At 67.9% G+C, this 57,671-nt stretch carries 39 protein-coding genes and 1 pseudogene (1 of these 40 running past the window's edge); 20 read left to right on the top strand and 20 right to left on the bottom strand.

The window, feature by feature from the left end:
• Positions 1-58: 58 nt before the first annotated feature.
• From EF294_RS22730 to EF294_RS13705, 6 genes are all read right to left on the bottom strand, one after another.
• Positions 59-298 (bottom strand): hypothetical protein, encoded by a 240-nt coding sequence (locus EF294_RS22730; protein ID WP_425459433.1) that lies wholly within the window; start codon positions 296-298, stop codon positions 59-61.
• Between the two features lie 543 nt (positions 299-841).
• Complete coding sequence (locus tag EF294_RS13685) at positions 842-1,621, bottom strand: ABC transporter permease (RefSeq protein ID WP_123930957.1); 780 nt, start codon at positions 1,619-1,621, stop codon at positions 842-844.
• On the bottom strand, positions 1,618-2,739 hold the full coding sequence (locus tag EF294_RS13690) for an ABC transporter ATP-binding protein (RefSeq protein WP_123930960.1): 1,122 nt from the start codon (positions 2,737-2,739) through the stop codon (positions 1,618-1,620). The genes EF294_RS13685 and EF294_RS13690 overlap by 4 nt, the downstream gene beginning before the upstream one ends.
• Before the next feature lie 72 nt (positions 2,740-2,811).
• Positions 2,812-3,609, bottom strand: coding sequence for a thiazole synthase (gene thiG / locus EF294_RS13695; RefSeq protein ID WP_281276007.1), 798 nt, complete (start codon positions 3,607-3,609; stop codon positions 2,812-2,814).
• A complete protein-coding gene (thiS, locus tag EF294_RS13700) occupies positions 3,602-3,799 on the bottom strand; it encodes a sulfur carrier protein ThiS (RefSeq protein ID WP_123930963.1) in 198 nt (65 codons plus the stop codon). Before thiS ends, thiG begins: the two co-directional genes overlap by 8 nt.
• Positions 3,796-4,908 carry an FAD-dependent oxidoreductase gene (locus EF294_RS13705; RefSeq protein ID WP_123930966.1) on the bottom strand — a complete coding sequence of 371 codons (1,113 nt, stop codon included), beginning with the start codon at positions 4,906-4,908 and terminating at the stop codon, positions 3,796-3,798. Before EF294_RS13705 ends, thiS begins: the two co-directional genes overlap by 4 nt.
• A gap of 177 nt (positions 4,909-5,085) precedes the next feature.
• Between EF294_RS13705 and thiE the strand changes: the two genes are divergently transcribed.
• Together thiE and EF294_RS13715 are read left to right on the top strand one after the other, a co-directional pair.
• The gene (gene thiE, locus EF294_RS13710; protein WP_123930969.1) at positions 5,086-5,787 is read left to right on the top strand and encodes a thiamine phosphate synthase; all 702 of its coding nucleotides are present in this window, start codon (positions 5,086-5,088) and stop codon (positions 5,785-5,787) included.
• A gap of 329 nt (positions 5,788-6,116) precedes the next feature.
• Positions 6,117-6,485: a hypothetical protein gene (locus EF294_RS13715; RefSeq protein ID WP_123930972.1), complete on the top strand. Its 369-nt coding sequence runs from the start codon at positions 6,117-6,119 to the stop codon at positions 6,483-6,485.
• Positions 6,486-6,500: 15 nt separating this feature from the next.
• On the opposite strand, the gene EF294_RS13720 is transcribed toward EF294_RS13715, so the two are convergent.
• Positions 6,501-6,983 (bottom strand): NUDIX hydrolase, encoded by a 483-nt coding sequence (locus EF294_RS13720; RefSeq protein ID WP_123930975.1) that lies wholly within the window; start codon positions 6,981-6,983, stop codon positions 6,501-6,503.
• Between the two features lie 264 nt (positions 6,984-7,247).
• Here EF294_RS13720 and EF294_RS13725 point away from each other — a divergent pair, with 264 nt between their 5' ends.
• The 4 genes from EF294_RS13725 (at position 7,248) to EF294_RS13740 (ending at position 13,942) form a co-directional block, all read left to right on the top strand.
• Positions 7,248-8,693 (top strand): hypothetical protein, encoded by a 1,446-nt coding sequence (locus EF294_RS13725; RefSeq protein WP_185091085.1) that lies wholly within the window; start codon positions 7,248-7,250, stop codon positions 8,691-8,693.
• Complete coding sequence (locus EF294_RS13730; protein ID WP_123930981.1) at positions 8,690-9,688, top strand: glutamate ABC transporter substrate-binding protein; 999 nt, start codon at positions 8,690-8,692, stop codon at positions 9,686-9,688. Before EF294_RS13725 ends, EF294_RS13730 begins: the two co-directional genes overlap by 4 nt.
• A gap of 6 nt (positions 9,689-9,694) precedes the next feature.
• On the top strand, positions 9,695-12,202 hold the full coding sequence (locus EF294_RS13735; protein WP_123930984.1) for a serine/threonine-protein kinase PknG: 2,508 nt from the start codon (positions 9,695-9,697) through the stop codon (positions 12,200-12,202).
• 450 nt (positions 12,203-12,652) lie between these two features.
• Positions 12,653-13,942: an HNH endonuclease gene (locus EF294_RS13740; RefSeq protein ID WP_123930987.1), complete on the top strand. Its 1,290-nt coding sequence runs from the start codon at positions 12,653-12,655 to the stop codon at positions 13,940-13,942.
• A gap of 192 nt (positions 13,943-14,134) precedes the next feature.
• On the opposite strand, the gene EF294_RS13745 is transcribed toward EF294_RS13740, so the two are convergent.
• Genes EF294_RS13745 through EF294_RS13765 form a run of 5 tightly spaced genes read right to left on the bottom strand, consistent with a single transcriptional unit; the run spans position 14,135 to position 20,254 of the window.
• Positions 14,135-15,631: a flavin-containing monooxygenase gene (locus EF294_RS13745; protein ID WP_123930989.1), complete on the bottom strand. Its 1,497-nt coding sequence runs from the start codon at positions 15,629-15,631 to the stop codon at positions 14,135-14,137.
• On the bottom strand, positions 15,628-16,212 hold the full coding sequence (locus EF294_RS13750; protein ID WP_123930992.1) for a TetR/AcrR family transcriptional regulator: 585 nt from the start codon (positions 16,210-16,212) through the stop codon (positions 15,628-15,630). Before EF294_RS13750 ends, EF294_RS13745 begins: the two co-directional genes overlap by 4 nt.
• A 54-nt stretch (positions 16,213-16,266) precedes the next feature.
• A complete protein-coding gene (locus tag EF294_RS13755) occupies positions 16,267-17,478 on the bottom strand; it encodes an acetate kinase (protein ID WP_123930995.1) in 1,212 nt (403 codons plus the stop codon).
• Positions 17,475-19,634, bottom strand: coding sequence for a phosphate acetyltransferase (gene pta / locus EF294_RS13760; RefSeq protein WP_123930998.1), 2,160 nt, complete (start codon positions 19,632-19,634; stop codon positions 17,475-17,477). Before pta ends, EF294_RS13755 begins: the two co-directional genes overlap by 4 nt.
• A gap of 29 nt (positions 19,635-19,663) precedes the next feature.
• Positions 19,664-20,254, bottom strand: a complete 591-nt coding sequence (locus EF294_RS13765; RefSeq protein ID WP_123931001.1) for a TetR/AcrR family transcriptional regulator — start codon at positions 20,252-20,254, stop codon at positions 19,664-19,666.
• 93 nt (positions 20,255-20,347) lie between these two features.
• Here EF294_RS13765 and EF294_RS13770 point away from each other — a divergent pair, with 93 nt between their 5' ends.
• The gene (locus tag EF294_RS13770; protein WP_123931004.1) at positions 20,348-20,935 is read left to right on the top strand and encodes a GNAT family N-acetyltransferase; all 588 of its coding nucleotides are present in this window, start codon (positions 20,348-20,350) and stop codon (positions 20,933-20,935) included.
• Here the strand turns inward: EF294_RS13770 and EF294_RS13775 are convergent.
• Positions 20,873-21,868, bottom strand: a complete 996-nt coding sequence (locus EF294_RS13775; protein ID WP_123931007.1) for a DMT family transporter — start codon at positions 21,866-21,868, stop codon at positions 20,873-20,875. The genes EF294_RS13770 and EF294_RS13775 overlap by 63 nt on opposite strands.
• Positions 21,869-21,943: 75 nt before the next feature.
• On the opposite strand from EF294_RS13775, the gene EF294_RS13780 reads away from it, so the two are divergent.
• Complete coding sequence (locus EF294_RS13780) at positions 21,944-22,897, top strand: LysR family transcriptional regulator (protein ID WP_246007855.1); 954 nt, start codon at positions 21,944-21,946, stop codon at positions 22,895-22,897.
• A gap of 13 nt (positions 22,898-22,910) precedes the next feature.
• Here EF294_RS13780 and fgd read toward each other — a convergent pair whose 3' ends face one another.
• Entirely contained in the window at positions 22,911-23,933 is a 1,023-nt protein-coding gene (fgd, locus tag EF294_RS13785; RefSeq protein WP_123931013.1) for a glucose-6-phosphate dehydrogenase (coenzyme-F420), read from the bottom strand.
• Between the two features lie 212 nt (positions 23,934-24,145).
• Here fgd and EF294_RS13790 point away from each other — a divergent pair, with 212 nt between their 5' ends.
• The 7 genes from EF294_RS13790 to EF294_RS13820 all read left to right on the top strand — a co-directional run bounded on the left by EF294_RS13790 (position 24,146) and on the right by EF294_RS13820 (position 43,560).
• On the top strand, positions 24,146-25,198 hold the full coding sequence (locus EF294_RS13790; RefSeq protein WP_246007856.1) for a FecCD family ABC transporter permease: 1,053 nt from the start codon (positions 24,146-24,148) through the stop codon (positions 25,196-25,198).
• Entirely contained in the window at positions 25,195-26,253 is a 1,059-nt protein-coding gene (locus tag EF294_RS13795; protein ID WP_123931020.1) for a FecCD family ABC transporter permease, read from the top strand. The genes EF294_RS13790 and EF294_RS13795 overlap by 4 nt, the downstream gene beginning before the upstream one ends.
• Positions 26,250-27,098 carry an ABC transporter ATP-binding protein gene (locus EF294_RS13800; protein ID WP_123931023.1) on the top strand — a complete coding sequence of 283 codons (849 nt, stop codon included), beginning with the start codon at positions 26,250-26,252 and terminating at the stop codon, positions 27,096-27,098. The genes EF294_RS13795 and EF294_RS13800 overlap by 4 nt, the downstream gene beginning before the upstream one ends.
• On the top strand, positions 27,095-28,927 hold the full coding sequence (locus EF294_RS13805) for an ABC transporter ATP-binding protein (protein ID WP_123931026.1): 1,833 nt from the start codon (positions 27,095-27,097) through the stop codon (positions 28,925-28,927). Before EF294_RS13800 ends, EF294_RS13805 begins: the two co-directional genes overlap by 4 nt.
• A complete protein-coding gene (locus tag EF294_RS13810) occupies positions 28,924-30,573 on the top strand; it encodes an ABC transporter transmembrane domain-containing protein (RefSeq protein WP_123931030.1) in 1,650 nt (549 codons plus the stop codon). Before EF294_RS13805 ends, EF294_RS13810 begins: the two co-directional genes overlap by 4 nt.
• Before the next feature lie 30 nt (positions 30,574-30,603).
• Positions 30,604-31,953 carry a lysine N(6)-hydroxylase/L-ornithine N(5)-oxygenase family protein gene (locus tag EF294_RS13815; RefSeq protein WP_123931033.1) on the top strand — a complete coding sequence of 450 codons (1,350 nt, stop codon included), beginning with the start codon at positions 30,604-30,606 and terminating at the stop codon, positions 31,951-31,953.
• Positions 31,954-32,082: 129 nt separating this feature from the next.
• Complete coding sequence (locus tag EF294_RS13820; protein WP_123931036.1) at positions 32,083-43,560, top strand: non-ribosomal peptide synthetase; 11,478 nt, start codon at positions 32,083-32,085, stop codon at positions 43,558-43,560.
• A gap of 31 nt (positions 43,561-43,591) precedes the next feature.
• Here the strand turns inward: EF294_RS13820 and EF294_RS13825 are convergent, their stop codons facing one another.
• A complete protein-coding gene (locus tag EF294_RS13825) occupies positions 43,592-44,830 on the bottom strand; it encodes an enterobactin/ferric enterobactin family esterase (protein WP_123931040.1) in 1,239 nt (412 codons plus the stop codon).
• A 54-nt stretch (positions 44,831-44,884) separates the two neighbouring features.
• Here EF294_RS13825 and EF294_RS13830 point away from each other — a divergent pair, with 54 nt between their 5' ends.
• The 3 genes from EF294_RS13830 (at position 44,885) to EF294_RS13840 (ending at position 48,921) form a co-directional block, all read left to right on the top strand.
• Positions 44,885-45,826 (top strand): methionyl-tRNA formyltransferase, encoded by a 942-nt coding sequence (locus tag EF294_RS13830; RefSeq protein ID WP_185091086.1) that lies wholly within the window; start codon positions 44,885-44,887, stop codon positions 45,824-45,826.
• A 28-nt stretch (positions 45,827-45,854) separates the two neighbouring features.
• Positions 45,855-46,877, top strand: a complete 1,023-nt coding sequence (locus EF294_RS13835) for an iron-siderophore ABC transporter substrate-binding protein (RefSeq protein WP_123931046.1) — start codon at positions 45,855-45,857, stop codon at positions 46,875-46,877.
• A gap of 136 nt (positions 46,878-47,013) precedes the next feature.
• Positions 47,014-48,921, top strand: coding sequence for an ABC transporter ATP-binding protein (locus EF294_RS13840; protein WP_123931049.1), 1,908 nt, complete (start codon positions 47,014-47,016; stop codon positions 48,919-48,921).
• A gap of 172 nt (positions 48,922-49,093) precedes the next feature.
• Here EF294_RS13840 and EF294_RS13845 read toward each other — a convergent pair whose 3' ends face one another.
• Positions 49,094-49,336: a hypothetical protein gene (locus EF294_RS13845; protein WP_123931052.1), complete on the bottom strand. Its 243-nt coding sequence runs from the start codon at positions 49,334-49,336 to the stop codon at positions 49,094-49,096.
• A gap of 426 nt (positions 49,337-49,762) precedes the next feature.
• The gene (locus EF294_RS13850; protein WP_123931056.1) at positions 49,763-50,737 is read right to left on the bottom strand and encodes an alpha/beta hydrolase; all 975 of its coding nucleotides are present in this window, start codon (positions 50,735-50,737) and stop codon (positions 49,763-49,765) included.
• Between the two features lie 266 nt (positions 50,738-51,003).
• Between EF294_RS13850 and EF294_RS13855 the strand changes: the two genes are divergently transcribed.
• Entirely contained in the window at positions 51,004-54,897 is a 3,894-nt protein-coding gene (locus EF294_RS13855) for a Pls/PosA family non-ribosomal peptide synthetase (RefSeq protein WP_123931059.1), read from the top strand.
• A gap of 63 nt (positions 54,898-54,960) precedes the next feature.
• On the opposite strand, the gene EF294_RS13860 is transcribed toward EF294_RS13855, so the two are convergent.
• On the bottom strand, positions 54,961-55,536 hold the full coding sequence (locus EF294_RS13860) for an HdeD family acid-resistance protein (RefSeq protein ID WP_123931061.1): 576 nt from the start codon (positions 55,534-55,536) through the stop codon (positions 54,961-54,963).
• 130 nt (positions 55,537-55,666) lie between these two features.
• Here EF294_RS13860 and EF294_RS13865 point away from each other — a divergent pair, with 130 nt between their 5' ends.
• The gene (locus tag EF294_RS13865) at positions 55,667-56,533 is read left to right on the top strand and encodes an acyl-CoA thioesterase domain-containing protein (RefSeq protein ID WP_123931064.1); all 867 of its coding nucleotides are present in this window, start codon (positions 55,667-55,669) and stop codon (positions 56,531-56,533) included.
• Positions 56,534-57,120: 587 nt separating this feature from the next.
• On the opposite strand, the gene EF294_RS21475 is transcribed toward EF294_RS13865, so the two are convergent.
• Together EF294_RS21475 and EF294_RS13875 are read right to left on the bottom strand one after the other, a co-directional pair.
• A complete protein-coding gene (locus EF294_RS21475; RefSeq protein ID WP_185091094.1) occupies positions 57,121-57,567 on the bottom strand; it encodes a DUF305 domain-containing protein in 447 nt (148 codons plus the stop codon).
• A 72-nt stretch (positions 57,568-57,639) separates the two neighbouring features.
• A pseudogene (locus tag EF294_RS13875) lies at positions 57,640-57,671 on the bottom strand (phosphatase PAP2 family protein); its annotated part runs 1,252 nt beyond the window's last position; the annotation flags it as partial.

The raw sequence follows: 57,671 nt of genomic DNA on the forward strand, positions 1-57,671 counted from the left end.
ACGCTCCACACCGACCGGCCGGTGGAATGGCACAACCGACGCAACCGGCAAGTGATCGTCACCCACCCACGATGACGAGGTTTCCCAGTGGGCTGAAACCTGCTTGTTGGACATGGACGAGGATGCGACCGTCGCCGACCGGGTGGCGGACGCCGACATCGAGTTCGCGGCCCTCCCGCTCGATGCGCACGAGCCCGTCGATCTCGGCCTGCTCGACCGACTCCTCCCCGGCACTCTCGGTCAGCACGTCAAGGTTCAGCGGTTCGCACAGGCTGAGATACGTCAGCGCGGTCAGCACCGCCTCCTATCGCGGCGCGCCCGCGCGACTTGCCCATGCCGTTGACCTGACGCCGAGTGTTTGCCCGGCGCGCACCGTCGACGAGACTCTGCAGGAGTAGCGCGTTGCGTCCCGACGCCGCCCACATCTGATCGGCCGAGTGCTCCTCGAGCCGGCCACGAAGGTCCGCCTGCACCAAATCCACACTCTGCCCTTTGGCGAACGGCGACAAGGTGATCGGTAGTAGATGGGTGATCCTTGCACCGCGACGTCAGCGCGTCCGGGACGGACTCACCGCTGCGACCGGTCGCCGCGATGTTTACCGCGCGGTCGATGGCGAGCAACGAATCGCGGGCCGCCGTAAGACTGGTGACCGGATCGCTCGCCGTCGCCGGGCCGAGTAGGTGGGCGACGACACCGAGCGGACCGATTCGATCCCGGCCATGACGTGCCGCGCGAGCGTTGTCATGCCGACACCGGTTCGCCGTGTGGGTGGTGCAGTCTTCGTATCAGCCACAACACAGCTCGTATGCGCTGTTCGGCGGCCGCGGACGCCGTGACGGTTCACGCGTCGCGTTGGTTCGCCAACCACACCCCGGCGACGAAGACCACCACTGCCCACACCGCGAAGTACACCAGCGAGACACCGGAATTCCAGTGATAGTCATCGCCTACGGTGGCTCCGGACAGGAAGCGCGAGCCGTTGGCGAACGGCAGGAACGGCCCGAACCAGTCCTTCACCTTGGGCACCGCGCCGAGGATGGTCTCGACGACGAGCATCCACACCAGCACAATCGAGATCGCGCCCGCCGTCTGCCGCACCAGCGCACCGACCCCCATCGACAGCAGCACGCACAGCGCCGCGTACACGGGTATGCCCCAGATCTGCCGGATGACGGTGGCATCACCGAATCCGAAACCCCCGATGCCCACGACCAGCATGCCCACACAGATGAGGGTGAGGATCAGCATCGTGACGAACGTCAGCGTCACGTACACCGCCGCCTTCGCGAGCAAGGCCGAGATGCGCTTGGGCACCGCAAGGAACGTCGTGCGGATCGTCGAGAAACGATATTCGCTGGTGATACCGATGACGGACATGATCATCAGAACGATGACGGCGAACTGATTGAGCCCGAGGAGGGCGACGGTCAGCGCGGAGCCATCGACACCGCCCGAGGCCGATGTGGCGGTGTCCGGTGCGGCCGTCTCGTTGACACTCCCGGCCAGAGCCGCGAACAGTCCGGTGACGCCAAGGCTGAGGATCACCACGAGGCCCAAGCACCAGTAAGGCGAGCGGATGGAGGTGAGCTTGATCTGTTCAGCGCGCAACAACTCGATCATCGGTGTCCCCCGTCCGCAGGACCCTGCTGCTGGTGACCACCAGGGGGCGGGTGTTGGCCCGGCGGGTACTGCCCGGGCGGGTACTGCCCGGGCGGGTTTTGGCCCGGCGGGTACTGCCCGGGCGGGTACTGGCCGGGCGGGTACTGCCCGGGCGGACCCCACCGGCCCGGCTGACCGGGCGCAGACGCGGGCACACCCGAATGCTCATTGCCGCCGTGGTACTCCACGGCGTGGGCGGTCATCGCCATGAACGCCTCCTCCAGCGAGGCGGTGTGCGCGACGAGTTCATGCACGGTGACGCCCGCGGCCGCGGCGACGTCACCGACTTGATCGGTGGTGACGTCGTCGAGAGCGATCACCGGCCGCCCCTGCTGGTCCCGCTCAGGGCGCGGCGACAGTCCGGCCGAGACCAATGCGGAGTGAAGCTGTTCGGGTTGCGGGGTCCGGACCCGCACCCCAGTGCGAGCCGACGCGGTGAAGTCCGACACCGAACTGTCGGCGATCAATCTCCCCTGACCGATCACCACCAACCGTTCGGCGGTCAGGGACATCTCGGTGAGCAGGTGACTCGACACGAGGACCGTACGACCCTCGGCGGCCAGGGATTTCATGAAGTTGCGAATCCAGACGATGCCCTCGGGGTCGAGCCCGTTGACCGGCTCGTCGAACAGCAGGGTGTGCGGATCACCGAGCAGCGCACCGGCCAGCCCGAGCCGCTGCGACATACCCAACGAGAAGCCGCCGGCACGTTTGCGGGCCACCTGCGTCAGGCCGACGGTCTCGAGCACCTCGTCGGCCCGCGTTGCGGGGATCCCGTTGCTCGCGGCCAGCCACCGCAGATGCGAGCGCGCACTTCGGTTGGGGTGCACCCATTTCGCGTCCAGCAGCGCGCCGACCTGACGCAGCGGATGATCAAGCTCGCGGTAGGGCTTGCCGTTGATGATGGCGCGGCCAGATGTCGGCCGGTCCAGTCCCAGCATCATCCGCATCGTGGTGGACTTCCCGGCACCGTTCGGGCCGAGGAAGCCGGTGACGACCCCCGGACGAACCTCGAACGACAGGTTGTCGACGGCACGGACGTTGCCGAAGTCCTTGGTGAGGTTCTCAACACTCAGCATGCCGACGACACTACACACCGTGCGGAACCGCAGACCTGCCATCGAATGACCCCGCACCATCGGGTGGCTCCCTCAGAGATCCGGCGACGAGGCCAACGCCCATCGCCGACGGGGAATCCGGCCCGCAGTGGCGGCCAATCGCCCGGCCGTGACCGCATGCCGCATCGCCGCCGCCATCCGCTCGGAATTGTCGGCGCGCGTCACCGCGGACGCTAGAAGGACTGCATCACAGCCAATTTCCATCGCCAACGCGGCGTCACTGGCCGTGCCGATACCGGCGTCGAGGATCACCGGCACCCCAGCGGCCGACACGATCATCTCGATGTTGTGCGGGTTACCGATTCCCAGCCCCGTGCCGATGGGCGACCCCAGCGGCATCACCGCGGCGACTCCGAGATCCTCGAGTCGCGCCGCGAGGACGGGATCGTCGTTGCTGTAGGCGAGTACCGTGAAGCCGTCATCGACCAACTGCGCTGCGCCGTGGAGCAGTTCGACGGGGTCAGGGAGCAGGGTACGGTCGTCGGCGACCACCTCGAGCTTGACCCACGACGTCTCCAGCGCCTCCCGGGCGAGTTGCGCGGTCAGGACCGCCTCGGCCGCGGTGCGGCTGCCCGCGGTGTTCGGCAGGGGCGCGATCCCCAGGCGCCGCAATACATCCAAGACGCCGGTCGTGCTGCCGGCGGCGACCCGCCGCATCGCAACGGTAGTCAGCTCGGTACCGGAGGCCACCAGCGCGCGCGAGAGCACGTCGAGGCTGCTCGCCCCGCCCGTGCCCATGATCAGTCGGGACGTGAACTCGCGGTCGGCGATCCGCAGGATGTCGGTGTCGGGTGAGTCATCGACGGGTGGTACCCGGGTGATGCTAGCCACCTTGCACCGCCGTCACAATCTCCACGGCGGCACCGTCATCGAGGACAGTGTCCCACCGACTGCGCGGGACCACCATGCCGTCGATGGCCACCGCAATTCCCTTGTCCGGCAAACCCATCGTTGTCAGTAGGTCGCGCACCGAGCCACCCCGGCCAAGCTGGCTGTCGGTACCGTTGACCGTGATCGTCATGTCACATTCCTCTCCACGCCCACACCGACGAGCACCCCGTCGTCGGTGAGCAACTGCATGAACATCTCGGAGGTGTACGGCGCCAAGATGATTCCATTGCGCCCGTGGCCACCGGCGACGACGATCCGCTCGTCGAGTCGTTCGACGAGCGGTACACCATCGGCTGAACACGGACGAAATCCCGCTGCCACCTCGACGAGCGCATAGTCGCGAGCACCGGGGAAGACCTCGATCGCATCCGCGAGCAACTCGGCGACGCCGCCGGCCTGCGGCGTCGCCAAACCCGAGCGCCATTCATCCATATCGCCCTCGTATTGGGTTGCGCCAACCACAATTCCGTCGTGACGGGGCACCAGATACACCATGCGCCCGTCGACCCGCGCCCGGATCACATGGCGTGGAGGTGGCACCGTCATGCGGTCGGCGCGCAGCCGCAGCACCTCCCCCTTGGCGAGATGGACAGGGGCGGCCGGCCACAGATCCGCCAAGCCGGCGCCCGCCGCGAGCAAGATCTGATCGGCGTCGTCGAGGTCGGCGAGATGGGCCACCTCACGCCTGGTGATCCGGCCACCGGCCGCGACCAAAGCAGACTCGAGAGCAGCGATCAGTCGCCGATTGTCCACAGCCCCTTCACCTCTCGCGAGGTAGCCACCCCGCACCCGCGCGCCGATCGCCCGTTCCCGCACCCGGACTCCGGCGGCGTCGATGCGGCTGAGTCGATCCACGGCGTGCGGATGCGTCGACCACACGAAGTCGGCGAGTTGGGTCAGGTAGGCCGCGTCGGCGGTGGTCGTCGCGACGAAGAGTGAGTCGGCGGCGGTGGCGATCCGCGGGTCACCGAGTCGCTCGATGAACGCCGGCCATAGGCGGGCCGACCGCTCGGAGATCGCGAACAACGCATCCTCACCGGGGCGCCCCTCGCCGAGGGAGCCCAGCATCCCGCCGGCCACCCACGCCGCGCACCGGTTCCGGCCGGCGTCGACGACCTTGACCTGCCAGCCTGCATCGGCGGCAGCAAGTGCGCAGGTCAACCCGATGATTCCGCCGCCGACGACGGCGAGGGTGCGGCGTGCGCCGCCCACGGTGTCCGTGCGGCCGGCGGGGTTCATGCTCGGATACCCATGCTCTGCAGTCCTTCCTTCGCCGGCATGATCCGGATCAGGTGTGACGGTCAGCGGGGGCGTCCCGCACTCTCAGCCCGGCGTACCCCGGACTCCCGTGTCGTGTCCTCCACCCTAACAGCGCTGCGATGGGTGCGGGTACGCCCGTGCCCTAGCCTGTGAGACATGCCCCGAGAGAACCGGATAGCGCGTGACGGCGCCACCACCGACGACCCGCGGCGGGCGCGTCTGCGTGCCGCGCGGCTCTACCTGTGCACCGACGCCCGACGCGAACGCGGAGATCTGTTGGAGTTCGTCGACGCCGCCCTGGCCGGTGGTGTCGACCTCATCCAGTTGCGCGACAAGGGATCTGCTGGCGAACGGGAATTCGGGGCGCTCGAGGCGGGTGAGGAGTTGGCGATCCTGGCGGCGATGCGCGAGGTCGTCGAGGCTCATGGGGCGTTGCTGTCGGTCAACGATCGCGCCGACATCGCGCTGGTCGCCGGCGCCGACGTCGTACATCTCGGCCAGGGTGATCTACTGCCCGAGCAGGCTCGGCGCATCGTCGGCGACGACGTGATCATCGGGGTCTCCACCCACGATCCCGACCAAGCCCGCGCGGCGATCGCCGACGACGCGGTCGACTATTTCTGCGTCGGTCCGTGCTGGCCGACCCCGACCAAACCCGGACGATCTGCTACCGGGCTCGGTCTGGTGCGCCAGGTCGCAGGTGTCTCCAAGCCGTGGTTCGCCATCGGCGGCATCGACTCCGCGCGGCTGCCCGAGGTCCGCGCGGCCGGGGCCCGGCGCGCGGTGGTGGTGCGCGCGATCACCGCCGCCGACGACCCGACAGCCGCTGCCGCGCAGCTGCGCGGCAGTCTGACGTAGACCGCACCGCACACCTGTGCCGCCCGCGCACACCCGGAACCCCTTGCCCGCCGGCGTGCGGCAGCGTTAGGGTGGCCCATCATGTCCACACGAATCGCGCTCGTAGCCCGCCGCAGCGGGGTCTGATCTGACCGACCCCCCGCTGCGGGGTCGTTGCGAGTTTTCGTCGGTCATCTTCTCTTTGACCGAAACGATGATTCACGATGCATAGCCGTCACCTTTTCCCCGCACCCTGTTCCTGTACCGAGTCGCGCGCTGCCGCGGGTCCGCGTTCCCGCAGCCCGCTCACGACACGACTCCCCCGAGGTATCCGTGAGGAGGCAGACGGCATGACCTGGCAGGAATTCACCGAGCTGTACGCCGACACCGGCACGATCCGGCTCGGCTCGCTCTCGATCACCCCCGCACCGGCCGACATGATCGAATGCCGCGCGACGATGGCCGTCGCCGACCGCATCATGTCGATGTCGGCCACCGCCACCGGACCAGTCGGTGCGATGACCTCGATCCTGCACGAACTCGGCGCCTCGGTGTCGATCGTCTCGCTGCACCAGCGCCCCACCGATCGCGGGTTCGCGGCGTTCCTGCTGTGCGAGCGTGACGACCGGCAGTGCTGGGCCTACGGCGACGGCGCAACCGGCGACGAGGCCAATGTCAACGCCCTGATCGCCGGCGCCAACCGGCTGCTGCCCCGGTAGGCAATCGAGGCCCGTTCAGTTCTGGGGATCGAGCGCGGCAATCCGGTCCCGCAGGCCGGGCCAGGCCTCACCGAACGCGGGATGCAGCGGCAGCCCGTCGACGTCGGCCTCGTCGACCCAGCGCAGTTCCGCCGATTCGCTATTCGGGACGGTCCGAACGGCTTCGTCGATGTCGGCGATGACGGTGGTGTACGTCCAACCGCCCTTGGCCCGGTGGGTGACCAACGCCGCGACGACCTCGACGTCGGCGGAGTCGAGACCTGCTTCTTCCTGCGCTTCGCGCAGCGCGGTGTCGATGGCACTCTCGTGCGAGTCGCGCGCACCACCGGGCAGTCCCCACGTGCCGCCCTCGTGCGACCACACCGCGCGATGTTGCAGCAATATCAGTGTGCGGCCGTCAGGTTGCAGGGTGCGCAGCAGCAATCCGGCCGCCCCGTTGACACCCCAATACCGTGACCCATCGGTGTCGATGACCCAGCCGTCCCCGTCTCCACGCACCGCGACTCCTGACGCCGACCGGCGATCCGGGCTCTCCGGGATTCGCCGCCAACCTCCACCGTATGTGAGTGGGGCCACTACGGCCAGGTTCGCCGAAACACCACCGCGTGGTGAGGCGCAGGTCACGTACGCGCGGCTAGGGTGGAAACAGACCGGCACCGAAGCAGCGATAAGGCCCCTGGGGGCCACGTTGTCGCTTCGGAAGGGGATGCCGGGGCGAGGGGCAACGACACGTGCGACCGACGAGCCAGAAGGGATCGTGTGGTGACCGGCCAGGCATCTCCCGTGCGGACGGTGCTCACCCGTGCGGGCAAGACCATCCGGCCCACTGCGTCGTCGCCACCGATCCGTCAAGTTCTCGCCGACCGCCGGGAGCTGATGTCGCTGGGCCGCACGCGAACCCGATCACCGCTGGCCACGGTGCACCATTATGCGGGTACGACACCCGGGAAGCTGGTCATGATCGGGGTGGTGCTCGTACTCGCCATCCTGAGCGTGGGCTGGTACGGGTCCACCGTGCTGCAGGATCGCACCAACGCGTTGAAGAGCACGATCGACCAGGGCGAACCGCTCGCCGAGGCCTCACAGGTTCTCTACAGTTCGCTGTCGATCGCCGACGCCTCGGCCAACTCGGCCTTCATCTCCGGCGGTCTGGAGTCCCCCGACCTGCGTAGTCGCTATTCGAATGCGCTGGCCACCGCGTCGGCGTCGTTGATGAAGGCCGCCGGCACCTCCGGGGCGCCCGGCGAAAACACCGACGACGACGATCGTGCGGTCAACGCCGACCTGCAGACCCTGGCGACGACGATCCCCGTCTACAGCGGGCTCATCGAGACCGCACGCACCAACAACCGGCTGGGCAACTCGGTGGGCAGCGCCTATCTCGGGCAAGCGTCGGCGTTGATGCACGATCAGATCCTGCCCGCGGCGCAGCGCCTCTACGACCGCCGATTCGACGCCATCGCCGATCCCCAACGCACCCTGACCATCCCCCCCTATGGGGTGTATTTCGGGTTGCTGGTCCTCGCGCTCTCGCTGATCGGTACGTCGCGGTTCCTCACCACCCGCACCCGCCGCCGGTTCAACATCGGGGTGGTTGCCGCGCTGATCGCGATTCTCGGCGGACTGGTCTGGCTGTTGGTGTCGGGGCTGGCGTCGGTGGCGGCCACCAATTCGGCGAAAACCGACGGTGCCGCCCTCCTGCGGCAACTGACCGAGGCCCGCATCCTCACGCAACAGGCGCGTTCGGCCGAGACCCTGTCGCTGGTGCAGCGCACCGATCAGTCCGATCTCGATCAGAGCTTCTCCGGCGCCACCGGCGGCATCAGCACGATCCTCGCCGACCTCGGTGGGCAGACGAGTTCGGACGACGGCGCGTTGACCACCACCCAGGTGCGGTCCATCACGACGGCCCTCGATCAGTGGCGCGAGTCCGACCGGCAGACGCGCGCGGCCATCGAGCGCGGCGACTTCACTCAGGCCCGAACACTCACCGTCGGCGCGGACCCGCAGAGCACCGCGAGCAGTTACGCCGCGGTCGACTCATCCCTCACCGACGCCATCACCACCACCCGGACGTCGTTTCGCGACGACATCAACACCGCCCAGCGGGTCATCGGATACACCGGGTCGGGGATTCTGGTGTTGACCATATTCGCTGCCGTGGCACTGGCCCTCGGCCTGGTGCCACGGGTCCGGGAGTACCGATGAGGCGCCGGGTAGTCCACGGTCGCGGTGACGTCGTCGCGGCCGTGCTGCTCGCGTGCGGCCTGCTCACCACCGGTTGCGTCACCTTCACCGCGCCTGACTCGCCACCACCCGCGGCGCAGGCCATCGCCCCGACCCCACCGGGTGCGGAGACCGAGACCACCACCGAACCGGCCCCCGACGCCGACGCCTGCAACGCGACGGCCAGCCTGCGACCGCCCGATCCGATGCCGGAACCCAAACAGATGCCGCCGGGCAGCGCCATGGCAGCAATCGCGGCGCGCGGACGACTCATCGTCGGCACCGACATCGGCTCCAATCCGTTCAGCTTCCGTGACCCGATCTCCGGCGACCTGCAGGGTTTCGACGTCGACCTCGCACGCGAGGTATCGCAGGCGATCTTCGGCGATCCCTACCGGATCGAGTTCCGGGTACTCAGTTCCAACGATCGCATCGACGCGTTGCGCGGCGGCGCGGTGGACATGGTGGTCAAGACCATGTCGATCACCTGTGACCGGTTGGCGTCGGTCAGCTTCTCGACCCCGTATTACATTGCCTCGCAGCGCATACTCGTGTTGCGCAACTCCGGGATCACCGATGTCGATGGGCTGGCCGACAAACGGGTGTGCTCGGCCCGCGGCGCCACCTCGATCGGACGGATGCAGGCCGAACAGCCACGTGCCAAGGTAATCACGGCCGTCACCTGGGCCGACTGCCTGGTGATGTTGCAGCAGGGTCAGGTCGACGCCGTCACCACCGACGACGCGATCCTCGCCGGCCTGGCCGCACAAGATCCTTGGGTGCAGATGGTGGGCCCGGGGTTTGGTTCGGAGTACTACGGCATCGGGCTCCCCCAGGGGCACGACGACATGGTGCGTTTCGTCAACGGCGTGCTCGCGCAGGCTGTGGCCGACGGTCGCTGGTATGCCATCTACAACCGGTGGCTGAGCAACATCGGCCCCGGTTACGGTCCACCACAAGCGATTTATCGGGACTGAGTGACGATGACCGAACACGACGAGCGCGCCGAGGCCGAGGTGGGCACACAACGGGTGGACCCAGCGGACCTCGATATCGGTACGCAGCGAGCCGATCAACCCGATCTCGACGTCGGCACGCAGCGAGCTGATCCGGCCGACCTCGATCCCGGCACCCAGCGGGCAGATCTCGCCGCGCTCGTCGACACGGGCATGACGTCGTCGGGTGGTCGCATGCCCCCCTCCCCGGTAACCGGCTCCACCGATCCCGTCGTACGCTCGGGGCCGGTCATCCCCACCGAGGCGCTGACCTCGGTGGGCCACGCCCGGCGCCTGGTACCCAAACGCCGGCCGCAGGTCCATGATCGGCGACTCGGTACCGGGCTGGTCGAACTGCCCAAGGTCGTCGACATCGAGCCCGCCGACGCCGTTCTGGACTTTCCGGTCATCCCGGAGGGCAAGCGCACCTGCTGGCGATGCGGGCGTCCGGTAGGTCGCAACGACGGCGAGGGCGCCGGAGATCTCGCCGGCATCTGCCCCCACTGTGGTGCCCGCTATTCGTTCGTCCCCGGTCTGGCGCCGGGGACCGTGGTCGCCGGCCAGTACGAGATCGCCGGCGCCATCGCACACGGTGGGTTGGGATGGATCTATCTCGCAATCGACCGCAACGTGTCCGACCGTCCCGTTGTCCTCAAAGGTCTTCTCAACTCCTCGGATTCGGAGGCACAACAGGTTGCGTTGGCCGAGCGGCAGTTCCTGGCATCGGTGAATCATCCCGGAATCGTCAAGATCTATAACTTCGTCGAGCACGTCACCGCCGACGACGAGCGTTTTGGCTACATCGTGATGGAGTACATCGGTGGCCAGACCCTCAAGCAGATCACCTCCACCGGAGCCGATTCCGGCGGAACGCACACGGTGATGCCGATCGAGCAGGCGATGGCCTACATCCTTGAAGTGCTACCGGCGATTGGATACCTACATTCGGTGGGCCTGGTGTACAACGACGTCAAACCCGAGAACGTCATGGTCTCCAGCGACGAGGTCAAGCTCATCGATCTGGGTGCGGTGTCGGCGATCAACGGATATGGGCACCTGTACGGCACACCGGGTTTCCAGGCTCCCGAGATCGTGCGGACCGGGCCGCAGGTGGTCACCGACATCTACAGCATCGGACGCACGCTGGCCGTACTCACCCTCGACATGCCAATGGAGAAGGGTCGGTATCTCGACGGGCTGCCCGAGCCGGAGACCACTCCGATGTTCGCCGAGAATCCGTCGTATTACCTTCTGCTACAACGTGCAACGGCCACCGACCCAGCGGAGCGATTTTCCTCGGCCGAGGAGATGACCACCCAGATGCTCAACGTGCTCCGCGAGACCGTCGCGGTGCACACCGGGGTGCCGCGGCCCTCGCTGTCGACGGTGTTCACCCCGCAGCGCTCCACTTTCGGCACCGATCTCATGCTGGCACCGGTCGACGGCTTCTTCGATCCCGATCTCGCAGCGTTCTACGATCCCGACGACATCGCCCGTGCCCTGCCCGTGCCGTTGGTCAATCCCGCCGACCCGGCTGCGGGACTTCTCAACTCGGCAGCGTTGTCCGATCCTCGACAGACCCTTGATTCCATCTATGCGGCACGGGCCGAGGGATTCTCGTCGCTACTGGGTCGACGATCGAACAATGCTCACCCGTCGCTGGAGATTGATCTGGCCGAGGCCCGCGCACACCTCGAACTCGACGACGTCGACACCGCGCTGTCAGTGCTGCAGAATGTCACCGCCCAGCATGGTGAGTCCTGGCGGGTGGACTGGTACATGGGGATCTGCGCTCTCATGAACGACGAACCCGAGCTCGCCCACGAGCGATTCACCGAAGTGCTTCAGGCAATGCCAGGTGAGGTGGCCCCGAAGCTCGCCGCCGCCGGAACCGCCGAGATCATCGGCCGTTGGCTCTCCGACGAGAAGCATCCGAGCATGGAGGAGCCCGAAGAGTCCCCCGATACGCGCATCGCCGAGATGTACGACGTGGCCGATCGGCTCTATCACGACCTGTGGTTGACCGACCACAGTATCGTCACCGCCGCTTTCGGTCTCGCACGCCTGGCTGTGGCCCGAGGCGATTTCGACGCCGCCATCGAACCGCTCGACGAAGTGCCGCCGACCAGTCGGCACTACAACACCGCTCGTGCCACCGCGATCCTCGCCCTCGTCCACGGTCGCGCCCCCGAACTCGTAGACAAACGTCAACTCGTAGAGGCGGCACGACGACTGGAGGCGATGCCGGACTCTGAACCACGGAAATCACGTCTGCAATTGATCGTCCTCGGTACCGCGATGGGGTGGATCATGGAGCACGAGGACCAGGCCGGTGAACCCGCCACTCTGCTCGGCGTTCCCTTCACCGAGCGCGGACTCCGAGCCGGTACCGAGCGCTCACTACGCAGCCTCGCCCGGCAGATGCGCAACAACCGGGACAACCGTTTTCTCCTCGTCGACCTCGCCAATTACGTTCGGCCCGATAGCCTTTTCTGATCTCGTCAGCCCGGGAGCCGACGCCGCTTCTCCCAATGGTCGAGGTGCACGGCGCCCAGGCGCCGGGCCTCGAGACCCTCTTCCCCGATGGTCGAATAGACCCACCCCACCCGGCCGTCGCGAACCCCCTCTTCCCTCGATGGTCGAGGTGCGAGCCGCGTGCGGCGAGCCTCGAGCCTCGAGCCCCGGCGAGATGGCGCTCTTCCCAACCACATCCACCGTCATACGACTTGAACGCGAGCCGAACTTGCAGGCGCCCCCAATGCAAGTCCCCCAACCACATCGAAAGCAAGACGAACAAAAGCCGCACCCTTACCACGCCGCACCGACAGAAAATCAGCGCCGAAACACGTTGTACACACGCAGAATTGATTAAGATGCCCCGTGCATCGAACACCCTGGCGAGGTACACTGGACCCATCACACCGATCAGCCACCGGGGAGGGGCCCATGATCGACACCACCACAACCCTCGGCGTCAAAGATGTTGACACCGCGGAAGTTTTCGCCGCCTTCGTCACCCAACTCAGCAACCTGCAATGGAACCCGGACATGACCGGACCCCAAGCCTTCGGCGCCATGAAACAAGTCCTGCTGTTGCGGAACCTGGTTGATCACCACGCCACCACCCTCACCGGCGAACTGGACCGGCTGGGCATCGCCGACCACAAAACCACCCGGCTGCGAGAACTGTTGATCAGCATGGGCTTCGCACCCGCCGTCGCAGGTCGGTACGTGCGGATCTCAGCCACCAGCGATATTGATCTGTTGCTCGCGCACGCCGCGGACGGGTCCATCTCCTCCGAACACACCGACGCCATCATCCGCGGGCTGGGCCACATCGACACCCGCTCCCCCGAACCCCTCGACACCGTCCAACGGTGCGAATACCTGCGGAAACTGCTGTCGCACTACTTCGCTGGTTTCACCCCCGCCGAGATCAACCTCTACGCACGGCAGTTGGGTAACGAGCTCGCCGCGGAGACTCCGGGTGGTTTACCGGCCGCCGAAGACAAGAACATCAACTCCTACGCCGACCGCATCACCGACGACGGCCGGCTGGAAATCTCGGCGAACCTCGACATCATCGCCGGCGAGAAAATCCGCACCCTGATGGAAACACTGTCCAAACCAAAGCCCCAACCCGACGGGTCCCCGGATCCGCGGACACCCGAGCAGATCTGTGCTGCCGCGTTCGAGACGATCGTCGAACTCGCGGCACAAGGATTGGCCGATACGACCTTCTCCGCGAAACCGACCAACTGCCTGTTGTGGACCTGGTCAGCCGACAACCCTGCGCTTGGCGGGGACCTGCAGAATATGGGTGCGATCACCGAGGCCACCGCGCGGATGTTGTCGTGTGACACGACGATCACCAAAATTGTCCTCGACCCGAACGGTGTACCGCTCAGTGTTGGTGAAGAGAAACGCTTCTTCACCCCCGGCCAACGCAAAGCGTTGTTGGTCCGTGACCGTGGATGTATCAAATGCGGTGCCCACGCCGGACGGTGCCAAGGACACCACCTCGTGCATTGGAGTAGGGGTGGTCCCACCAACCTCGACAACGGGTGCCTCCTCTGCACCAGCTGCCACGACGATGTGCATCACCACGGGTGGGACATCATCATGGGATTCGACCGACACCCCTGGCTGATCCCACCCGCCAGCGTCGATCCGAAACGACAATCGATACCGTCCTACCACCGACGCACCGTGCGACTCGACGACGCAGCAGCCTGACCTACGCTGCCCCACTAACTGATTCCAGCACCCGGCCGGCCGGGACCGCATCTGTTGTTTGAGAACTCCATAGTGAAATCCCACGGTGGTGACCCCCGGAGGGCGGGGTCACCACCCGATGGTCGAGGTGCGAGCCGCGTGCGGCGATCCTCGAGACCACCTGCTATGACGCTGGATTTGGACCGCAGGACGTCACGAGCGAGCCAGCGGTCCGCGGACCGGGCCGGGTACTCCGATCACGTGGTCAGCGGGGGCGAAGTGCGACATCATGCGGCGGTATGTGCCGGTGTAGGTCGGCCACATCACCGAGTTGCGGCCGGTCGAGTCGATATACCAGCTACCACAACCCCCGGAATTCCAGACGGTGCCACTCAGCTGGGCGTCGATATCGGCGACGTACGCGTCGTGTGCCGCCTCGGTGACCTCGACGGTTGGTGCGTCTACGGCTTTCAGGTGCGTCAGGGCTTGCCCGATGTAGTAGGCCTGGGCTTCGAGCATCAAGATGATCGACGAGTGACCGAGATTGGTGTTGGGTCCGTACAGCAGAAAGAGATTCGGGAAATCGGGGACCTCGACGCCACGGTAGGCGCTCGGCGAACCGTGCCACACCTCGTCGAGTCGCCGACCATCGCGTCCGACGATGACTTTCGCCAACGGCGGACTCGTCGGGGTGAAACCCGTCGCGAAAATGACGGTGTCGACGTCGAATTCGGTACCGTCGGCGCTCACCGCACCGGTCGGCGTCAGCGATGAGAGAGCACCGGTCACCCTGGTGCGCGGATGCGCCAGCGCCGGATACCACCTGTTGCTGATCAGGATTCGTTTGCAGCCGATGGTGAAGTCCGGCGTGAGTCGTCGACGCAACTCCGGATCGGTGACCTGCCGACGAAGGTGCGCCAGCGAGAGTGCACGAAACGCCCGCAGGACCCGGTGGTGGTGCGCCATCGCGAACACGTGGAACTCGTGGGTAAGCCACGTGAGCTTCCGGACGGCCCGGTGCGCTTTCGGGAATCGCCGATAGACAGCTCGCTGCATTGGTCCGATGGTGCGGTCCACACGCGGGATCACCCACGAGGGCGTGCGCTGGAACACCACGAGTTCGGCCACCTTGTCGACGATCTCGGGGGCCACCTGGATCGCCGACGCCCCGCTGCCGACCACCGCAACCCGACGGTCCGTCAGATCATGCGCGTGATTCCATGCAGCCGTGTGGAAGACGGTGCCTTCGTACTTGTCGAGCCCCGGTATCGCAGGCGTTGTCGGTGCCGACAACGCACCGGGCGCCGCGATGAGAAAGCGGGTCCGAATCGGGCCTTCCGAGGTCTCGACGATCCAGCGGTGATCATCGGAGTCCCACGTTGCGCAAAGCACTTCGCATTCGTAGCGGATCTGATCGGCGAACGCTGCGGCGACGGATTCGGCATAGTTCTTGATTTCCGCTCTGCGCCCGTAGGTGTGGGACCAGTCCGGATTGTCGGCGAACGACAACGAGTACAGCGAGGTGGGCACGTCGCAGGCGGCACCCGGATAACTGTTGTCTCGCCACACCCCACCGGGGCTCTCGGCGCGCTCGACCGCCAGCACTGCCAGATCCGGATGGTCGGTCCGCAGACGATGTAGCGCGGCGAGGCCACCGAATCCGACGCCGACGATCAGCACATCGGGTTCGGTCACAGGGTTCGTGCTCATCGGTTCAGTGCCTCCATCAACGTGGTGATCATCCGACGCGCGAACTCGCGGTCGGCGTCGGGCTCGCGCAGTAGACGTGAAATGGCCAGGCCGCGTGCCAGTTCGGCGGCCAGCTCTATCTGTTCGGTCGAATACCGGCGACCGAATACCGCGACGCCGGTGGTGACGAGTTCACTGGCGATCCGCTCCTCCACCGGGATCAGTGCTTCCCGAAGGACCGGATCGGTGCGGGCCGCCACCCACAATTCCAGTGCGGCGTAGAACAGCGGCCCGTCAAACACCTCGAGGAGCAGCGTCAGATCCTCCGCACCACCGGCGGCACGTTCGATGATCTCGTCCTTGCGTCGATCGACGAGATGGCCGATCGCAGCGACCACAAGGTCCTCGCGCGTGGGGAACTGATGCAGCAGCGCCCCGCGCGACACCCCGGCTCTGCGGTTGACCTCTTGAGTGGTCGTCGCCCCGTATCCCCGCTCGACCAGCGAGGCGACGGTCGCGTCGAGCACCTTCTCGCGCGTCGCCGCCGACCGTTGCGCCTGAGTGCGCGGCACGGTTGCAGGCGCGGCGTCGGTATCAGCCATGGCGGCGATCGTAGCCGCAAGATCAAGAACGGTCCAGCATGCCCGTAAGTTGGCTCAGAGGCGCTTCCCGACCACCTCGGCCGCCTGCCGGGCGATCGCGAGTTCCTCATTCGTCGGGACCACCAGCACCGCGACCGCACTGTCGTCGGTGGAGATCCGTCGCGCCGTCGCGCTCCGCTCCGCATTGCGGTCGGGATCGACGACAATTCCGTAGTTCTGCAATCCGGCGAGCGCATCGGCGCGGACGCCCGCAGCATTCTCCCCGACACCCGCGGTGAAGGTGATCGCGTCCACCCGACCCAGATCGATCATGTAGGCACCGATGTAGCGGCGGAGCCGGTGGATGTAGACGTCGTAGGCGAGTTTCGCGGGCACGTCGCCGCGTTCGATGCGCTCGGTGACCGACCGGAAGTCGTTGTCACCGCAGAGTCCTTTGAGACCGGAGTTCTTGTTGAGGAGGGCATCGATCTGGTCGGCGTCAAGCTGGACGACCCGATGGAGATGCAGCACCACGCCGGGATCGATGTCGCCGCTGCGGGTACCCATCACCAGCCCTTCGAGCGGCGTCATCCCCATACTGGTATCGATCGGGTGGCCACCAGCAATGGCCGACGCCGACGCACCGTTGCCCAGATGCAGAACGATCTGATGCACCTCGGACGGTTGCTTGCCCAGAAGCGGCGGCACCTGCTCGGACACGTACTGATGGCTGGTCCCATGAAACCCGTAGCGTCGGATGGCATGCTCCTCAGCCACACCGCGATCGATGGCGTAGGTCGCCGCGGCCTCGGGTAGTCCGTGAAAAAAGGCAGTATCGAAGACCGCCACCGACGGCACGTCGGGCAGCATGTCGCGTGCCGCCTCGATCCCGGTCAGATTCGCCGGATTGTGCAGGGGTGCCAGCGAGGAAATCCGGCTGATCTCGCCAATGACCTGGTCGTCGATGAGTGTCGGGTGATAAAAGGTTCGTCCGCCGTGTACCACACGGTGCCCCACCGCCGAGAGCCCCGCACTCGCGAGATCGATACCGCCCGAGGCGAACAACTGCCGCACCCGCCCAATGGCGGCGAGATGATCCGGGAGTTCGAGGGTCTCGGTGGTCTTCTCGCCGGCGTGCTCGTGAGTGATCGAACCACCGTCATCGCCGATCCGTTCAGCGATCCCCTCGGCCACCACGAACTCTGTATCAGGATGAACCAGTTGGTATTTCAGCGAGGACGAGCCCGCGTTGAGGACCAGGACCGCCCCGGCGATGTGGTCGCTCATGCGTCGTCCCGCCTCGTTGCCGCCATGTTCTGCGCCTGGATCGCGGTGATCGCCACGGTGTTGACGATGTCGTCGACCAGAGCGCCTCGGGACAGATCATTGATCGGCCGCCGAATGCCTTGCAGCACAGGTCCGATCGCAACCGCCCCGGCGCTGCGCTGAACAGCCTTGTAGGTGTTGTTCCCGGTGTTCAGATCAGGAAAGATGAGCACGGTCGCGCGTCCGGCCACCGGTGAGTCCGGCATCTTCGTCGCCGCCACCGACGGTTCGACGGCGGCGTCGTATTGAATCGGACCTTCCACCAACAATTGTGGGGCGCGCTCGCGGACCAGATCGGTGGCCACGCGCACCTTGTCGACGTCGGCACCGGTTCCCGAACTCCCCGTCGAGTACGAGAGCATGGCCACCCGCGGCTCGATGCCGAACCCGGATGCCGTTGCCGCCGAGGAGATCGCGATATCGGCGAGTTGCTCGGCGGTGGGGTCGGGCACTATCGCGCAATCACCGTAGGCGAGCACCTTGTCGGCCAGACACATGAAGAACACGCTCGAGACCGTCGAGACCCCCGGCGTCGTCTTGATCACCTCGAATGCGGGCCGGATCGTATGTGCGGTGGTGTGGGCGGCGCCGGAGACCATACCGTCGGCACGACCGGTGTAGACCAGCATCGTGCCGAAGTACGACACGTCGCGCATTCTTTCCTGCGCCTGCTCGAAGTCGACACCCTTGTTCTTGCGCAGCTCGGCGTAGATACGTGCGAACTCGTCGGTGAGCGGTGAAGTCGCGGGGTCGATGACCTCTACACCGTCGAGATCGGCCCCGAGCTCGTGCGCGCGGCGCCGTACCGACGTTTGGTCGCCGAGGATGATCAGCGACACCACCCCACGACGAAGCAATCGCCCTGCTGCGCGCAGGATTCGGTCGTCGTCACCCTCTGGCAGCACGATGCACCGACGGTCGGCGCGGGCCCGCACGATCAGCCCGTACTCGAACATCTGCGGCGTCATGATGTCCGGGGTCGGCACCTTGAGTACCGTCATCATCGCCTCGGGATCGATGTGGGTCTCCATCAATCCCAGTGCCGCCTCGATCTTGCGCGCCGACCCGGCCGCCACGCGGCCGCGAGTATTGGCCGCGGTGCGGGCGGTCTCGTAGGTTCCCTGTTCGCACATGATGATCGGCAGCGTCGACTGCAGACCGGCGACGAGCGCGTCGATCATCGGATGTGGCCGCATGCCACCGTTGAGGATGATGCCTGATAGCCGCGGAAATCCTTGTGCTGCATTCGCATTGACGAGAGCTAGCAGGACATCCGAACGGTCGGCGGGTGCGATGACCACGGTACCCTCAGACAGCCGTTCCAGGATGTGCTCGACGGTCATCCCGCCGACCATGACCTTGAGTGCTTCCCGGTCGAGGAGCTCGGGGTCGCCGCTGAACAGACTCGCCCGCAACGAATCCTTGAGTTCAGCCATCGTCGGAGCGAACAGCACCGGCTCCTCCGGCAGACACCACGTGGGCACCGAAATCCTCGACAGCTCGGTCGCCACCGCCGACATCTGTTCGGGATCGCAACGATTCGCGATCACGGCGGCCGTGGTGGCGTGGATGGCGGCAATGTCGGCGAGCAAATGCTCGGCAGCCTCCCGCACCTCCATCGGCGTGCGTCCGGAAGCGTTGAGCGCCAAGATGATCGGCGCCGCAAGATTGGCGGCGACGCGCGCGTTGTAGGCGAGTTCGGACGGGTTGCCGACGTCGGTGTAGTCCGAGCCGACGATCACCACCGCATCGCAGCGCGCCTCCACCGCGTGGAACCGGGCCACGATCTCGGCGATCGCACCGTCGGGCGCGGCGTGTACCTGGTCGTAGGTGACGCCGATGCAGTCGTCGTAGTCGATGTCGGCCGAGGCGTGCTCGATGAGCATCTCGACGAGGTAGTCGCGTTCACCCGCACCGGCCCGCGAGATGGGACGAAATACCCCAACCCGACCGCCGGTGGCACTCAACAGCGACAGCACACCGAGCGCGACGGTCGACTTCCCGGTGTCACCCTCGGCGGAGGCGATGTAGACCTTCGTGGACACCGCCGGGGTGAATACCACCGCCCGGTCGTTCGATCCGTCCTCGTCGGTGGCGGTGGTCGACTTTGCACCCATGTCCGTAACCCTAGTGGTTCTGCTCGCCCTCAGTCGGCCGGCCGATCGGTGGGAGGAGCAGCGTCGGGCGCATCGCTGACGATGGCGCGCACCACCAGGTCGGCGATCTGCTCATCGGACAACGAGCTGTCGGGCACGAGCATCACCGAATAGATCGTGCGCACCAAGAATTCGGCTGCCCCCCGCGCGTCGGGCATCAGGTGTTGACCGATCTCGGGCGCCATGTCGGGTAGGGCTTCATCGACGATCCGTGCGACCAGGGAGGCGCTCTCGGAGTCGCGGGTGCTGATCAACGCCCGCACGATCTCCTCGGGTTCGTGGCGCAGCACGTACTGCAAGGCCTCATGCTCGCGAATGTAGGGCAGCACGTGTCGGATCTGGGCGCGCACCTTGCCTGCGGCGTCGGGTTCGGTCGCCGCCCACTCGCGCAACTGCACGCGCAACTGGGCGACCTCGCGGTCGACAATCGCGGCGACCAGCGCGTCGCGGCCACCGAACATGCGGTAGGCGGTCGCCCGCGCAACCCCGGCGTGCCGGGCCACCGAGGTCAGACTCAGTGTCTTCGCGCCGAAGCGCGACACGAGCCCAACTCCCACCTCCACCATCCGATCGCGATCCACCTGAAGAACTTATCGAAGACCCCGCGTCGATGTGGAGCGCCCGCATCAGTGAGAATCGCCTCGTCATACACGTACCGACCACCGGGGGCCGCCATGCACATCCGCGACGCCAAACCCGACGACGCCGCCGGCATCACCGCCATTTACAACCACGCCGTCGAGCACACCACCGCGATCTGGAACGAAAAGCTCGTCGACACCGACAACCGCCGCGAGTGGCTCGCCGGGCGGCAAGCCGACGGTTTCCCCGTACTCGTCGCCGTGGAAGGCGTCGCCGTGGAAGGCGTCGCCGTGGAGGACATCACCGTGAAGGGTCTCCCCGAGGACACCAGAACTCCGGCGGCAGAACATGTCCTGGGCTTTGCGACCTACGGTCCGTACCGCCCGCACGACGGCTACCGCCACACCGTCGAACACTCGGTCTATGTCCGCGAGGGACAGCAGGGACGCGGTATCGGCAGTCTGTTGATGGATGCGCTGATCACCCGCGCCCGCGAGAATCGGGTACATGTGATCGTCGCCGGTATCGACGCCGCCAACACCGGGTCGATCCGGCTGCACGAACGGCTCGGTTTCTCCCGGGTGGGGTTGCTCACCGAGGTCGGGACGAAGTTCGGGTCATGGCTTGACCTCGCATTCCTCCAGCTCACGCTCGACGATCGGGCGCCCGCCGACGACTGATCGCCCGCCGCCGGGCACCTTGATGAGGCCGCGGGTGAGTGCCACCCCGAACAGGCACAGCACTCCGCCGACGATGCGCAGTGGTGTCGGGATCTCCGAGAGCAGCAGCCACGATGCGACGATGACCAGGGCCGGAACGACGAGGGTGGTCGCGGCCATCGCGCCGGCGTCGGTGCGCGAGAGGGCATACGCCCAGGTGGTGAACGCGATCGCGGTGGGTCCGACGCCGAGGAACACCATCGCGGCGAGGTCGGCGGCCGAGGCCGAGGCGACCTCACCGATCGCGGCGGGCACGAACGGCAGGGTGACCACCAGACCGGCGACCGCGCCCCAGAAGGTCGCGGTCAGGGCGTCGACGGTGGCCAGCGCCACCTTCTGCAACAGCACGCCGGTGGCGTAGAGGACCGCGGCGAGCAGACCCAGCCCGACGCCGAGCCAGTCGGCGTGCGCTCCCCCGCCGCCGAACGTGATGAGTACGACGCCGGCGAAGGCGATGGCGATCCCGACGCTCAACTGGGTGGAGAACCCTTCGCCGAGAAAGAGTCCCGCGAAGACCGCGACGAGGATCGGGGCGAAGTTCACCAGCAGCGAGGCGGTCCCGGCGTCGATGTGGCGTTCGGCCCAGTTGAGCACCACGCTGTAGACGCCGAACCAGGCCACCCCGTAGGCCAGCACGAGTACCAGGGCCCGGCCGCGCGGCGGGCGGAACGCCGAGCGTCGAGCGCCTCGTCGGGTCTTCATGCCGGCGATGGCGACGATCACCGCGAGGGCGGCCACCGCGACGGCCAACCGCCCGAGCGCGAGCACGCCGGGCGAGAATGCGTGCCCGGCCGAACGGATCGCGATGAACGACAGTGCCCACAGCGTGACCGTGGTCAGTGCGGCCAGCGCCGGGAGATTCAGGGTGCGCGATCCGAGGGTCATGTGTCTCATCGTCGACCATTGGAGACTTCAGCACAATTTCATATTTCTACACACACCCATCAGTGTGACTGTATGTTCTTGAGCATGATCGACCCCCACCGCCTCCGCATCTTCCGCGCCGTGGTCGCCGAGGGGTCGATCGGCGGCGCCGCGGCGGCGCTCGGTTACACCCCGTCGGCGGTCAGTCAGCACATCGCCGGGCTGCAGCGCGAGACCGGACTCGCGCTGATCGAGCGGGTAGGGCGGGGAATCGTCCCGACCGATGCCGGCACGACGCTGGCCGCCGAGTCCTCGGTGGTCTTCGACAGCCTCTCGCGCCTCGACGTCCTGGTCGACGATCTGCGACACGGCAACGCCGGCACCCTGCGCGTCGCCTACTTCGCCTCGGCGGGTGCGGCATGGATGCCGGAGATCATCGCCACCATCGGCCGCGAGTTCCCGGACACCAGACTCGATCTGCGGCTGATCGAGCTGGCCGATCCCGAGGCGGGCGCACCCGACATCGAGATCTATGTGGAGAGCCCGGAGAGCGCCCTGGGCCGAGCACCGATCGTCACCCCGGTTGCCGGCTTCGACTCCGTACCGCTGGTGACCGAGGACTATCTGGTGGTCGTCGGTGAAGCCTCGGCGTACGCCGATCGCGACCAGGTGACCCTGCGCGAACTCGCCGACGACGCCTGGATCGACAACGACGTGGCACGCGGACCGTGTCGTGAGGGCGTGCTGAGAGCTTGTACCGCAGCAGGTTTCACTCCGAACTTCCGTGTCGAGACGCACGACTACGGCACCGCCATGCGCTTCGTCGCCGCCGGCGTCGGACTGACCGTGGTGCCGGCACTGGCGGTGATCGACCTTCCGGCGGGCGTGCGCACTGTCACGATCGCCGAACCCACCCCGCGGCGAGCGCTGGCGTTACGCCGCCATCACCGGGCTCGGCAGAATCCGGTGGCCCAGCGCGTCATCACCCTGCTCTACGAACAGGTGCACCGCACGCACGGGATGGCGGAGCCATCGTCATTGGCGCCCACCGACGCCTGACAAGCCGCGAAAATTATTCGGCAACAGTCAGTTTGCGCAACCGCGGCGCGAGATCCTTCTCGAAGTTCGCCAGGAACCGCCGCTGATCGTGACCGGGCGCGTGGAACACCAGGTGGTTGAGGCCGGCGTCGGTGTAGAACGCGACCTTCTCGACGGCCTCATCGGGGTCGGAGGCGACGATCCAGCGCTTGGCGACCTGCTCGATCGGCAGTTCGTCGGCCAACCGCTCCATCTCCGTCGACGAGTTGACGCTGTGCTTCTGTTCGGCGGTCAGCGACAGTGGGGCCCAGAATCGGCAGTTCTCCAGCGCCAGTTGCGGATCGGGATCGTAGGAGATCTTGATCTCGATCATCCGGTCGATCGTGGTGAAGTCGCGCTCGGCCTTCTCCGCACCCTCCTTGACCGCCGGGATCAGCTTCTCGGTGTAGAGTTCGGCACCCTTGCCCGACGTGCAGATGAACCCGTCGCCTGCCCGTCCTGCGTACCGCGCGACGACCGGCCCGCCGGCCGCCACATACACCGGAATCGGTTGTTCGGGAACGTCATACATGTAGGCGCCCTGGGTGTGGTAGTAGTCGCCGTCGAAGTCGACCTGGTCACCGGACCAGAGTTGGCGCATCAGCGCGATGGCCTCGCGCAGTCGCGCGAAGCGTTCTTTGAACTCCGGCCACTCCCCCTGGAAACCGGTCGCGTACTCGTTGAGCGCCTCACCGGTGCCCACACCGAGCATGATGCGCCCCGGGTACATACAGCCCATCGAGGCGAAGGCCTGGGCGATGACCGACGGGTTATAGCGGAACGTCGGCGTCATCACCGAGGTACCGATCTGCACCCGCTTGGTGCGTTCGCCGACCGCGGCCATCCACGCCAGCGAGAACGGCGCATGCCCACCGTTGTGGCGCCACGGCTGGAAGTGGTCGCTCACCGCGACCGAGTCCATCCCGTGCTCCTCGGCGGCAACCGCGATCTCCACCAGCTCTCGGGGATCGAACTGCTCCGCCGACGCCTTCAGTCCGAGCTTGAGTTCCTGTGCCATGCCTCCACCTCACTGCCGGCCACATCGGCGGCCACGAACCGAACGAACACTCAGTGTTCCAACCTACTCATGGAATCGATCGTCTGTCAGTGCAGCCTCCGCCACCGGCGGACAGGGACCACCGGCGGCGGAGGGACTTAGGTAAGGCTTCATATAGACTCGCTGCGGATCCGGCGAAAGCGGCACCGAGTGCACCGGGAGAGGTGGTGACGATGACGGCAACGGCGGCAGTACCCCCGTCGACACCCCCATCGACGACGACCGCAACCCGGCGCCGTGTGCTCACCGTGTCGGTCGCGGTCGTCCTGATGCTGGTGGGCGCGGTGCTGTCGATGTGGATCGGCACCCGCTGGACCGAACCGGCCCAGGTGATCGACGCCCTGACCGCGGGGCGGGGCCATGGCGGCGACATCGGGATCATCGTGTGGGATCAGCGAATTCCCCGCACACTGATGGCCCTCGCGGTCGGTGCGGCGATCGCCCTGTCCGGTGCGCTCGTGCAGGGCCTGACCGGCAACCCGCTCGGCGATCCGGGAGTCCTCGGCATCTCCGGCGGCGCCGCATTCTTCTCCGTGCTCGCGGTCTTCCTCTTCGGCCTGCAGAGCGTGTCGGCCTACGTGTGGTTCGCCGTCGCCGGCGCGATCATCGCGGCCGCCCTGGTCTTCGGGGTGGCTTCCCTCGGCGGCGGAGGCGCCAACCCGCTGTCACTGATCCTCGCCGGTGCGGCGTGCTCGGCATTCTTCATCGCCGGGACGACGGCGGTGATCCTGAACGATCAGGCCAGCCTCAACCAGTACCGCTTCTGGAGTGCCGGCTCGCTGGTGGAACGCGACCTCGGCATCCTCGCCGGTGTCGCGCCGCTGATGATCGTCGGCGTGGTCGTGGCCCTGGCATGCGGCCCGTCGCTCAACGTGCTCGCCGCAGGTCCGGAACTGGCCACCGCCCTCGGCGTCCGGGTCGGAATGATCCGCGGCGCATGCTTTCTCGCCCTGACCCTGCTGGCCGCCGCGGGCACCGCGGCAGCCGGACCGATCGCCTTCCTCGGGCTGGTGGTGCCGCATATCGTGCGGCATTTCACCGGACCCGACCATCGCTGGCTACTCGTGGCGTGTATGCCCGCCGGTGCCGCGCTGATGCTCGTCGCCGACGTCATCGGCCGGGTGGTCATGCGTCCCGCCGAGGTCCAGGTCGGGGTGATCCTCGCGTTCATCGGCGTGCCGGTCTACATCTATCTGGTCCGTCGCCGCCGGATGGTGCAGACATGACGGCCACTCTTCCCCGCCCCGACGAACTCGTCTGGCCGCTACCGCGCATGCGTATCAAGCGCCGAGGGGTGCTGCTGACGCTGCTGCTGGCGGCGATCGTGGTCATCGCCGCCCTCGTCGAATTGGCGTCGGGACCCTATTTCATCCCGCTGGCCGACGTGGCGCAGGTCGTGGTCGGCGGCGGCGATCGCATCGACCGGGTGACGGTGCTCGACTGGCGGATGCCGCGGGTGCTGGTCGGTCTCGGCGTGGGTGTGGCGCTAGGTGCGGCCGGTGCGATCACGCAGTCACTGGCCCGGAATCCGTTGGCCAGCCCCGATTTGCTGGGCGTCTCGATGGGCGCCTCGGCGGCCGCCGTCACCATGCTCGTGCTACTGCCCGCGGGCCTGCTGATCGGCGGGGTCACCATCGGAACACTCGGGGCCGCGTTCCTCGGCGGCATCCTGGTGTCCGTCGTCATCACCGCGCTGGCCTACCGGGGCGGGCTGGAATCGATGCGGTTGGTGCTCATCGGGGTGGGGGTCAATGCCCTGGCCACCGCCGTCATCTCGCTGATGCTGGTGCAGTCGCGTCTGGCCCAGGCCGCCGACGTCGTGTCGTGGCTGACCGGCTCGCTGGAGGCCCGCACCTGGGGACAGGTCGTCCCGCTGTGGATCACCATCGGCGTCGGGATGTCGTTGATCGCATTGGCGGCGTTCGACTTTCGGGTCACCCATCTCGGCGACGCCGTCTCCCGCGCGCTCGGTGTACCGATCCGCACCACCCTGTTGTTGCTGTGGATCCCGGCTGTGGTGATGACCGCGGCGACGGTCGCCGCAGCCGGCCCCATCACCTTCGTCGCGCTGGCCGCACCGCAATTGGCCCGGCTCCTCTATCGCAGCCCCACCCCGCCGGTGATCGGCAGTGCACTGGTCGCGGCGGCGCTCGTTCTCTACGCCGATCTCCTCGCGCGTTACGCCCTGGGATCGGCTCCGGTCGGCATCGTGACCTCCGCCCTCGGTGCGCCGTTCCTGCTCATCCTGCTCATCCGCGTGAATCGAAAGGTGACCGTATGAGTGCGCCCCCCACCGAGGCCCTGGCCGCCCGCGGCATCAGCGTCGGCTACCGCGGCACGCCGGTGATCACCGACCTGGACCTGACCATCCCCCGTGGCCGGCTGACCTGCATCATCGGCCCCAACGGCTGCGGCAAATCGACACTACTCAAAGCACTGTCGAGGCTGATCCCCATCTCGTCGGGACGGGTGGAGATCGACGGGCGGGCGCTCGGCGATCTGTCCACGCGGGAACTCGCCACCGCGATGGCGGTACTGCCGCAGAGTCCGATCGCGCCGGAGGGCATCCTGGTGGCCGACCTCGTCGCCCTCGGCCGCCATCCCCACCAGAGCTGGTTGCGCCAGTGGTCGGCGGGCGACGGCGATGTGGTGCACGCGGCTCTCGCCCAGACCGGGGTGGCCGACCTCGCCGACCGCACCGTCGATTCGCTCTCCGGCGGCCAGCGGCAGCGGGTCTGGATCGCAATGGTGCTCGCACAACAGACCGACACCCTGCTGCTCGACGAGCCGACCACGTTCCTGGACCTGTCCCGCAGCCTCGAGGTCCTCGACCTCATCGACGTCCTGCACACCGAACAGCGGCGGACGGTGGTGATGGTGCTGCACGATCTGGCGCTGGCCTGCCGCTACAGCGACGAGTTGGTCGTGATGCGCGACGGCGCGGTGATCACCCAGGGAGCACCGCAGGAGGTGATCACCGAAGAGATGCTGTGGGAGGTGTTCGGTCTGCGTAGCCGCGTCATCGCCGATCCGGTGTCGTCGCGGCCGCTGGTGGTACCCGTCGGCGAACGGTGTACCGACATCGTGCCGGGTGGCCGCTCGAAATCACGGGGCCGCACCGTATGACGCAGGCGAAGCCGGAGCACCACGAGTCCGACGCATCCACCCTGCTGCCGATCGCGACGCCGCGTGAGGTGCTCACCTACCTCGGCGCCGAGCTGCGTCGGCATCTGCCGCTGAGCATCGGGGTGGTGCTCACCTCGGTCATCGGCGCAGGTGCCTCGCTGGTCGCGGTGCTCGCGCTCGGCTCGATCGTCGACGCGGTCCGGGCGGGCAACGACCGCGGAATCCTCATCGGCATCGCGATCGCGGTGGTGATCGCCGCGGTGGTGACCGCCGTGTTCACCGCGCTGTCGGAAACGTTGCTCGCCACCCTGATCGCGCGCCTGCTGGCCACCATGCGCGAACGGGTGGTGGCCGCGGTGCTGTGCCTGCCGGTCACCCGGATCGAACGGGCCGGCCACGGGGATGCGCTGTCGCGGGTCGGCGCCGACATCGCGGTTCTCGTCGCGGGCTCGCGCACCGCGATCCCCGCGATCTTGCGCTCGTCGGTGCTCATCGTCGTCTCGGTGGCGGGCTTGTTCTCCCTCGACTGGCGGTTGGCGCTGGCCGGCCTCGGCGCCGCACCGGCCTATGTCGCGGCCATGCGCTGGTATCTGCCCCGGTCCTCGCCGAAGTATCGTGAGCTCCGCACCGCCGAGGCCGATCACATCGACCGCCTCGTCGGAGGTATCGACGGGCTGACAACGGTACGTGCCTACGGTCTCGAGGCCGTCACCCGCGACCGGATCGACTCCTCGGCCCGCTCGGTACGCGACATCTCCGTCTCGGTGTTCGGGGTACTCGAACGGTTCGTCTCGCGCGAGAATCGTGCCGAATTCGTCGGCCTCTCACTGATCATCGTCGTCGGATGGCTGCTGCTGCGCGCAGGTGACGTCAGCCTCGGCCAGGTGGCCGCGGCCACCCTGCTCTTTCATCGGCTCTTCAATCCGATCGGCGCCATCCTGACCTTCTTCGACGAGGCACAGCGGTCGGGGGCGGCGATGACCCGGGTCGTCGGGGTGATCGACACCCTCGCTCCGGAAACCCGGCCGCATCTGCCACCCGCCGAGCCGGGGCCGGTGGAGATCGTGGTCCGCGGGCTGCGACACCACTATCACGCGAACGGCGCCCCGGCCGTCGACGACGTCGATCTGACGATCCCGGCAGGCACGAGTCTCGCGCTGGTCGGCGCCTCCGGTGCCGGCAAGACGACCATCGCCTCGCTGACCGCCGGGGTGCTCACCCCGATCGGCGCGCCACCGGACGCGATCCGCTACAACGATGTACCGATCTCTGGTCTCGGCGAGGACCGGATCCGTGCGTTCGCAAGCGTGGCAACGCAGGAGACCCATGTGTTCGCCGGAACCCTCGCCGACGATCTGCGTCTGGCCCGACCGGACGCCAACGACGCACAGCTGTGGTCGGCGCTGGCCGAGGTGGGTGCCGATCACTGGGTCCGCGAACTCGACGAGGCCCTCGATACCCGTATCGGCTCCGGCGGCCTCACGCTCGACCCGATGCGCGCCCAGCAGATCGCGCTGGCACGGCTGTTGTTGCGGGACACCCCGGTGGTCGTTCTCGACGAGTCGACCGCGGAGGCCGGCTCTCGCAGCGCGGCGCGTCTCGAGGCCGCGGCGGCGGCCGTCACCCGCGGGCGCACCGCGTTGATCGTGGCCCACCGCCTCAGCCAGTCGGCGGCGGCCGATGCCGTCGCAGTCATCGACGGCGGCCGGGTGGTGGAATACGGCACCCACCGAGAACTCCTCGACGCCGACGGGCGGTACGCCGCGCTGTGGCGCGTGTGGTCGAGCGCGACCGAGCACGACGGGATTCGAGAGGACGGCGCCCGATGAGCCGGACACCCGACCATGCCGCGGTGGCCCTGCTGCGCGACGCTGTCCGACGCAATCGCGGCGCGGTGGCGGTGGGCTCGGTACTGCTGTGCGTGTACCAGGCAGCCGAGGCGGCGGTGCCGGTGCTCCTCGGTGTCATCATCGATCGAGCGATGACCTCGGACAGCTGGTGGGCACCGGTGATCTCGATCGCGGCCCTCGGTGCGGTCATCGCATGCGTGTCGGTGTCGTGGCGCACCGCCTACCGTGGGCTGCAGCGCGCCAATGCCGGACACGTGCGTCACCTGCGGGCGATGTTGTCCGCCAAGGTGATCACCGCGCGGGACAACGATTCACCACTGTCGCGCGACGAGTACGTCACGGTGATCGCCGAGGACACCGCACAGGCCTCCGACATCACCGAGGTGATCCCGGTGACCATCTCCTCGGCGGTCGGTGTGCTGGCCGGTGCCGTGGTGCTGACGGTGATCGATCCCCTGCTGGGCAGCGTCGCCCTGATCAGTACGGTGCTCCTGCTGGCCATACTGAACCTGTTGTCGCGCAGGGTCACCCACCGAACCGAGGAGCAACAGGAGTTCATCGCCCGGGCCACCGGAGCGGTCGTGGATCTGTTGCGCGGACTACGGCCGCTGAGCGGCTTCGCCGGGCGCGGCCCGGCATACGACCGCTACCGCACACTGTCGGCCACCACGCGCGGCCACGCCGAACGCCTGGCCCGAATCTCCGGCGTGTACGAGGGCATCTCCGCCGGTGCCGCAGCCCTTCTCGTCGGCGTGGTCGGCACGCTGGCCGGCGTCCGCGCATTCTCCGGAGACATCTCCATCGGCGATCTGGTCGCGGTGGCCGGACTCAGCCAATTCATCGCCGAACCCCTCGGTCAGCTCAGCCGGATGCCTCGATTCGCTGCGCTGGCACGGGGTTCGGCCCGCCGGGTGGTGCTGCTGGGATCCGGGCGCACCGGCGAGGGGGGCGAGTCGGTGACCACCCCGGCGCCGTCGGACACGGTCCACCGCAGTACGCATCCCGACCTCCTCGTGCGGGTGGACACCACCGAGATCGCCGTGACCGCAGGCGCCCTGGTGGCGGTCGACTGCACCAGCGACCAAGCAGCACGGGTGGCCACCGCTCTCGCGGCGGGGCCCGATGCGCCCCCCGAGGCACCATCGATCTCGGTGCGCGGCACCGAGATCGGTGATCTCGACGCGGCCGGTCTCCGGCGGGTGGTGCTCGCCGATGCGCGGCACCCGGCGATCTTCGGCGGCCGCCTGGGCGCGGTCGTCCACCCCGACGGGACGCACTACGAGCCCGGTTCGGAGCCGGCGGACATCCTCACCGAGTTGGGTCTCGACGAGTTGGTCGACGACACCGCCGCGCTCCTGGATCATCCGGTCGCCGACCGCGGGAGCAACCTCTCCGGCGGACAACGCCAGCGGGTGGCACTGGCCCGCGCGCTCCATGCGAATCCGGACATCCTTGTGCTGGTGGATCCGACCTCCGCGGTAGACGCGGTGACCTCGGCAATCACCGCCGACACGGTCCGCCGACGCCGGCAGGGAAAGACCACTCTCGTCCTCGCCGCGAGTCCCGCGTTTCTCCGGTTGGCCGACAATGTCGTATATTTGGAGGACAAACAAAGGCTAGGCTAACCAAATCATAGGTGGGTGATAGTGAAGCCGATGACCACAACTCGCGACGTGGTGGGCGTGGGGTTCGGCCCGGGAAACCTCGGGCTCGCGATCGCCATGAGCGAATACGACGACGCAGACCAGAACTCTCCACCGCTCGACGCGGTGTTCCTCGAACGTCGCCACACGTTCGGCTGGCACCCCGGCATGCTCCTGCCCGGGACCAACATGCAGATCTCGTTCCTCAAGGACCTTGTCACCCAACGGAATCCGCGCAGCCGATTCACCTTCGTCAACTATCTGGTGGAGAAGGACAGGCTGACCGGCTTCATCAACCGGCAGACCTTCACCCCCGAACGGGTCGAATTCGCCGACTACCTGTCCTGGGTCGCCGACCACGTCGCCGCCGATGTCCGCTACGGCCGCACCGTGATCGGGATCGAACAGGTCGGTCCCCACGACGCCGACGCCCCGGCGGGAGCACGCTTTCGCGTGGTGACCACACTGGACGACGGCTCGGTCGAGACATACTTCTCGCGCACCGTCGTCGTCGCGCTCGGCCTGCGAGAACGGTTGCCGGAGTGGGCCGATCGCCCCGAGCTCACCGAGAGCGGCCGGGTCTTCCACAACCACCGCTTCCTCGACCATCTCGACGCCCTGCGGGCCGACATCGCCGGATCGGAATTCCTGGTCGTCGGCGGTGGGCAATCGGCCGCCGAGGCCATCGACCACCTCTACACCCGGGGCGCAGTCGTCACCTCCACCTTCCACGGCTATGGCTTCGCCCCCGCCGACGACAGCCCGTTCGCCAACCAGGTGTTCGACCCCTCCGCGGTGGACGATTTCTACGCCGCATCCGAGGATGTCCGTGCCGACCTGCTCAATCGGCATCGCTACACCAATTACTCCTGTGTGGAGCCGCAATTGCTGACCACCCTGCACGATCACCACTACCGCGAGTCGGTGACCGGCCAGAACCGACTGCACCTGCGCCGATCGACCGCGGTGACCTCGGCGTCGGTCACCGATCGGGGTCGTGTGCAGGTGGAGTTGTTCGACCGCATTCATCGCACCCGCGACACCATCACCGTCGATGCCGTCGTCTGCGCCACCGGATTCACCTCACCCGGCGTCGAGGGCATCAGCACCATCGGCGACACGTGCGTCGTGGGCCGCGACCACCAGGCGATCGTCGACGGCACCCGCATCGCCGGACTCTTCGTCCAGGGAGCCACCCAGGGCACCCACGGTCTCGGGGCCACCCTGCTGTCCAACATCGCCATCCGGGCCGGCGAACTGCGCTCGGCCATCATTTCCGAACTGGCACAGCCGGAACAGGCCGAAGCGGATTTGGCGGCGTCGGGACGGAGTGGGCCGCATCGCTCCCATCCGGGCATGTGACCTCACCCCACCATCCCGGCTCGATATCACCCGGTCCGACTCCACAGGGTCCCCACCATCACGGGCCTATCCGCCGGCAGTGCATGAACGTGTCTCTCGCATGCCGCCGGCGCCACAGAGAGGTTGACGATGAGTTCGCTCGGTTCGAATGTCTTCACCACCATCGCCCCGACAGCTCTACAGGAGATGCGCTCGCGCCTCGGTGACGTGGGAGTGGGAGCCACCGCGGCCACCATCGCACTGGCCACCGCCTGGTGGGCCGCGCGCGCCGGCGCCGTCGATGGCGCAACCGCGCCCGTGGGGTCGCTGAGCATCACCGACGGCCGGGGCACGACCACCGAGATCAGCACGACACCACTGTTCGGATCGAACTCCCCCGGCGAGGTCGGCCTGGTCGATCTGGCCGGCGGGCTGGACACTGTTGCGGCGCTGGACACTGTTGCGGCGCTGGACACTGTTGCGGCGCTGGACACTGTTGCGGCACCGGGAAATGGCACAGACATCGCCGAGGTCGCAGACATCATCGCCGAGGTGGGATCGGTGCGGGTCAGCACCCGCCTCGACGGCGACGGGCTCGGCGTGAGCGTCGACGCGCCCGTCGCGTGCGACGACCTCACCGATCTCGTCGGCGATCTCGTCACCCACCCCGACCGGCGCCTGGACTCCGTGCGGCCCGACACCGCCGAGCAGCGTCTGCGGCGCCAGCGTCGTTGGAATCACACCGATGCCCCGCGGCGACGACCGGATGTGGTGGAACTGATCGCCGACCACGTGCGGGCCACACCGGATGCGCCCGCCGTGGTCGACGACCGGCATCGATTGTCGTATCGCGAACTATGGGTCCGCGCAGCCTCTCTGGCCGACCAACTCGAGGACCGCGGTATCGGTGACGAGGCGCTCGTCGGGATCGCGATGGACCGCGGGGCCGACATGGTGGTGGCCATCGTGGCCGCGCTGATGACCGGTGGTGCGTTCGTGCCGGTCGACCCCGAGTGGCCCGATGCCCGCCGGCGCGATGTCATCGAGCGCGCGCAGGTACGGGTGCTCATCACCCGTCGGTGGACGCCCTTGCCCCACGACGGCGCGGACGACCCGGTGATGATCGAATTCGACTGCGACGCGGCGCTACCCGACCATGCGGTGAATCCCGTCACGCGACCGATGCGCGGAGCCGGCCTGGCCTATGTCGTATTCACCTCGGGATCGACCGGAAAACCCAAGGGCGCCATGATCCGGCGTGAGGCCATCGTCGAACGACTGCTCTGGCAACGCGACGATATCCTCGGGTTCGGCTCGACCGATGCCGCATTGTTCAAGGCGCCGTTGGCCTTCGACATCTCCATCAACGAGATCCTGCTGCCGCTGATCAGCGGTGGCCGGGTGGTGGTCGCCCATGCCGGTGGTGAGCGTGATCCGCAGTATCTGCTCGATCTGATCGCCCGCGAGCACGTCACCTTCGCCTATCTGGTCTCGTCGATGCTCGACGTGCTGCTCGCACTGGCCGACGGCGGGCCGCTGCTGGACTCGTTACGTCATGTCTGGTGTGGCGGGGAACTGTTGACACAGGCACTGTTCCGGCGTTTCCGGGAGCAACTGCAGATCCCGATGTGCCACGGATACGGCCCGGCCGAGGCGACGATCGGTGTCTCCCACGTGATCTATTCCGGCGACGAGGATCGCATGGGCCCGTCCATCGGGTCGGCGAACCCCAACACCGCACTGTATGTCCTCGACGCCGAGTTGCGGCCCAGTGTGGCCGGCGAGCCCGGCGAACTGTATGCGGCCGGGTTCCTGCTCGGGCGTGGATATGTGGGCCAGGGTGATCTCACCGCGGCTCGCTACGTGGCCGATCCGTTCGGGTGGCCAGGTGAGCGCATGTACCGCACCGGCGATCTGGCCCGACGCCTCGGCGACGGATCGCTGGAGTTCCTCGGCCGCGCCGACAATCAGGTCAAGGTCCGCGGTATGCGCCTCGAACTCGAGGACGTCGAGGCCGGGCTGGCCGAACATCCCGACGTGCGGATGCCCTGTGTGACACTTCAGGACGGCCGGCTGATCGGCTACGTCGTCTGCCATCAGGACCGCCACCCGAGCGGGTCGGACATCCGGGAGTGGTCGCGGTCGGTGCTGCCCGACTACATGGTGCCCGCGACGGTGATGGTGCTCGACGCGTTCCCGATGACGGTCAACGGCAAGCTGGATCGGCGCGCGCTGCCCGATCCGGACTTCTCCGAAGCACTCGGCCCGGAGCCAGATCTCGCGGTCGGCGGCCCTGGTGCAGCGGTGTCGCCGGCGCTGGCCGCGGTAACCGCGGCACTCGCCGGAGCCCTCGGTGTCGACCGGATCGGCCCGGACACCGACTTCTTCGAGGTCGGCGGGGATTCGTTGCGCGCCATCGGGGTCCTCGGCGCACTGCGCCGAGACGGCTGGAGCGCAACGGTGTCCGATGTCTTCGACGCCCGCACGCCGCGCGCATTGGCCACGCGCGTCACGCGCACCGGCCACCAGCCCGACCCCGACGATCGTCCGGACGGCGTCGTCGACGCGATGCCGATCATCCGGTGGGCGGACGAGATCGCAGAGCACATCCACGGATTCGTGCAGGCCGTCGAGCTCCGCGCTCCGGACGATCTCGATCAGGCTGCCGCGCAGTCGATCCTGACCGCAACGGTGCGCACGCACCCGTCACTCGCGGCGACCGTCGTCACCGGGCCACGGCTGCACCTGCGGATACCGCGCGCCGAGGAGATCGACGTCGTACCCGTGACCGAATTGGATTCGGCCACCACGGATGAGGGTATCGAGTGGCTGACCGGACAGCTCGATCCGGCACACGGCGTGGTGCTGGCCGCCGGTCTGCGCGTGGCGACCGACGGCACCCGCGGACTTCTCCTCGTCATCCACCACCTGGTGATCGACGGCGTGTCCTGGGACATCCTCACCGACGACCTCACGCGCGCAATGGCAGCGCGACGCGAGGGGTCACTCGACGATTCCGGTTCTTCAACAACCGATGTGGCCCCGCCGGTGCACGCCGAGGGCACCTCACTGCGGCGGTGGAGCGAACTACTCGCCGCGGCCGCCCCCGGACTCGAGGCCGGTCGCGCCTACTTCGACAACGTGCTCGCCCACCCCGACTCCCCGCTGGCCGACGACCCCACGGAGCTGACCGCCCGCGTCGCCGACGAGGTGACGCGGGTGCACGAGTTCGGCGGGCCGGGGGCCGAGGCACTGCTCGGTGAGGTCGTCACCGGATACGCCGCCACCGCCGAAGCGGTGTTGATGACGGCATTGTCGCTGACGTTGGCCCGGTTCCGATCAGAGCAGCCGCGAGCCGAGCACCGGGGAGCAGACGCCCACACCCACAGCGTCATCGAACTCGAGGGCCACGGCCGCGAGACCCGCCACATCCCGACCCCGGGTGGCGGCGAGGCCGACCTGAGTCGCACCGTCGGCTGGTTCACCACGCTGTATCCGGTGCTCGTCGACCCCGGCGCCGTCGACCTCGACGACCCCGCGGGCGTGAGCCGCGCACTCAAGGCCGTCAAGGACCAGCTCGCCGTGGTTCCCCACCGCGGAATCGGTTACGGCATCGGACGTTATCTCGGCCCAGAAGCCGATACCGCGCCGGACCGGTCGCCGCAGGTGCTGTTCAACTATCTGGGCCGGGTCGGGACCCCCGAGGCCAAGGACTTCGCGCCGCTGGGTCCGACGGGCCAACTCGGTGAGCGTCGCGACCCGCGGCAACGCCTCCCCCGAGAACTCGAGTTCAACGCCATCACCGAACCCGGCCCCGACGGACCTGTCCTGCGCACAACGATCTCCTGGGCCGCCGGGCGATTCGGCGACGACCGGATCGACCGGCTCCTCGACCTGTGGGAGCGTTCACTCCGAGCGGTGTCCGGGATCGCCGCGCTGGCATCGCATTCGGCCGGCGACTTCGCCCTGACCCCGGGCGGTGAGGTGATCCTCGATCAGGACGAGCTCGACGCCATCGACGGTCCTGGCCTTGTCGACGTGCTGCCGCTTACGCCGCTGCAGCAGGGTATGCACTTCCACAGCACCTTCGACGGCGCACAGTCGAGTATGTACGTGGAGCAACAGATCCTGACGCTGCGCGGAACCCTCGACGTCGAGCGGCTGCGGACTGCGGCCGCGATGTTGTTGCGGCGCCGCCCGACCCTGGCCGCGGCGTTCCAGACGACACGGTCGGGTCGGGTGTATCAGGTCCTCGACACCGACTGCGCCGACCGGCTCGAGTTCACCGTGCTCGACGCGGCCACCGGACCGGCGAGCATCGACGAGATCGCCCGGGCCGATCGCGACCGCGGCTTCGATCCCGAGACGGCACCCCTGATGCGCTACACGGTGATCCCTGACGGTGAGGACCATGTCGTGGTGCAGACGGTGCACCATCTGATCGCCGACGGGTGGTCGGTGCCGATCGCGTTGCGCGAGTTGTTCGCCGCCTACCGGGATACCGGCTACCGGGATACCGGCTACCGGGATATCGCCGGACGCGACCGCACCGAGGTGCCCGCACACCGCCTCGATCGCGGTTTCGCCGACTACCTGCGCTGGATCGCCGCCCGCCCCCACGACGCCGACGTGGCGCGCTGGCGCGACGAACTCGACGGTCGGCTCCATCCGGTGGTGGTGGCGCCGGGCGCGACGGCATCGCGTGCCCTGTCCGAGTTGGCGCTCGACGCACCGGAACTCGCAACGCTGGCGGCGCGGACCCGCGCGGCCGGGTTGCGCCTCCCCGATGTCGTGGAGGCCGCATGGGGATTGGCGCTGCGCCGGATGACCGGTGTCGACGATGGCACCGACGTGGTGTTCGGTTCGACCGTCTCGGGACGGGACGCACCGGTAGACGGAATCGACGACGCCGTCGGCATGTTCATCAACACCGTGCCCGTCCGCGCGCCGGGCGCGGCGCCCACCCGGCGCGCCCGCGACCTCGTCGATGGTCTCGCCGCACACCACGACCGGGTCCGCGACTGCCTGCACATCGGCCTGACCGACATCGCCCGCACGGCCGGACGGTCGGCGGGAGAGCTGTTCGACACCCTCGTGGTGGTGGAGATCGGCACCGGAGCCGATCAGATCGACACCAGCGGACCGGGTCTGGAGATCGTCGGCATCGTCAACGACGGCGCCCCACATTATCCGCTCACGCTGGTGATCACCCCGGACGCCCCTGCACCGCTGCGAATGATCCACGACGAGTCGGTGATCCCTCGCGCTCGCGCCGAACGCATCGCCGCGCACCTCGTCACCGCGACCACGATGCTGCTGACCGACTCCACCGTCGCGGAGGTGAGTTCGGCTCTCGACTCCCCCGACGATCGCGATGATGCGACGCTCGCGCACGTGTGGAACTCGGCGGTCCGCGCGCACCGCAGCCGTCCGGCGCTCGGCGACCTGCGGGCCCAGTCGGCCCCGGCCGCCCGCACCTACGGCGAGATCGACGCCGCTGCAACAGCACTCGCCGAGCAGATCCGCGGCGCCCTACCAGCCTCGAGCGCCGGTGACCCACCACCGCGCGTCGCATTGCTGATCGAGCGCTCGAGCCGCTTCGCCGAGGCCGTCATCGCTGCGGTACTGGCCGGGGTCACCTATGTCCCGCTCGATCCGTACTCGCCGCAGCAGCGCCTCGACCTCATCGTCGACGACTGCCGGCCCGCCCTGATCGTCGCCTCTCCCGACCATGCGTGGCTCGCGAAGCGTCTCGCCGACGACCACATCCAGGTCCTGTGCCCCGATCCCGACCGGCGCGATTCACCCGCCGGGCCGGGCGGTGCACTCCCGCAACCGCATCGCGTCCGCCCCGACGACCCCGCATACATCCTCTACACCTCCGGCTCCACCGGAGTCCCCAAGGGCGTCGTGGTGACGCACCGCAACGTCGTGTCGCTGCTACGCAACGCCGCGAGCCACGTGGTGACCGGCCCCGACGACACCTGGTGCGTCGCACACTCCTTCGCTTTCGACTTCTCGGTCTGGGAGCTGTGGGCACCGCTGCGCGCCGGCGCGCTGGCCGTCGTGGTCGATCACGCGCTGACCCGCATCCCGGCCGATCTCGCCTGCGCACTGCGCGATGCGCGGATCACCGTGCTCAATCAGACGCCGACGGCCTTCGCCGCGCTCGACGCGACTGGCGTGACGCTTCCGGATCTGCGGTACCTGATCTTCGGTGGCGAACGTCTCGAGCCGGCGCTGACCGGCCGGTGGCTGGATCGCCACCCCGATGCGGTGGCGATCAACATGTACGGGATCACCGAAACCACGGTGCACGTCACGGCGCTGGGGATCACCGAAGGGATACGCGAGGACTCGGGCAGCCCCATCGGCCGTCCACTCGACGGTCTGGTGACGCATGTGCTCGACGAGCAACTCCGTCCGGTGGCGGTGGGCGACACCGGCATCCTGTACGTCTCCGGACCGCAGGTGTCGGCGGGATACCACCGGCGTCCGGACCTGACCGCCACCCGATTCGTCGCAAACCCGTTCCGTATCAATGCTTTGCGAGCCGGTGGCTACCGTCTGTACTGCTCCGGTGATGTGGTGCGGGTGCGGGCCGACGGCGGCATGGATTACATCGGGCGGGCCGATCGGCAGGTACAGGTACGCGGCTTCCGGATCGAGACGGGCGAGGTGGAGGCCGCGTTACGCCGCTCCGGTGTCGCCACCGAGGCCGCGGTCGTGGCCGTCGACACCGCCGACGGCCCGCGCCTGCGTGCTGCGATCGTCGCCGACGGCGCACCGGGCTCCGGCGGGGATCACGCGGCTCGCGCGCGGCGTGCGGCCCGCGAGTCCCTTCCGGCGCACATGGTGCCCGACGAGGTGCTCGTGGTGGATGCCCTCCCGCGCACCGTCAACGGCAAACGCGACGACGACCGGCTGCGGGAACTACTCGCCGCGATCCCCGTCGCCGAGATCCCCGAGGTGGCAGCACCGGACAGCGGGGATCCCCACGTCCCGGACTCGCGGGTCACCGCCGTGGCGTCGGTGATCGCCGAAGCCCTCGACGTCGACGAGGTCGGCGGCGATGACGATTTCTTCATGCTCGGCGGCGACTCGATCGTGGCGATCCGGGTGGCCAACCGCCTCGCCGCGCGCGGTGTCAAGGTGACCCCGCGCGATGTGTTCCTCGGCCGGACCCCGGCACGGATCGCCGAACGCCTCGGCGCCGACGCGGTGGCCGTCATGAGCAGTGCGGCAACCGATTCCGGAGCCGGCGCGGCACCCGTGCCGACGCCCATCCTGCTCCGCCAGCACGAGTGGGGATTCCCCGGCGACCTGGTGCAGGCACGGCTGCTCCGGACGCCGCAGGGCGTCACCGCCGATCAGCTCCGCGCTGCTCTCACCGCCGTCGTCCAGGCGCACCCGATGCTCGGCGCCGTGATCACCGGCACCGAGCCCGAAGCGGCGCTGTCGATCTCGATGCCGGATTCCGGTCCGGTGGCGCCGCCGGTGCGGGAGTCGGCGTCGGCCGACCCGGTCGATGCGGTGCCTGAACTGATCGGCGACATCAGCCTCGCCGACGGCCGACCGATCGCCGCCGCCCTCCTCGACGCCGGACACGGCGTGGTGCTGCTGGCCCACCATGCGGTGGTCGACAGCGTGTCGTGGATGGTCATCATCGACGACCTCGAGCAGGCCCTTCGTGGCGGGCGTCCGGTTGCGGAGCCGAGTTCGTATGCCACGTATGCGCAGCAGGTGATGCGCGCGGCCTACAGCCCCGTCATCACATCGGACCTCGGTCATTGGCGAGACCTGCACACCACCGAGCCTCTGGTCGCGGCAACGGTATTCGACGCAGACCGGATCACCGCCCACACCGTCGAGGTCGACGGTCCGGAGGTGGCCGTCGTCGTCGACGAGGCCGCGCCCGCGCTCGGCGGGGCGGTCACCGAGGTGATCGTCGCCCTCATGCTTGCGTCGATCGCACGTCTGCTCGGCACCGAACCCACCCTGCTCGTCGACGTCGAAGGGCACGGTCGCCCCGATCCGGGTGACCCGGTGCGCGGCGGCGACGCGGCACTGGACTGCGGTCGCACCGTCGGATGGTTCACCCAGATCGCTCCGGTGCGGGTGACGGCCCGCGCCGACGCCGCGGTGACTTCCCGCGAACTGACCGCCGCTCTCGCCGATCGGCCGGACCCGTTGGGCTACATGGCCTTACGCCACGTCCACGCGCGGACGTCACGACTGCTCGCCGAGGGCGGCGCACAGATCCTGGTGAATTATCTGGGCCGCGGCGAGAGCCGTGAGGTGCTGCCCACCCCGCCGCCGTCCGCCCCGCCGCGCACCCCGTACGCCGTCGAGGCCGACGTCTGGGTCAGTGGGTCACCACCGCGCCTGGTGGTGCAATTCGCCGTGGCCGAGTCGATCTCGGAGATCGCCGGCCAGGAGATCACCGCCGAAACGATCACCGACGCGGTGCGGAGCAGCGTCGGTGCGCTGGCCGCCGAGATCGACCGGACGGCCGATCGCGGCCCGGTGCAGGTGCCGCCGACGGTGTTGCAGCGTGGCCTGCTGTTCCAGTCACAGGTCGCGCCGTCGGGGTCGTATCACGCGCAGACCGCGTTGACCTTCGATCGCGAGATCGACCCGGATCAGCTCGCCGAGGCGTTCGCCGACGCCGTCGTCGTGCACCCGGCGATGGGCGCGCGATTCGACCTGGCCGCGGCAACACCCACCCAGTACCTACCCGGCCGTGACGAGCGCGTGCTGTTGCCGGTCGAGATCGTCCACACCGACGGCACCTCGGCCGACGAGCACACCCTGCGGGAACGTGATCGCGCACAGCCGATTCCGCTCGATCGTTCACCCGCAGCCCGTGCGACCATCGTCCGACGCGCAGGCCACGGAGACACGGTGTTGTTCACCTATCACCTCGCACTGCTCGACGGGTGGTCGAGGGCGCGTTTCCTCACCGAGTTCCTCGACCGGTTGCACGATCGCGAACAGTCCGCGGTGCGTACCCCACGGCCGGCACGGCCCGGCTTCGCCGAGGTTGCCACACTGCTCGAGGACCGAGATCACCAGCAGGACCTCGCGTTCTGGCGTTCGGTACTCGACGGGATGGCCGGGCCGACACTGCTCGGCCGGCCCGCGGCGCTCGACGCGCCGCCCCCGGCTGCCGCCGAGGCATTGCCGCGCAGGATCATCCGGTCCCTCGACACCACCGAGACCGCCGACCTGCTCGCCGCGGGCCGGGCGCACGGGGTGACGCTGACGGCGCTGGCCACGGTCGCGATGGCGCTGACCCTGCACAGTGCGACCGGGGAATCCGACGTGCTGTTCGGTTTGTCGGTGTCGGGACGCGATCTGCTGGAGGTGCCCGGCATCGACGAGGTCGTCGGCGTGCTGCTCAACACCGTGCCGGTGCGTGTCGAGGTCGACGCGTGGCGCCCCGTCCGAGAGATGTTGCGCAGCGTTTCCGACGATCGTGCTGCGGCGATGCCGCACGACGGCGCCGATCTCGGTGAGATCCATCGCGAGCTGGGCGTCACCGCCCTTTTCGATTCGCTGGTGGTGATCCAGAACTTCCTCGATCCGGAGGCGGCCCGCGAGACCCGGGATCGGCACGGGATTCTCACCGAGGAGGCCGAGGACTCCACCCACTTCGCGCTGACCTGGGTCTTCACCCCCGGCGACGAGATGACGTTGAAGGTCGAGTATCGCGCCGAGCTGGTCGGCGAGACCACGGCGACGCGGCTGGCCGACCACGCCATGGCCGTGCTGCGGGCACTCTCGCGCACCGCGCAGGCGCCGGATACGCCGTTGGCCGCCCTGCCGGTGGCATCCGATCCTGCCGTGCCAGGCCCGAATCCGGCTGCGGTGGCGGCCGCGAACCGGCCGTGGACATCGACCGTGATGGACGAGTTCGCCGCGGCGGTGCGCCGCGAGCCGGAGTCGGTGGCACTGGTGTGTGGCGCGGTGCGGTGGAGCCTCGGGGAGCTTGCCGATCGGGTCATGCGGCTGGCCGGCCGGCTCGCGGAGGCGTCGGTCTCGCCCGGCTCGACCGTCGCGATCGCCGTTCCCCGCTCCGCCGAGGTGGTCGTCGCCATCCTCGGGGTGCTGTGGTCCGGCGCGCGTTACACGCCACTGGATCTCGAGCATCCCGACAATCGGCTGCGTGCGATCTGCGACGACTGCGATCCCGACGTGGTCCTGGTGTCCGACGAGTCGAGCCATCGCATGTCGGCGGTGGTTCCCGCCGACCGGCTGATGCTGGTCACCGGCGATCCCACGGCTCCGGCACTGGCCGTCTCGCGCGCCCGCCCGGACGGCGACGCATACGTGATCTACACCTCCGGGAGCACCGGAACCCCCAAGGGCGTCGTCATCGGCCACGCCGGCCTGGCAAACATGCTGGTCAATCACCGGCATCGGATCTTCGCCCCGGCGGTGCGGGCCGCCAACCGGAGATTCCGGGTGGCCCATGCCATCTCGTTCGCCTTCGACATGTCGTGGGAGGAGTTGCTGTGGCTCGCCGAGGGGCACGAGGTGCACATCTGCGACGAGGAGTTGCGACGCGACGCCACCGCGCTCGTCACCTACGTCGCCGAGCACGGGATCGACGTCCTCAATGTGACGCCCGGACAGGCCGATCAACTCGTGGCCGAGGGACTACTCGGGGCACAGGCACACATTCCGCCACTCATCCTGCTCGGCGGCGAGGCGGTGTCGACCACCCTGTGGGCGCGGTTACGGGCCACCGCGGGTACCCGCGGCTACAACCTGTACGGTCCCACCGAATACACCATCAACACCCTCGGCGTGGGTACCGACGAGTCGGCCACGCCGTCCATCGGACGGCCGGTGGACAACACCGAGGTGATGATCCTCGACAAGTGGCTGCGTCCGGTTCCCGACGGGGTGGCCGGCGAGTTGTACGTCACCGGTGTCGGATTGGCTCTCGGCTACCTCCATCTCGCGGCCCGGACCGCTGCGACGATGGTGGCGTGCCCGGCCGGTGCCGCCGGTGAGCGGATGTATCGGACCGGAGATCTGGTGCGGCGCAGCACCGACGGCCTGATCGACTACCTCGGACGCACCGACGACCAGGTGAAGATCCGCGGGCATCGCGTCGATCCCGGCGAGGTGTCGGCGGTGGTGCTCGAACGCTTCGCCGATCGTGTCCGCGATGCGGTGACCCTCGCCCGTGACGGGGTGCTGTGCTGCCATCTGGTGGCCGACACCGACGATCCGGCGCATCTGACGACCCTGGTGCGCGACGGCTTACGTGACGCGCTGCCCGACTATCTGGTGCCCACCCGGTTCTCGGTGCAGGAGCGGATTCCGTTGACACTCAACGGCAAGATCGACCATGCGAAGCTCGGCGCGGGAGACCTCGTCGAGTCCGGCGGCCGCCCGCTGGCCGGACCACAGGAAGAACTCGTCGCCGAGCTGATGGCCGAGGCCCTCGACTGCGACGATTTCGACTCCGACGTCGACTTCTTCGTGGTCGGCGGCCATTCGATGTCAGCGGTTCGTCTGGCCGCGCTGCTGCGTGGCGAGTTCGGCCGGCCGGTCTCGGTACGGGAGGTTTACGAGCTTCGGACCGTCTCGGCGATCGCCGCCGAATTCGGATGAGAAAACACGATTTCGGCCCGTCACAGCAGGGTCAATGCCGTGTGGTGAGCTCGTCGCAGAGGTCACGGAGCAACGCGAGCCGCCACACGGCGTGATCGTGGCCGCCGTCGATGACGCGCATCACCACCCGGGCACCCCGGTCGGCGAGCGCAGCACGCACCGCATCGACGTGCCGGTGCAAGGCAGGCTCGCCACTACCGACGGTGAACCGGAACGAGCGGGCCAGCGACGAGAGGTCGAACGTGTCGTCGTCGAGTTCTCCGAGGACCGCACCACCGTCGGGTCCGTCGAGTGGCCCGCCCGCCGCCGGAGCCGGCCACCAGAACGAGGGTGATTGTGCGACAACGGCATCGATACCCTGTGTCGCCGAGCCCGCGCGCGCGGCGGCCACCGCGGCACGCACCGCGGCGATTCCGCCGAGGCTCTGCGCGGCCAGGACGGTGTATCCGCGACACAACCCGCGCCCGACGAGATCGGCGTCCACGGCGGCCAGCACCGACGTCGCCACCGCGGATGCCGTTGCGGCCGAGGTCAGTTCGTCCTCCCGCGCCGACCGGTCGAGCGGTGCGGGCAGGTAGGCCAATGCCACCGAGTCGAGCACGGACACCCACTCGGACGATCCGGCGGCCGCGGCGGCCAGCGCGGACGACAGCGGATACAGGTGCAGCCAGTCATCGCCGTCGAGCAGCAACACCACCGGGACGACGCCGTCGTCGGCGGGCCGACGCGGAACGCTCAGGTGCATCGTCGCGCGACGTCCGAGGACGCCACGATCGAGTCGAATGCGCTGCGGGCGAGCACCTTCGGCCGCCTCGGCGGCCCCGTCGGGCGAATCCGGTCGCCACAGGTCCACCCCGTCGAGCCCCGACCGCGGCGCGTGCGGATGGGTGAGCAGCGACACCAGCCCACCCGGGCTATCGGCGTTGAACGGGTCGGCGCCGGGTGCATCGTCACCGAGTGCGATGCGATAACTGGTTGCCGGAAAGGCGATCTCGACGCGGGCGACGCCGGGCGCCTCGGGCAGCGGCAACGACGCGCCACCCACCAGCGCCGCGAGATCGTCGGCCGCGATCGGCACGAACCCGACCGTCGGACCGCCGTCCTCGCGGACGACGGTGGCGCGGCGCGCGTCGAGGTCGGTGATCAGCAACGCCTCGGCACCGCCGTCGGGCAGGACGCGATATCGCGGCCAGCACGGCGATCTGCGCTCATCCACGAGATCGAAGACCACCCCGGGGTGCGGTGTGAGCAGATCAGCGGAGACGGTCATTTCGACCCTTTCGTAGGATTGACTAATAAGCTAAGGCTCAACTAACCTACCGTGGTGCGCGTAGTGACCTTCGGTTATCAGACCTGGGGACACCGGACTCTCACCGCGGCCCTGAATTCGGGGCACGACGTCGTCCTGGCCGTCACCCATCCCACCAGCTCTCACCCCTACGAGCAGATGTTCAGCGACTCCGTCGAGGATCTCGCGCGGGCCCACGAGGTTCCGGTCCACGTGGCCCTACGGGCTGACGACGCCCTGATCGACGCGGTGCACCGGGCCAAGCCCGACGTGATCCTGGCCAACAACTGGCGGACTTGGCTACCCAAGAGCGTCTTCGACCTGCCCACCCACGGCACCCTCAATGTCCACGACTCCCTGCTGCCCGAGTACGCGGGGTTCTCGCCGGTCCTCTGGGCCCTACTCAATCGGGAGAGCCGCGTCGGGGTGACGGTCCACCGCATGGACGAAACGCTCGACGGCGGCCCGATCGTGGCGCAGCAATCGATTCCGGTGGGACCGACGGCCACCACCACCGAACTGGTGGCGGCCACCACCGACCTGATCGAACCCCTGGTGCTCTCGACGTTGTCGGCGCTCGCCGAGGGCACCCTCACCGATCACCAGCAGGACCCGGCTCGCGCCACGTACTTCCACAAGCGCTCCGACCGCGAGTCCCGAATCGACTTCACCGCGAGCGCCGCCGACATCGAGCTGTTGGTGCGCGCCCAGTCCGACCCGTACCCAAACGCGCACTTCCGATTCCGTGGAGAGCGGTTGCGGGTGATCCGCGCGCACGTGTCGCGGGGTCGCTTCGGCGGCACCCCCGGACGCGTCACCGTCGAATGCGAAGGCGGCATCGCGGTGGTGTGCGGCTCCGACGCCCCCAATCGTCCGGCCCCGGCGATCGTTCTCGATCGTCTGCGCCTCGACGACGGCCGGGAGGTACCGGCCACCGAGCACTTCGGCACGCGTGCCGGTTATGTGGACGAAATCTGATCGGCTTCGCCGAGAGAACACAGGAGATATGGTGACGTTCAACAAAATTCGTGGTGGTGCGATCCTGATGGCGCTCGTCGCCCTGGTGGCGGCGCTTCTCACGGCCTGCGGCTCGGATTCGGACGACTCGTCGTCGAGCGCGGCGCCGGCGGCCGAGCAGGGTGCACTGCCGGCGACCATCACCCACAAGTTCGGTTCCACCAAGGTCACCGCGGTACCCAAACGCGTGGTGTCGCTGGGCTACACCGACCAGGACGCATTGCTCGCGCTCGGCGTGGTGCCGGTGACGGTGCGCAACTGGGACGGCATGACCACCACCAAGGGCGCGGCGGTCGGCGCATGGGCCACCGACCTGCTCAAGGGCCAGAAGCCGGAGATCTACAACGCCGAGGAGATCGATCCGGAAGCCATCGCCGCGATGAAACCGGATCTGATCGTCGCCGTCTACTCCGGTATCGACAAGAACACCTACGACGCGCTGTCCAAGATCGCCCCGGTGATCGCACAGAAGGCCGATTACGCCGACTACGAGCAGCCGTGGGACGTGACCACCGAGGAGATCGGTGCCGCGGTCGGACAACCCAAGAAGGCCGCCGAACTCGTCGCAGGCGTGAAGAAGAAGATCACCGACCTCGGCGCCGCCCACCCGAATTGGAAGGGCAAGACCATCAGCGTCGCCACCTATGACGGCAGCGCACTGTCGGCGTTCTCCGCGGCCGATCCCCGTACGCGGTTCTTCACCTCGCTCGGCTTCACCCCGAACACACAGGTCGATCAGGCCGCCGGGGACAAGTTCTATGCGACGCTGTCGCTGGAGGAAGCACGCAAGCTCGACACCGACGTGATCGTGTGGGATCAGCTGTCCTACGCGCCCAAGGGCAAGCAGACGATCCTGGACCAGAGCGCGCTGGCGAACCTGCCCGCGGTCAAGAACAACCACAGCGTCTACCTCCAGGGTGAACTCGAGAAGGCGTTCGGCTGGCAGACCGTGCTCAGCCTCGGTTACGTCGTCGACAACATCGGGACGCCGCTGGCGCAGGCTGCCGGATAGTTCCGGCACCTATCGACGAGGGCCCGTACCGTCACCTCTCCCCGAGGTCTCGGTACGGGCCCTTCTCATACTCCGGGACCAGTCGTTCTGTTCCTGCCTGGACATCAAGTTCACTCGAAGTTCTAACCTGGCTGCCATGAGTATGGAATCGGTCGCGTGGGACGTCATGTACAAATCGACGATCTCCCCCGACGGCACGCCCCGCAGTTCGGATCGGCGCGGCACCCTGCGCCGAATCGGGGGATTCGCCCGCCCGCATGCCCGCCGAATCGTCGCCTTCCTGGTGCTGTCGATCTTCACCGCAGTGCTCACGGTGGTGACGCCAGTGCTGGCCGGGCACGTGGTCAACCTGATCACCGCGCAGGATTCCGGAGCTGCCGCGGCCATCGCGGGCTTTGCCGGCCTGATCGCCGTGATCGCGGTGGCCGAAGCGGCGGCGTCGGTGGTGACTCGATGGCTCTCGGCGAACATCGGCGAGGGTCTGATCCTCGATCTGCGCCGCGCGGTCTTCGACCACGTGCAACGCATGCCCGTCGCGTTCTTCACCCGCACCCGCACCGGCGCCCTGGTGAGCCGGCTCAACAACGACGTCATCGGCGCCCAACGTGCGTTCAGTGACACGCTCTCGGGGGTGGTGTCGAATCTGGTGACACTGGCGCTCACGCTGGGTGTGATGATCGCGATCAGCTGGCAGATCACGGTGCTGGCGTTGATCCTGTTGCCGGTCTTCGTCATTCCGGCCCGCCGCCTCGGCAAGCGGATGGCGGCGTTGTCACGCGAGGCCGCAGAACACAACGCCCGGATGTCGACGCAGATGACCGAACGGTTCTCCGCCCCGGGAGCGACGCTGGTCAAACTGTTCGGACGCCCGGAGCAGGAGTCGGCGGAGTTCGCCGACCGCGCGGATCGTGTGCGCGACATCGGGGTTCGGCGCGCGATGCTGCAGACCGTGTTCATAACGGCGCTGACGTTGGTCTCGGCGCTGGCACTGGCATTGGTGTACGGACTCGGGGGCTGGCTGGCCGTGCACCAGCACCTGTCGGCCGGGGCCGTCGTCTCCCTGGCCCTGCTGCTCACCCGCATGTACGCGCCGCTGACCGCGCTGGCCAACGCCCGCGTCGAGATCATGAGTGCGCTGGTCAGCTTCGAGCGGGTCTTCGAGGTGCTCGACCTGCGACCACTGATCGTCGACAAGCCCGACGCCGTCGACGTCCCCAGTTCCGACGCCGGGGTGTCGGTGCGCTTGCGTGACGTGTCGTTTGCCTACCCGTCGGCCGACAAGGTGTCGCTGGCCTCCCTGGAAGAGGTTGCGCAACTGGATAATCGGGGTGGCCAGACGGTGCTGCACCACATCGACCTCGAGGTCCCCGCCGGCGGCATGCTCGCCCTCGTCGGCAGCTCCGGCGCCGGCAAGTCGACCATCGCGTCGCTGGTCACCCGCCTTTACGACGTCGATGACGGCAGCATCGAGCTCAATGGCGTGGATCTGCGTGACCTCACCAGCACCGCCGTGCACCGCACCGTCGGACTGGTCACCCAGGACGGCCACCTGTTCCACGACACCGTCCGCGCCAATCTTGTTCTGGCACAGCCGGAGGCATCCGACGACGAGATCTCCGAGGCGCTGCGGCGGGCACGACTCGAGGAGTTGATCGCGTCGCTGCCCGAGGGCCTCGACACCGTCGTCGGCGAACGCGGCTACCGCCTCTCCGGCGGCGAGCGGCAGCGGCTGACGATCGCGCGACTGCTCCTGGCGAGGCCGTCGGTGGTGATCCTCGACGAGGCCACCGCACATCTGGATTCGACGTCGGAGGCCGCGGTCTCCGAAGCGCTCGGCGAGGCGCTGGCCGGACGCACCTCCATCGTCATCGCGCATCGCCTCTCGACGATCCGCGCCGCCGATCAGATCGCCGTCATCGAGGACGGCCGGATCGTCGAACGCGGTGACCACCCCACGCTTCTCGCGCGAGGCGGCCGGTACGCACAGCTCTATCGCACGCAGTTCGCCGCCGACGACGAGGCGTACCGCGCAGCCGAGGCGTAGGGCGGGTCAACTAGGGTGTGTCTCCCAATTCTTCTGCGATTCAGTGGCGCGAACGATTGCGTTCTGGCAAGGCGGAGGAGGAAGCGATAGCGGCGGCTATCGTGACCGACGACAACGCGGCCAGGGCGCAATCGGGCCGCCAAGACCCGCACAGGGAATTGGGAGACACACCCTAGGAGCCCTCGTCCGCGTCGGACGGCGCGGGCGGGGTGAGCCGAGCCTTGCGGTAGGTCATCACGAGCATCGCGATATTCACCACGATCAGGGCGATGCCGAGGGTGACCCACAGCCACCGGCCGTCGCGCCACCAGATGTAAGTGAGGAAGCCGACGCAGACCATCACGATGATCGCCCCGATGGTCACCATGCCCCGCGAGAAGGTCTGCGCGGCGCTTTGGAAGTGGTGATCGGTCATGGTGACGCCGACCCTCCTGGTCTGTAGCTCGGGAAATACTGCTGTAGCTCGGAAAATACTGCTGTAACTCGGAAATACTCGGTAACTCGGAAATACTCAGCGGACGACGGCCATCGTCAACGCGATCGCCACCGCACTCACCACTATGGCAGCGACCACCAGCCGCAGAAGCGAGGACCCCGGCATCGGGCCATCGGGCCACCCCCTCCCACGCAACACCCGATCGGTACGTCGCCACCGCCAACCGCCCACGCCTGCAGCCCCACCATCACCAGGCCGAGGGTCGTCCTCGGTGTTCGGTCGTTGGATCTCGGGGGGCCACGTAGACAATCGCGACACCACCGGACAGGAATCCCAGCAGGGGCCGGACCTACCCGAGTAGCGTCCGCTCGCCACACTCCCGACAGCGCGCATCCGGCCCGCTCGTCATCCGGCCCACTTGTTGGCTCGGCCGTCAGCGCTTTTCGCCTCTCGGATCGCGCGGCCGGCGAACTCGGCCGACACCTCGATGGCCTCCAGCGTCTCCCGATGATGCGAACCGAACACCGGAAACGCATGAATCTGCCACGAATAGCTGTGCGCCTCCGCCCGGACCCCGGCCTCGTCGAGGTTCTCGACGAGATCGATGACATCGGGTTCGAGCAGTTCGTCCTGCGCGGTGATCATGATGGTCGGCGGGAAGCCCTCGAGGTCGAGGTCGGCGATGCGCCGCACCCCGGTGAAGGCGACCGGGCCGCGCAAGAAGTGCGGAGCCAGCTTGACCAGCGCGGACAACGGGATGTAGGCGTCGGAACGACTACTGCGGTCGGGATTGTCGGCCAGGCCGAGATCCAGCAGCGGGGAGTACCCGATCAGCGCCGCAGGCGCCGGGAGTCCTTGTGCAGCAGCCCCTTCGACGACCTTGGCGGCCAGGAATCCACCCGCCGAATCGCCGGCGACGACGACGCGTCGGTATCCACGTTCGGTCAGCAACTCCCGGTAGGCCGACACCGCGTCGCTGACCGAGGTACCGACCCCGGCCGCGGGTAACTGCCGGTAGACGAGAGAGAACACCGGCACCTCGCAGGCACGCGAGAGCCGCGCCGCGATCGAGCGATGCGTTCCCACCCCGCCGACGACGAAGGCACCGCCGTGCAGGTAGAGGATCGCGGTGTCGGAATCGCGGCGCGAGGGACCGGTGGGCACGATCACCTCAGCCGGCCGGTCACCGAGGCGGATCTGCTCCCGGACGACGTGGTGCGGCTTGGGTCCGACTGCGAACATGCGGTCGATGAGGAACAGGCCGGCCATTCCCGGCCGGTTCAGCGGCCATAGCGACAGCAACGGCTTCAGGAACACCCGGCTGCCCACCCAGATCGGATACGAGCGCACGCTGGCCTTGCGGTGCTGGACGATCGGCATACCCGAGTACCTCCTGTACCGGCGTCCTGTACCGGCGTCGGGGCGTGTCCGATGGGGCGACATGACCGGTGCGGACGTGTCAGCTCCCATCTCTGGTGACAGCGAACCTACACCGGGATCAGAGTTCATTGCGCCTGTTCGGCGGCCTTTGCGTGCAGGGTCACCGCCCAGAGACAACAGAGACGATCGACACCTTCCGTTCACCCGTGTCCGGCGCAACTGGTCGAGAAGTCGCGATATATTTCTCGTTCCATGTCTAAACAACGGTGGTGAGTGTGGAGATCCCAGCACAGTATTTGCTGTCGTCGCAGGCCAGCGACCCGCGAACACTCTGTGACATCCTCGACGAGACCGCCGCACGGTACCCCGATGCGCCCGCGATCGACGACGGCGAGCGGGTGTACAGCTACGCGCAACTGCGCGCGGTGACCCGCCGTGGCGCCGACCGTCTCGTGGCGGCCGGGGTGCGGCGCGGCGGGCGCGTCGGTATCCGGATGCCGTCGGGGTCGCGGGACCTCTACACCGCGATTCTCTCGGCGATCTATGCAGGTGCGGCGTATGTACCCGTCGACGCCGACGACCCCGACGAACGCGCCGAGCTCGTCTTCGGCGAGGCCGGGATCGACGTACTGATCGACGCCGACGGCGTGCACCCGGCGTCGACTCCCGACAAACCCGATGCCGCGCCCGGAGATACGGCCGCCTGCCGTCCCACCACGGACGACGACGCGTGGATCATCTTCACCTCCGGATCCACCGGGACCCCGAAAGGTGTTGCGGTGACCCATCGCAACGCCGCGGCCTTCGTCGACGCCGAAGCGCGGCTGTTCCTCACCGACGAGCCGATCGGCCCGGGCGACCGGGTGCTGGCCGGATTGTCGGTGGCCTTCGACGCGTCGTGCGAGGAGATGTGGCTGGCCTGGCGCAACGGTGCGTGCCTGGTGCCCGCGCCGCGGTCACTCGTCCGCAGCGGAATGGACCTGGGCCCGTGGCTGGTGGCGCGCGACATCACCGTGGTGTCCACCGTCCCGACCCTGGCGTCGCTATGGCCGCCGGAGGCTCTCGAGGCGGTGCGTCTGCTGATCTTCGGCGGGGAGGCGTGCCCACCGGAACTCGGTGAGCGGCTGGCTGTTCCGGGCCGCGAGGTGTGGAACACCTACGGGCCCACCGAGGCGACGGTGGTGGCCTGTGCGGCACCGTTGGGTGGAGAGGGCCCGGTACGGATCGGATTGCCGCTTCCCGGTTGGGATCTCGCGGTGGTTGATGCCGAAGGGCTGCCGGTCGCCGAGGGCGAGGTCGGCGAGCTCATCATCGGCGGCGTCGGACTGGCCCACTACCTGGACCCGGCCAAGGACGCCGAGAAGTATGCGCCGATGCCCACTCTCGGTTGGGAGCGCGCCTACCGCAGCGGCGATCTCGTCCGGCTCGACGCGCAGGGCCTGGTCTTCCAGGGGCGCGCCGACGATCAGGTGAAGGTCGGCGGTCGACGCATCGAGCTCGGGGAGATCGACAATGCGCTGCAACACCTCCCGGGCGTGAGCGGAGCAGCAGCGGCGGTACGCCGATCGACGGCCGGTAACGCACTGCTCGTCGGCTACCTGGTCTCCACCGACCCCAACTTCGATGTCTCGGCAGCGCATGCCCTGCTCTCCGATCGACTGCCGGCGCCGATGGTGCCGCGACTGGCACTCGTCGACGAACTGCCCACCCGAACCTCCGGCAAGGTCGACCGCAATGCGCTGCCCTGGCCGCTGCCCGGAGCGGGCACCGACGACGACGATGACGCGGACGACTTCACCGCCACCGAACAATGGCTCGCCGACCGCTGGACCGATGTCCTCGGCGCTCGCATCGCCAGCGTCAACGCCGACTTCTTCACCGAGGGCGGCGGATCGCTGTCCGCGGCGCAGCTGGTGACCGCGCTGCGGGAACGGTACCCGCAGGTCACCGTCGCCGACCTCTACGATCACCCGCGGTTGGGGTCGCTGGCTCGGATGCTCGACGCGATCGCGCCGGCCACGGTCGTCGTCGAACGCGAGATCACCCCGACCCCGCGTCGTACCGGTATCGCCCAGATCCTGCTGTCGGTGCCGCTGACCACCCTGACCGGACTCCAGTGGGCCACGTGGCTGGGCGTCACCAACAACGTCGCGGGCGCCGCGGCCCGCGCACTCGATGTCTCGGTGCCGTGGCTGGTCGAGGTGAACTGGTGGGTGGTCATCGTCGCCTTCGCGATCGTCATCACCCCGCCGGGCCGGATGCTGATCGCCGCGGCCGGAGCGCGGGCACTGCTGGCCGGTGTCACCCCCGGCGACTACCCGCGGGGCGGATCAGTGCACGTCCGGCTGTGGGTGGCCGAGCGACTGTTGGAAGCCGCGGGCGCGGCGAACATGTCCGGTGCGCCGTGGATGATCTACCTGGCCCGCGCGTTGGGCTCGAGCATCGGCCGCGGCGTCGACCTGCACACCATCCCACCGGTGACCGGCATGCTCACCGTCGGCGAAGGCGCGTCGATCGAACCCGAGGTCGACCTATCGGGGTGGTGGATCGATGGCGACATCGTGCGCATCGGTGAGATCGTCATCAAACGCGGCGCCTCGATCGGCGCCCGCTCAACGCTCGCTCCGGGTGCGGTGATCGGCCGCGACGCCGAGATCGGACCGGGCTCGGCGGTGTTCGGTCGGGTGAAGAAGGGCCAGCACTGGGCCGGATCTCCCGCGGTCAAGGTGGGCAAGGCCGGCCATCCGTGGCCGGCACATCGCCCACCCCGCCGATCGGTCTGGGTCCCGGTGTACGGCGTGTCGTCGCTGCTACTGGCCGCGATCCCGCTGATCTCGCTGGGTGCGGGGCTCGTGGTGATCGGCACCTGGGCGCTACACGCCGACCGGCTGCGTGACGTCGCCGTCCGCGCGTTGATCCTGACCCCGGCCGCCACACTGGTGAGTCTCGGCGTGTTCGCCGTGATCACCGCGGTGCTCGTGCGGCTTCTCGCGCTGGGGATGACCAAGGGGTATCACCCGGTGCGGTCGCGGGTCGGCTGGCAGGTGTGGATGACCGAACGGCTGCTCGATTCGGCGCGGACATACCTGTTCCCGCTGTACGCGAGCCTGTTGACGCCCTGGTGGTTCCGCATCCTGGGCGTCAAGGTCGGCAAGGGCACCGAGATCTCGACGGCGCTGGTGTTGCCGAAGTTCACCACCATCGACGACGGTTCCTTCCTCGCCGACGACACCATGGTCGCCTCCTATGAGCTCGGCGGCGGTTGGCTGCACATCGACGACGCGAAGATCGGCAAGCGCTCCTTCCTGGGCAATTCCGGGATGGCCGGGCCGGGTCGCAAGGTGCCCAAGAACGGCCTGGTCGCCGTGCTGTCGGCAGCGCCGGATCGGGCCAAGTCCGGGTCGAGCTGGCTGGGTAGCCCGCCGGTTCGGCTGCGCCGCACCGCCGCCCGGACCGATACCTCACGCACCTTCGATCCGCCGCTGCGCCTGAAGGTCGCCCGGTCGGTCATCGAGACCCTGCGTCTGATCCCGGTGATGGTGTCGTTCGTGCTCGGGCTGTTCGTGCTGATCGGTCTGCAATACATCGCCTTTCACGCGAACTACGTGATCGCCGGGTTGGTGAGCGGACTGATCCTGCTCGTCGCGGGCGCAGCGGCCTGCTGTATCGCCGCAGCCGCCAAGTGGCTCGTCGTCGGACGCATCGTAGTGTCCGAGCACCCGTTGTGGAGTTCGTTCGTGTGGCGCAACGAGCTCTCGGATGCGTTCGTCGAAACCGTTGCCGCACCGTGGTTCGCCAACGCTGCCACGGGAACGCCGATCCTGAACCTGTGGTTGCGGATGCTCGGCGCCACCATCGGACGTGGGGTGTGGTGCGAGACCTACTGGCTTCCCGAAGCCGACCTGGTGACATTGGGTGACGGAGCGACCGTCGAGCGCGGCTGCGTGGTGCAGACGCATCTGTTCCACGACCGGGTGATGGCCATCGACCGGGTGGTCCTGGAGCCGGGTGCGACGATGGGCCCGCACTGCGTCGCGCTGCCCGCCTCAGGAATCGGGACGTCGGCGACGGTCGGCCCAGCGTCGCTGGTGATGCGTGGTGACGTGGTGCCGGCGCACACCCGGTGGCAGGGCAATCCGATCGCACCCTGGTTCGGCTGACGCGCAGGGCCGCAACCGGAATCCGGTTGCGGCCCAATCTTGTCGATTGTTCGCGCGACGCGCTCAGAAGGTATCGGGGCCGCTCTCGATCTTCTTGGGCAAAGTGCACAGCGTGACGATGCTGATGACGACGAGCATGACGCCGCCGACGAACACGACCACGGTGACGGCATACTGGCCGAGGATGATCATCACGATGCCGGCGATCACCGAGATCACACCGGAGAGGATCAGGAACCAGGTCGGAGAGTGCTGGGAGCCGGACACCGCACTGAACAGGTCGTGCACACCCTGAAAGACCCAGCCGATGCCGATGAACAAGGCGAGCAGCCACACCGCGTCGCCCGGGCTGAACAGGGCGATGATGCCGACGAGCAAGGTGAGCACCCCGACGACGCCGAGCACCGCCCGCAACCCGGTGGAAAGAGCCGTTGCGGCAAATGCCTGGTACAGCCGGAAGATTCCGGCGATGATCAGCGAGATGCCGAACAGCACGGCGAGCACGAGCGTGGTCGCGCGGGGCCAGAAGACGGCCACGAGGCCGAGCACGATCCCGACGATGGAGGTCACGATCAGCGCCGTGCGGACCGCGCCGATGATCTCGTTCGGGAATTGTCTGGTATTCACACCGAATGTCATTTCCGAAGATTATCCCGAATTCGGGGTCGGGGAGCAGAGGTCGGCGCAGGTTGGGTCGAAGCACTCTCGGCGAGATCCCCGGGCCGCCCCGCGCATCCCCCACAGCGGGTGAACCGGTAGACAAGATCACGTGACCGACATCGCCTTCTTCCGGCCCGACACCGATGGGCGGGTCCTGCCCCTGCCCTACTCCCGCAGTCTGTGGGCTCCGGGCACCCTCAACGGTCCTGCCGTTTGCGCGCTGGCCGCGCACGCAGCCGAGGAACAGATTGCCGAGCAGGGGTTCCGGGCCGCACGTTTCACCATCGACCTCTTCAAGGCCGCGCGGGAGGTACCGACCGCCACCCGAGCCCGGATACTGCGATCGGGCGGGCGAATTCGGGTCGCCGAGGTCGACATCGTGCAGTTCCCCGACGACGGCGAGCCAGAGGCAGAGGTGACCGTGGCGCGGGCGACCGCGGTGTTCCTGCGCGAGTCGCAGAATCCGCCGGGGCAGCGTTGGCAACGTGACTCCGAGAGCGTCACGTTCTCGCCTCCGGTGGCCGCGATCGACGACTGGGCGCCCCGCTTCGCCTCCGACTCTCCCGATGCCGACGCCGTCGGGGCGTGGGGCAGGAACATGGGCGATCACCAGAATGGGCTGCGCAAACGGGTGTGGACCCGGGCCGCACCGGCCGTCGTCGGCGTGGAACTGACGCCGTTCGTCCGCGCCGTGACCAGCGCCGAATCCACCAGCCTGATCTGCAATTGGGGGACCACGGGGATCGGTTTCATCAATTGCGATCTGACCGTGACCCTGTCTCGACTGCCGCGTGGCGATCGCATCGGCATCGAAGGCGACTCCCACATCGAGAACGACGGGATCTCGGCGTCGACGGCTGGGCTGTACGACGTCGACGGAATGTGGGGTGTCGGAATGGTGACGGCGGTGAACAATGCCGCGGCCGAAATCGACTTCACCAGTATTGATCTGCGTGGCCGGTATCGCGAAGCGTGATCGCTTGGGAGTGACCCGGCGCACGCGTGATCCCCGCTGTCGTCAAGGTCCACCGCATGACGCGGCCCCGTCGGCGCCCGAGATCCGTTCCCCCGGGGCCCGAGAACGGCGGTGCCCAACGCGGCCACGACGATCGGCACACCCACGGGCGCCGCGCCATCCACGGCGCGAAGTGCACGCACCGACATGGCGAGATCCTCACCGCCGTCGGTGATACCCAGGTCCTTCGACGGCGGGCCCAGCTCTCCTGGTCGTTGTTCCACTGGCACTCGAATGTGTTGTTGTGCAGCACCAATCACAACCTGGCCGAGGGCATGACCTTCACCGACCACACCGGACCACCCCAGGCACGCCAGCCGATTGCTCACACCCGACAGCCGTTGGGTGTGTCGGGTGTGAGGGCGGGCGACCTCGCGGTCTTCCTCGACGACCAGCACTCGGGGTACGCCGCTCAACCATCAGAGGCCGACGTCGGGATCGACGCGGTATGTCACCTACGTCGTGTCGTTCGGCAATCAGGTCTACCTGATGCGGTTGCCGCTACGGCACGCATGATGTCGCAGGTGACCTACCGCGTCGAGGTGTGCCTACCGGCCGAGCATGGCGTTCATCCGATCGATCTCGGCCTGCTGGGTGCTCTTGATCTGCGTTGCGAGCGAGCGCGATTCGGGATTGATCCCACCGGCGAGTTCCACATCGGCCATGGTGATCGCCCCGTGATGATGAGCGATCATGCCCTGCAACCACAACATGTCGAACTGTGCGCCACGGGCATTCTCGAGCGACGTCATCTGCGCGTCGGACATCATCGCGCCCATGTCGCCGTTCATCGAGTGGCCACCACTGCCGCCCTCATCGTCGACTGCCACGCCCCACGACTTGAGCCGTGCGGTCATCTGATCGATCTCGGGCTGCTGGGCGTTCCTGATCTGCGTTGCCAGCGTGCGCAATTGGGCATTGTCGGTACGGCTGGGCACCAGGTCGGCCATCTCGACCGCCTGCTCGTGGTGCGGGATCATCATCTGGTTGAACATGACATCGGCCTGGTTGTGCGGCGCGTTCTGGCTCGACGAGGTTGCCGTCGTGCCGTGACCCGAGGACTCGTGCCCGGTGGGCGACGAGGACTCCGACGACGAAC

Origin of the sequence: Gordonia oryzae, from assembly GCF_003797185.1 — a bacterium.
GTDB classification, from domain to species: Bacteria; Actinomycetota; Actinomycetes; order Mycobacteriales; family Mycobacteriaceae; genus Gordonia; species Gordonia oryzae.

Bases quoted from the DNA above. Each gene is read 5' to 3' on its own strand.
- EF294_RS13685 (WP_123930957.1), bottom strand. From the start codon at position 1,621: ATGATCGAGTTGTTGCGCGCTGAACAGATCAAGCTCACCTCCATCCGC.
- EF294_RS13690 (WP_123930960.1), bottom strand. From the start codon at position 2,739: ATGCTGAGTGTTGAGAACCTCACCAAGGACTTCGGCAACGTCCGTGCC.
- thiS (WP_123930963.1), bottom strand. From the start codon at position 3,799: ATGACGATCACGGTCAACGGTACCGACAGCCAGCTTGGCCGGGGTGGC.
- EF294_RS13705 (WP_123930966.1), bottom strand. From the start codon at position 4,908: ATGAACCCCGCCGGCCGCACGGACACCGTGGGCGGCGCACGCCGCACC.
- thiE (WP_123930969.1), top strand. From the start codon at position 5,086: ATGCCCCGAGAGAACCGGATAGCGCGTGACGGCGCCACCACCGACGAC.
- EF294_RS13715 (WP_123930972.1), top strand. From the start codon at position 6,117: ATGACCTGGCAGGAATTCACCGAGCTGTACGCCGACACCGGCACGATC.
- EF294_RS13730 (WP_123930981.1), top strand. From the start codon at position 8,690: ATGAGGCGCCGGGTAGTCCACGGTCGCGGTGACGTCGTCGCGGCCGTG.
- EF294_RS13735 (WP_123930984.1), top strand. From the start codon at position 9,695: ATGACCGAACACGACGAGCGCGCCGAGGCCGAGGTGGGCACACAACGG.
- EF294_RS13740 (WP_123930987.1), top strand. From the start codon at position 12,653: ATGATCGACACCACCACAACCCTCGGCGTCAAAGATGTTGACACCGCG.
- EF294_RS13745 (WP_123930989.1), bottom strand. From the start codon at position 15,631: ATGAGCACGAACCCTGTGACCGAACCCGATGTGCTGATCGTCGGCGTC.
- EF294_RS13750 (WP_123930992.1), bottom strand. From the start codon at position 16,212: ATGGCTGATACCGACGCCGCGCCTGCAACCGTGCCGCGCACTCAGGCG.
- EF294_RS13755 (WP_123930995.1), bottom strand. From the start codon at position 17,478: ATGAGCGACCACATCGCCGGGGCGGTCCTGGTCCTCAACGCGGGCTCG.
- pta (WP_123930998.1), bottom strand. From the start codon at position 19,634: ATGGGTGCAAAGTCGACCACCGCCACCGACGAGGACGGATCGAACGAC.
- EF294_RS13770 (WP_123931004.1), top strand. From the start codon at position 20,348: ATGCACATCCGCGACGCCAAACCCGACGACGCCGCCGGCATCACCGCC.
- EF294_RS13775 (WP_123931007.1), bottom strand. From the start codon at position 21,868: ATGAGACACATGACCCTCGGATCGCGCACCCTGAATCTCCCGGCGCTG.
- EF294_RS13780 (WP_246007855.1), top strand. From the start codon at position 21,944: ATGATCGACCCCCACCGCCTCCGCATCTTCCGCGCCGTGGTCGCCGAG.
- fgd (WP_123931013.1), bottom strand. From the start codon at position 23,933: ATGGCACAGGAACTCAAGCTCGGACTGAAGGCGTCGGCGGAGCAGTTC.
- EF294_RS13790 (WP_246007856.1), top strand. From the start codon at position 24,146: ATGACGGCAACGGCGGCAGTACCCCCGTCGACACCCCCATCGACGACG.
- EF294_RS13795 (WP_123931020.1), top strand. From the start codon at position 25,195: ATGACGGCCACTCTTCCCCGCCCCGACGAACTCGTCTGGCCGCTACCG.
- EF294_RS13800 (WP_123931023.1), top strand. From the start codon at position 26,250: ATGAGTGCGCCCCCCACCGAGGCCCTGGCCGCCCGCGGCATCAGCGTC.
- EF294_RS13805 (WP_123931026.1), top strand. From the start codon at position 27,095: ATGACGCAGGCGAAGCCGGAGCACCACGAGTCCGACGCATCCACCCTG.
- EF294_RS13810 (WP_123931030.1), top strand. From the start codon at position 28,924: ATGAGCCGGACACCCGACCATGCCGCGGTGGCCCTGCTGCGCGACGCT.
- EF294_RS13815 (WP_123931033.1), top strand. From the start codon at position 30,604: ATGACCACAACTCGCGACGTGGTGGGCGTGGGGTTCGGCCCGGGAAAC.
- EF294_RS13820 (WP_123931036.1), top strand. From the start codon at position 32,083: ATGAGTTCGCTCGGTTCGAATGTCTTCACCACCATCGCCCCGACAGCT.
- EF294_RS13825 (WP_123931040.1), bottom strand. From the start codon at position 44,830: ATGACCGTCTCCGCTGATCTGCTCACACCGCACCCCGGGGTGGTCTTC.
- EF294_RS13835 (WP_123931046.1), top strand. From the start codon at position 45,855: ATGGTGACGTTCAACAAAATTCGTGGTGGTGCGATCCTGATGGCGCTC.
- EF294_RS13840 (WP_123931049.1), top strand. From the start codon at position 47,014: ATGAGTATGGAATCGGTCGCGTGGGACGTCATGTACAAATCGACGATC.
- EF294_RS13845 (WP_123931052.1), bottom strand. From the start codon at position 49,336: ATGACCGATCACCACTTCCAAAGCGCCGCGCAGACCTTCTCGCGGGGC.
- EF294_RS13850 (WP_123931056.1), bottom strand. From the start codon at position 50,737: ATGCCGATCGTCCAGCACCGCAAGGCCAGCGTGCGCTCGTATCCGATC.
- EF294_RS13860 (WP_123931061.1), bottom strand. From the start codon at position 55,536: ATGACATTCGGTGTGAATACCAGACAATTCCCGAACGAGATCATCGGC.
- EF294_RS21475 (WP_185091094.1), bottom strand. From the start codon at position 57,567: ATGTTCAACCAGATGATGATCCCGCACCACGAGCAGGCGGTCGAGATG.